Genomic DNA, 55099 nt, shown 5'->3' on the forward strand with positions numbered 1-55099 from the left:
CCCGCAACCGCGCGCAGCGCGTCCACCGCGCGGCCGGGCTCCGCCGGCCTCACGACGGCGATCAGGTAGCGAGGAGTGAGCCCTTCGAGCACGTCCGCGGGCACCGGATGACCGTCGGCGAGGTCGCCTGCCAGATCACGCGACACATCCGCGGTGGTTTTCTGCTGGTATCCGTCGAGGAAGTCCTGCAGCAGACTCCCCCCGGCGTCCACGATGGCCGCCAGCCTCGGATCACCCGCCGCCGCCTTGGTCAGCAGCTCAACCAGTTCGTCCGGCTCGCTGCCGGTCCACTCCTGCCCCGCGGCCCGCACCTTCGCCCTGAAGTCGGCGACCCTGTCCCCCTTCGGTGCCGGGCGGGGCGCCTCGACCGGAGATAACGACCTGCCTGTCATTTCCGTCATTTCTCACCTCATATTCCCGAATGGCACGGTTTCCCCATAAGCGCATATGGAGGGCCCGGTTCGCGGGTCACCAAGCCGAAGGCGAGCGACGCCGTCATCGGCTTTTCCCGGTGCGCCGGGCCGGTGACGATCACGGGGGCGGGACAATTGCCCCCATGTGCCGTGCACAGCGACATCTCGCTTCGGGACACAAAGCCGGAGGCTCCGTTTTCCAGGGCCTACCAAAGGCGATTGACAACAACGCGGGAGGAAATTCTCCCGCCGGAGCAGTGTGGGTTCTCGGCACGGCACTCTCCGTCCATGTCGACGAGGGCACATCGGAGCTGGAGCGGGTCGCCCCGACCCGGCAGACCATAACACGGTAACTTGAACGCCATAAGGCATTGCCCGCCGGCCGCGTTCCTTTATGTCTCGTATCCACTTCTTTCCCTTGAAACTTCCACAGGCAAAGAATCCGCGACGTCAACAGGAATCGATCCTGAACGCGGAGCCAATGGCTGCACACCCTTCTGTCATATGACAGGGACGGTCAACAATCGGGCAGGATAATTGGGATTTCGGTCATTCCAGCCGCCCGACATTCTCACTGTACCGGCCTGAGAAATGGCGAATATTCATGACGATGCGCAACCCCTGGCATAAAACCGGACGATTACGTACCGCCCAGAACTCGTGGGACACGCCGCCCTCCGTGGTGAAACGGGCCTCGATCCTCTCGAAGCGGCTCCCCTGAGGCCCGGTCACCTCCTCCTTCGCCAGAACGGTCCCGTCACCACGACCACTCCCGCGCCCTTCCCAAGAACGCGCCCCCACACACCACTTCGCCGCGCCACCCTCGTACGCCCATCGCTAAACGCTGTGTGGAGACATGGAGTTCCGGACCGGCCGGCACCGTCAAACGCGTGGCCCTTTCGGCATAGTCCGGCGCTTCTTCCCGCTAAAGGTCGGAGCATTGATTACGTGAGGCGTTCGTGGTCGGCGAGTACCTCGTTGATCACATGGAGGTGGATGGCGACGAGTTCGTCTTCGGGGTCGGGGCAGTTGGCCACCGTAAGAGCGGATTTCCACAATGCCCAGCCCCTGGCTCTGGCCCAAGTACCGTCGTCCTGCCGGACTGTTCGGCGGAACTCCTCACGGCTCTCCGCACGGAACAGGGTCCACGCAATGGTGAGGTCACAGGCCGGATCTCCGACCCCTGAGGTGCCGAAGTCGATGACGGCCGACAGTTCTCCGCCGTCGACGAGCAGGTTGTTGCCACTGAGGTCGCCGTGGAACCACACCGGTTCCCCTCGGTATTCGCAGGCGAGTGCCGCCCGCCAGACCTCGGTGGCCCGCTCGCTGTCGATCCGGCCGCCCAGGGCCTCGATGCACCGATGTGTCTCGTCGTCGTAGTGGGCGGGCGACGCGCCGCGATAGGCACTCTGCATCCCCGCGGCGGGCCCGCCGGTGGCGTCGCAGCGCTGGAGGGCGAGCATGAACCCGGCCACGTCGGCAGCGAACCGCCGCATGTCGTCGATGCCTTCGGGGGAAGCCGTCTCACCGGGCAGCCAGTCGCGTACCGACCAGGAGTAGGGATACCCCTCCCCCGGAGCGCCTTTGGCCAGGACGGTGGGCACAGCCTTCGGCAGCCGCGGGGCCAGACGCGGCAGCCAGTCGCACTCCTTGTCGACGGCGGGGGCATAGCCGGCGGCGGTGGGCAGACGGACGGTCTTGTCCTCCCCGAGGCGGTAGGTGCGGTTGTCCCAGCCGTCCACCGCGACCGGGACGACCGGCAGACACGCCCACCGCGGAAACTGCGCGGCGATCAGCCGCTTCACCAGCGCCACGTCGATTCCCGCGCGCCCGTCGGGACCACCGGTCGAGATCATCCGCCGATCATCACAGGCGCTGCCGCCTGAGACAACGAAAGGGCGTTCGCAGCACGCCGGGCACCTTCACACCCCAGTCCCGCACCCTCATCCGGCGTTCACGATGCGCAGTGCCATGTCGCCGTACTGGTAGGCGAGTTGGTCTGGTACCCGACTGACGTGCGATCCCCCTGCGACGACACGGACCGCGCCGGGGCAGCCGTCACCCGAAGGTGGCGACCAACCGTCCGATGACCTCGCCGCGCTCCAGCTGGTCGATCCCGTCGGCGATGTCGTCGAATCCGATCTCGGTGATGCGTGAGGACAGCTTGCCTTCGGCGACGAGATCCAGCACCGCCGCGCAGTCCTCCTTCGACCCGGCCTGGGAACCGACGAGTTCGACCTCGTTGAGCGTGAGTGCCTGGAGGTCGATCTCGCCGCGTGCGCGGCCGAGACCGACCTGGACGATCCGTCCGCCACGCCGTACGGCATGGATCGCGCCGTCGGTGGTCGTCCCGAACCCGGCGAAGTCGATGACCACGTCGAGGCCCTCGCCCGCGAAGTCGGTGATGTCGCCCGCGACCCTCTCGGCGCCGAGCGAGCGCGCGAAGTCGTGCACGCGCTCGTTCTTCTCGGCCACGAACAGCTTCGCGCCGAGCGCGAGCGCGGTCTGCGCGCCGAGCGAGCCCAGCCCGCCGAGTCCGATGATCCCGACCCGGGAGCCGGCGGAGACCTTCCCCTGCGCCGAGACCGCGTGGTACGAGGTGAGACCGGCGTCGGTGGCGGCTGCCGCCTGGTCGAACGGCACCCCGTCGGGCAGCGCAACGACGAGTCGCTCAAGCACGACGACCTCGTCCGCGAACCCGCCGTTCTTCGATGTTCCCGGTCCTTCGATGGCCGCGGGAACGACGACCTTCTGGCCCACGGTGAACCGGGTGACCCCGGATCCCACGGCGGAGACGGTGCCCGCGATCTCGTGACCGAGCGTGATCGGCCGGAACGGGAGCAGCGGCGTCAGCGTGCCGTCGAGAAACCCGACGTCGCTGTGGCAGAGCCCGGCGGCACGGACGTGCACGACGAGTTCGTCCGCGGCGGGTACGGGTGTCGGCACCTCGCTCAGGGTGAGGGGTTTGCCGACTTCGGTGAACTGCCATGCGCGCATCGTCTGCTCCTTGAACGCTTGTGTCCCGGCGAGTGGCCGGCGTGGTGGCCTCGTGGTGCGAGGGCCACCCGGAACCATTTTGGCACCTCGTCCCAAAAATACTTCACCGCGCTCCTTTCACTACGCTCGGACGATGACCACCTCCCGTACCCGCCCGCGCGGACGACCGCCGGCCTCGACCCGCGAAGCCCTTGAGGAGATCGCCTTCGAGCTGCTGCTCCGCGACGGCTACGAGGCGACGACACTCCAGGCCATCACGGCCGCCGGAGGCGTCGGGCGCTCGACGCTGTTCCGCTACTTCGGCTCGAAGGCGGGGATCGTGTGGGGCGAGTTCGACCGCGCCGTCGAGCGGCTGCACTCGGCCCTCCACGACGCCGATGACGCGCCCGTCATGAAGGCCGTACGAACGGCGGTCGTCCGCTCGACACACCTGTCCCAGGCCGCGGCGCCGGACACGTGGCTCGACCGTTTCCGGGTGCTCGACCGGGACACCGCCCTCGTCGCGGAGACCGCCGCCCACTGGCGCGTATGGGCGGAGACGGTGAGCCGGTACGCGGCGCAGCGCACCGGCCTCGCCGCGACCGCCCCTCTCCCGTCCGCGATCGGCGGCGCCGTACAGGCGGCGTACGTCGCGGTGCTCAGGCGCTGGGCCGACGCGGACGAGGTGGTCGACATCGACGAACTGGACGACGAACTGCGCCCGGTCACCGACGCGTTCCAGGCGGTGCTCGATGGCGTGACGCGGGGCTGACCGGGCGGGATGGCCAACCACGAGGCCGAGTTCATCACCGGAGCCCGCCACGCCGGCTCCCTACCGGAGCCGGACCCTCGTCACGCCGTCAGCGCTGCTGTGTCAGCAGACCCGGACGGTAGGGCAGGAGGCCGTAGTCGCCACCGGAGTTGGGGCTGCGCCCCTGGTAGAGCAGCTGCAGGTTGCAGGGATCCACGGTCATGGTCTGATCAGCGCTGCTGCGGATCAGTTCGCCATGGCTGATGTCGTTGGTCCAGCCGGCGCCGCTGTTGGCCTTGCCGGCGAAGGGGTTGCTCTCGGTCGCGGCCTGGGGTGTCCATGAACCGTTCAGGCTGGTGGCCGTGAACGAGCGGAAGTAGCGGCCCTGCGAACCGATCGCCTCGACGATCATGAGGTAGCGGTTCTGGCCCTGCAGCTTGTAAACCTGTGGGGCCTCGAACAGGTTGTTCGTCGTATCGCTCATGATCACTGTCGAGTTCGTGCCGAAGCTGCCCGGGAAGTTCCCGATCGGCATACTGGCCCGGTAGATCTTGCCGTTGTCACCGGCGAAGAACAGGTACATGTTCGTCCCGTCACCGATGAGGGTCTGGTCGATGGGCCCTGTTCCGGAGCCGGAGATGGTTCCGGAGAAGAGCACCTGCTGAGATGACCAGCCGTTCGGGTTGGTGGGGTCGCTCGACGTCCGGTAGGAGAAGGCTGTTCCGCCCCACTGGTAGGCGAGCACCCAGATGTTCTTCGGTGCGAAGTAGAAGAGCGTGGGCGCCACGGTGGAAGCCGACATCGCGTTCTGGCCGGCCGAGCCCATCTCCGACCAGTTGGTGAACAGGCCGAAGTTCATCGAACCCCAACTCGTCCCCGTGTCGTGCGTCGTCGCGTAGACGAGTTGCCTGCCGTTGTAGGGGACGACGGTGAAGTCCTTGAGCGAGACCCATCCCGGCCTGGGCTGCGCCAGCGCGCCCGTTGATGTCCAGCGGTACGCCGACGGAAGATCGCACGGGCCGGGGTTGTCGCCGCCGACCTTGACGAGCTGCCACTGCTGGTTGGTGCCACCCCAGTCGTCGTACTGGACGATGTTCGCGTTGTCGGCGGTAGACGCGCCTTGCGCTTCGAGGGCCTTGTCGCTGTGGCGCGAGATCAACCTCACGTGGCCGTCCGAGCTGTCGGCCAGCCGCCACTGCTGGTTGGTGGCGTTCAGGTCGGTCCACTGGACGATCGGGGCGCCGTTCGCGGTGGACCAGTTGTGGACGTCCAGCACCTTGCCCGAGTGGCGGGACTTGATGCGGTAGTAGCCGTCACCGGAATCGACGAACTGCCACTGCTGCTGGTACTGATCGTTCCTGGTCCACTGGGTGACGCGGGCGCCGTCGTCGGTCGCCATGTTGTAGACGTCCAAGGCCTTGCCACTGTTGCGGTTGACCAGCACATACGAGGCGTTGGGGTCTACCGTCGCCGCCTCGGCGGGCTGGGCGCCGAGGAAGGCGGCCACAAGGAGCAAGGGCGCGAGGGCGGCTAGGAAGCGTCTTGGACGGACCGGGGACGAGTGGCGAAACCACATCAGAGGGGCTCCTTCGGGGGCGGGGGCGAGGCAACCGCGATGAACCACGGAGCGGCCGCGCCGGGGTCCCGGAATCTGTTTCGAAAGTTTCGGAAACATTCCCGGATTCTCTGACGCCACAAGCTAGGAATAGGGACCACTCCGGTCAAGGGCCGTCGCCGCTCTGTCTATAAACAGCGCTTCCTCTCTGGCCTTGAGAAGCGTCGAGCCGACCCGGAGCACCCCACACTCCGGCCCTGAACCTGACCCCGGAGCATCCGCAGACGCGGCATCGGGGGCTCGCCGGCCGGCCCGCCGGGACTCAGAAATTTTCGGGTGTGAAACCGAAACTTTCTTTACGAGGTGTATTGACGACTCCTCGTCAAAGCCTCAATCATCTCTAGCTGTGAGACAGGGGTCACAGTTCGTAATTTCGAACCCCGTTGGTCCTGGGCAAGTGCCGCACAGCAGATCCGCCCACAGCCGCGCGAAAGATCCGCGTACCCGAGCGCCCGCGCCACCCCGTTCCGGTCCCCCCGGCCGAGCCGCGAAGGAGTACCCCGTGCCTGTGTCGGTCTGTCCAGTGGGTGCGGACGACCCGTTCCCCTGCGCTTCACCACTTCCGTGATTCCTACCCTGGAGGCACAGCCATGGCCTTGAATGCCCATCCCAGAACCGCTGCCCGCCGGAAGATCCGCGGTCTGCTGCTGGCGCTGGTCGCCGTCGTCCTCGGTGCCGTGGCCACGCTGGGCGCGCCGCCGAGAGCACACGCCGCCGAGAGCACGCTCGGTGCCGCGGCGTCGCAGAGCGGCCGCTACTTCGGCACCGCCATCGCCTCGGGCAGGCTGGGTGACTCGGCGTACACGACGATCGCGGGCCGTGAGTTCAACTCGGTGACGGCCGAGAACGAGATGAAGATAGACGCCACCGAACCGCAGCGGGGCCAGTTCAACTTCACCGCCGGTGACCGCGTCTACAACTGGGCGGTGCAGAACGGCAAGCAGGTGCGCGGTCACACCCTGGCCTGGCACTCACAGCAGCCAGGCTGGATGCAGAGCCTCAGCGGCGGCACGCTGCGTCAGGCGATGATCGACCACATCAACGGCGTGATGGGCCACTACAAGGGCAAGATCGCCCAGTGGGACGTCGTGAACGAGGCCTTTGCCGACGGCAGTTCGGGAGCCCGGCGCGACTCCAACCTGCAGCGCACGGGCAACGACTGGATCGAGGTCGCCTTCCGCACGGCGCGCGCCGCCGACCCGGCCGCCAAGCTCTGCTACAACGACTACAACGTCGAGGACTGGACCTGGGCCAAGACCCAGGCCATGTACGCCATGGTCCGAGACTTCAAGCAGCGCGGCGTGCCGATCGACTGCGTCGGCTTCCAGTCACACTTCAACAGCGGCAGCCCTTACAACAGCAACTTCCGCACCACCTTGCAGAGTTTCGCCGCCCTCGGCGTCGACGTGGCCATCACCGAGCTCGACATCCAGGGTGCCTCGGCAACGACGTACGCCAACGTGACCAACGACTGTCTGGCCGTCCCGCGCTGCCTCGGCATCACCGTCTGGGGTGTGCGCGACTCCGACTCCTGGCGACCGGAGCACACGCCGCTGCTGTTCAACAGCGACGGCAGCAAGAAGCCCGCCTACACCGCCGTCCTCAACGCGCTCAACGGCGGCTCCTCCACGCCCCCTTCCGATGCCGGACCGATCAAGGGCGTCGGTTCGGGCCGCTGCATCGACGTACCCAACGCCGGCACCACCGACGGCACCCGGGTCAACCTGTGGGACTGCCACAACGGAACACAACAGCAGTGGACCTTCACCACCGCCGGCGAGTTCAGGGTCTACGGCAACAAGTGCCTGGACGCCGCCGGCACCGGCAACGGCGCCCAGGTGCAGATCTACAGCTGCTGGGGCGGCGACAACCAGAAGTGGCGCCTCAATTCCGACGGATCCATCGTCGGAGTCCAGTCCGGTCTCTGCCTCGACGCCGTCGGAGGCGGCACCGCCAACGGCACGCAGATCCAGCTCTACTCCTGCTCGAACGGCAGCAACCAGCGCTGGACCCGCACCTGATGGGACCTGCCGCGAACGGAAGCGCGTACCGCTGAAGACTCACGTCACGGCTCCCCCCGGCCCTCCACGCCGACATCGATGGTGGTCCGGGGGGGGGTACCGCCGTGCCGTGGTGGCGGCGAGCCTGTCGGCGTCCACTCCGGCCGATCACAGCAGGTGGGCGCGGGCCGCGCCCAAGACGCGATTCGGCAGGGCCTGACAGGCCGACCCGGACGTCAGCCGGCCAGCTGCCGCTCGACTGCCTGGGCGTCGATCAGGTAGTTCATCTCGTAGTAGCGCCCGTCACGGACCTTGTGGAAGGCGTATTCGCCGTACTCGACCGTGGTACCGGTGGGGGTCACGCCGAACCACTCCTTCACAGGCGTCCCCTTGTTGAACAGACGGGCCGCCACGCGATCACCTTCGACGGCGAGGTCCTGGACCCGCCAGGTGAAGTCCGGCACCGCGGCGCCGTGCCCCTCCAGTTCGGCGATGACGTCGTCCCGGGTGACCCGCCGCCCGTTCATGACGAGCTCGTCGTGGATGAATTCGGTCATACGGTGAAACTCGTGGGCGTTGAGTGCGTCGATGTAGCGCTGGAAGAACTCGCGCAGGTCGGTGTCGGACATGATGGCCTCTCTGTCGCTCTTGATTCCGGGTTGTGTCATTCGGGTCGGGTCGCGTACGCCGATGTCACATCTGGTTCTCGCCTCCGTCGACGTACAGGTTGGCGCCGAGGATGAAGCTGCTCCGCCCGGAGGCGAGGAAGGCCACCGCGTCGGCGACCTCCTCGGGTCGCCCGATCCGGCCCAGCGGGACACCCGCGACGAACTGGGCCTTGGTGACGGGCGCGTCTCCCTCGGCCACGGCGTCGACCGCGGGAGTGTCGATGGTGCCCGGGGAGATCGCGTTGACCCGGATGCCGCGGTCCTTGAGCTCGTTGGCCCAGGTCCGGGCGAAGGACCGGATCGCCGCCTTGGACGCCGCGTACGTACCGAACGCCTTGACACCGTCGTCGGCGCGCACCGAGGAGTTGAGGATCACCGACGCACCGTCGTTGAGCAGCGGCAGCGCCTTGTGCACCGTGAACAGCGTGCCCCGTACGTTGACGCCGAAGGTCTCGTCGAAGTGGTCCTCGGTGACTTGCTCCAGCGTCGCGAACGACGCGGTTCCGGCGTTGGCGAACACGACGTCCAGGCCGCGGCCCCGAGCGCGGACCGTGTCGTAGAGCCGGTCCAGGTCGGCCAGGTTGGAGATGTCGCCCACCACGGCGGTGGCCGACGCCGGGCCGATGGTCTCGACGGCCGCGTCCAGCGAGGTCTTGCGCCGGCCGGTGATGAACACGTGCGCGCCCTCGGCCGCCAGTCGAACGGCGGCGGCCAGGCCGATCCCGCTGCTGCCGCCGGTGACGACGGCGGTCTTGCCTTCGAGCTGCCCCATGATCACGCCCCCACAGATTCGGTACCGATCGGTACTGAAAGAGACCGTAGCATCTTTCGCACCGACCGGTACAGAAGGAGTACGATCCAAGCCATGGAGACGGGACAGAAGGCGGCGATCGGCCGGCCAAGAGGATTCGACACCGAGGAAGCCCTCGAACGCGCCATGCGGGTCTTCTGGGAACAGGGCTACGAAGGCGCCAGCCTCACCGACCTGACCCGCGCCATGGGCATCAACCGCACCAGCATGTACGCGGCTTTCGGCAACAAGGAGGACCTGTTCCGGAAGAGCCTGGAGCGCTACACGGAGGGCCCCGCCTCGTACGGAGCCCGTGCCCTGCGGGAACCGACCGCCCGCCAGGTGGCCACCGCACTGCTGAACGGCGCGGTCCGGGCCACCACCGGCATCGGCAGCCCCGCGGGGTGCCTCGGCGTCCAGGGATCCCTCGCCGCCGGCGAGCCGGGAAGCAACGCCCGCGACGTACTCACCACCTGGCGCGAGGAGTTCGTCTCACTCCTCGGCGACCGCTTCCAGCAGGCCGTGGACGAAGGCGACCTGCCGGCCGACGCCGATGCCGGTCTGCTCGCGCGTCACCTCATGACCGTGGCGAACGGCATCGCCGTCCAGGCCGCCGGCGGCATCACTCGCGACGTCCTCCAGCAGGTGGCGGACATGACCTTGCGAAGCTGGCCACCGGCCACGGGCCCGGCTCAGCCGGACGCCTGAGCCCGCACTGCAGACGGGGTCTGAGAGGGACACCCCCCCACACTCGCCGTGACGCCAGATGTGCACCGAGTCGACATCCACGAGCAGGCAGCGCATCCGCGCCGACGCGGTGAGAGGCTTGGAGCATGCGGGCGCTCTACGGCTTGGCATCTGGCATGAGCCTGATCAGATCCAGCAGGACCCTGTTCACTCTCGCGAGGGCCCTGCCCTTCGCAGTGCTCCTCGCAGTGCTCGGCATCGAACTCTCCCCTGCCCACTTCCTCTACACCGGACCGCTCCTCTCGCCGGCCCCGGCACTGGCCGCCGTCACGATGGGCCCCGCCGGCACCGGTTCCGTGATCGTCCTGGCGGGGATGCTGAGTACGATCACCGCGACCCAGAACCACGCGTGGGGCACACCGGCCGTCTACAGCAACCTGCTGGCACTGTTCGTGGTGTCCGTGGCCAGTCTCGCCACCAGTACCGCGCGAGTACACAGGGACAGGGAGCTCGCGAAGGTCCGCCGGATCGCCCAGGTCTCCCAGGACGTGCTGCTGCGCCCCGTGCCTGCCCGCCTGAAGGACGTACGAGCCGCAGGCATGTACCTGGCCGCCGAGGAAGGCGCCCGGATCGGCGGCGACCTCTACGAGGTGGTGACCACGCCCTTCGGAATCCGGATCATCGTGGGAGACGTACGCGGCAAAGGACTGCCCGCGGTGCGCTCGGCCGCCGCGGTACTGGGCGCCTTCCGCGAGGCGGCCGATTACGAACCCGAACTTCCCGACACGGCAATACGGTGCGAGGCAGCGCTGCGACGTGAGCTGACGCGCTCGGACAGCCCGGAGGGGAGAACCGACCCCCGAGATCCGGCGGAGGAGTTCGTCACGGTGATCATCGCCCAGATAACGGAGGCACCTGTCGTCGAACTGGTCAGCCGCGGCCATCCCCCGCCGCTACTGCTCCGCAGGGGCAAGACCACCTCCCTGGACACCGCCAGCCCATCGCCGCCGCTCGGTCTGGAGGAACTCCTCAGCACATCCCCCGTACCAGCCGAGACATACCCCTTCGAACACGGCGACCGACTGCTGCTCTACACCGACGGAGTGCTGGAGGCCCGCGACCCCGCCAGAAACTTCTTCGACCTCCCCACACACCTGGCGCGACTGCACAACTGCACCCCCCAAGAACTGCTGGACCGGCTGCATACATCCCTCCTCAACCACACAAGAGGACGTCTGGCCGACGACGCGGCGATGATCGTCATCGAACGCGACACACAGCACAGCTCCGCACAGGCCACGTCCTGACCCCGGATGCCGTACGGGCTGCGGTTGCCGGCGCACTACGCAGACCATCCAGTCCGAGTGCTGCCGGGCATGAGCCGGAAAACGGTTCCGCGTCCCCTCAACCGACCAGCGGCGGAGCCGCTCGTAAACTGTTCTCCACGGCCCATGGCGAATCCCTTCGATGACAGGACCGCTGTGCTGATGCGGGCACCGAGAGAGTGCGCCTCGTGGTTCTGGAACCTGGACGGGGAAGTGGAGCCTGGCCTGGAATCCGCGCTCAGGACTGCGGGCCGCATGAGCGCGATCCTCCAGAAGCACGCGTTGCTCCTGCCGGAGGCGCTTGAGTGGAACTGGTTCCAGGCCGGAAAGGGCGGACTGGGTATCCACAGCCGACTGAGCCTTGTCGGCTGTTCGCTCGCAGACCAGGCATTGCCCGACGGCCTCCGCTCCTGCCGGCCGCACGGTCATCCGCGGGCAGAGATGGGCGGAATCCTTGTGCTGGGACCCGGCACATGGTTCGACGCGAGCGGAACACGCCACAGCGAGTACCGTCTGGTCGAACTCATGGTGTCACCCGACGAGATCGGCCCCTCGGCCGAGCTGTCCGTCTACCACGATGTATGGGGCCAATGCGACTTCCAAGGCAAGCCTCACCCGTCCATCCACGCCGCCAACGCACCACGCCTCTCGTCAGCCTTGCAAGAGCTCGTTCAACTGCTCGGGGTCGAGGCCGAGCCCGGCGATCCGACGTACTACGGTCGATCCGAGGGCTACGGACTCGCGGCACCCGACATCATCGACGGACGGGGACCGGACCTCACCGACGCCGTATTCGGCTGAGAACTCGCAACACGACCATGATCACGCCTTCTTGACGCGTCTCCAGCGGACAAGGCTGCACTCAGACCAGGCATGTGCCGGAACCTGCTTGTCGCGCACGGGTTCACCTGACACCGTTCTATGAGCATTCTCCAGCATCGGTCCGCCCGCGCTCCGCCGCTTACCGATCTTGCTCATCAATCGGTCGATTCATCAACGCTCGCTCTACTGCCCCACCGGGCAAGCTCGTGGCGTGCCGTCAGGGTGGCTGGGTGGTGAGGGACCTGGACGCGCGCCCGGTGGCGAGGGGCGCCTACGGTGAGCTGCGGTGCGGCGGATAGCGTGCCGCCATGGTGATGACGGGGAAGCGGCGGGTCCTGTATCGGCAGGGCAGCGGATTCTGGCGGATGACGGCGAAGTGGGTTCTGGTCTTCGGGGCGCTGTACCTGTTGGACGGCGGGCTGCTCCGGTCATGGGGCGACGCTCTGGTCTGGCCGATGATCGGGATCCTGCTGTGGGTGCCGTTCGGGATCGGCGTCGTGTGGTATCCGAAGAAGGACCAGCGAGTCGAGCTGACGGCGCGTGAACTGCGGGTGCGGCGCAAGCGGCTGCCGATGGAGAAGGTCAACCTGCTGCACGTGGCGCGGCTTTGGCTGGACGGGCGGTCAACCGCAGACGGGCAGCCGGTGCTGGAATGGCCGCGGTTCGACCGGGTGGTGTGGGTGCCGCTGCGGGACGGCCGGGCGTTCGGCGTGGAGTTCCGTGACCCGGCCGCGTTCGCCAAGGTCTTCGGCGCCTTCGCCGTCGCGTCGTGCGGCGGACCCGATATCGTCCGCGCGAGAGCCGCAGCGGAGACCTACCCGGATCCGCGCCCGATGCGGCCCCGCCCCGCCGACGACACAGGTTCCCGGGTGGACCTTCTGGACATCTTCAACTGACCGCCGGAAACGCCGGCAAGAGGAGCCCTACGGGTCGACCGGCCACAACGCGGCGACGATGCGGCCGAGTTGCCACCAGGCCTGTGCTGCCCGGGGTCTCTCGTACGGTGCGGACATGTCTGAGCAGACAACCACGGGAGATGTTGCCCGGGTCATCACGGCGGGCGGACGCAGCAGAGATCGCGATCGACAGGGCCTTGCCGCCTGTTCTGAAGACCTTGTACCAGCTGCATGACGGGGCCTCGGATCACACCCGGACGACTTCGAGAACGACCACGAATCCACTCCGCCAGACCCTGGACCTGACACCAATTCGAAGATCCCGTACATGACCGACGAGCATCCCTGCCTGCTGGACGGCGGCCTGGGCTGGTTCAACCCGGACGAGGCAGCCGGAGAAGGCCGGCAACCTGGGCGACCGATCAGCCGGAGGCACAAAAGCACGCACGTCGGAGCAGTCAGATCCTCTTTCAACCCGAACGTGTTCATCGCATTCGACATGGATGACCTGCCGCACGTCTCGTCCAGTCCGGGGCGGCATTGAGCTCGATGTCGTACAGCTTCCACGTAACACGACTCACGTGGCGAACTCACCGACCCAGGCGCGCCGCAGCAGGTGCTCGGGGAGGTATTCCGACTCGACAGCGATCCGCATGTCCGCATCAGTCGCCATGCAGGCGATCGCGAGCGGCGCCAGGGCCACCAGACCATCACCACTGACGGAACGGGCCTCGTTCGCGGTCCAGTACTCCTTGTGCCAAGTCAGAGCCGTCACCAGGGCTTCATTGAAGGCCTGTTGCTCCCGGCGCAGATAGAGCTGGAAGAGCTCCAGCGACGGGTAAATGATCTTCACCATCAACTCCGCGCCGGCGATACGGGCGCGCTGGGGATCGGTGCCGTTGACCGCGGCGGCCAGGGTGTTCCAGGTCTCCGCCCGGCCGAACCAGAAGTTCTGGAGGGCCTCGATCCAGGTGTAGACGTATTCGTCGAACTCCGCGCCTGAGGCACGCAGGAACTCCACCGGGACCTGGGCCAACTGGTTCACCCGCTCGTTCTCGCGGCAGATGAGCGCCAGGTAGAAGGCCGTGAGCCAGTTCCCGGCATGCAAGTAGTCCTGCGGACCGGTCGCCGGGAGCTTGCGCACCTCGTCCAGGGTCCCGACCCGGCAGATCACCGGGCTTTCCTGCGCGGTGCCGGCGGCGAAGAGCGCGGATCCCACCTGCATGGCCAGGACCCACGACTCCCAGGTTCTGAGATCGCCCGCCACCGGGTCCTGGAGGCAGTGCCACTTCGCCGCCGACAGCGCGGATGGCAGCGCGTCCCAGCGATCGTCCCCGGACGCCTCGATCCCCTCGATGGCCTCCTGGGCAGCCGCGACGACCGGCTCCATGACCTCCGTCGCGTTCTCCGTGGGAAAGTCATGGCGCGGAATGCGCGTTGCCATTGGTTCTCCTTCAGCTAGCACTTGAAGTCCTCAACCGGTGTATCTCCAGCGGGAAGCACGCGGTTTGGTGCTCAAGAAGTTCCAGAGCCACCGGACCTCTCCCGCGAGCACGTGTCCTGAGGTTGGGCGAAGTCGTCTGGCCGCTGCCACGGCCTGGTCGCGCCAGCCTTCCGGCCGTCCGGACCGCCACTCGCCGCAGGGTGCCGCTCAAGGTTCAGAGAGCGCAGAAGCTGGGTGACGTCGTCGTCGTACAGCTTGTCCAGACGGGTGGTGCGGGCGTGGAGGTGCCCGTGGACCTCCAGGCTGATCAGACCGTGCAGGTGGCCCCAGATGCGCAGGGTCAGGGCGACGACGGCGGGCGGGAGGTGGGGGAAGGGAAGGCCGCACGAACCTGGTCGAGGAGTCCGGGGTCGAAATCGGCCCACTGAAAATCGCTGCCGAGGTACAGGTGCTCGGCATGCGGCCAGGCGGCGGCCAGGGCAAGCAGGCCGGTACAGAAGCGCAGTTCGGCCTGCGGCGCGGCACCTCGCGGGGGGGCTGATATCCGGGCACCGCGTCGCCGTAGACGAGACGGAACTCCTCGGGGTTGGCCAGCGCCCAGGTCGGCAGAGCATGGGCCCAAACCCGGATCCGGTCGCCGGTGTCCAAGTCGGCCGCCTGGACGGGGACATCGACGGCGTCGGCGAGCGAGGTTTCGCCGAAATCGCCGCGGAAGTGTCCGCGGAAGACGCCCCCGGTTTCGCCGAGTTGTTCGCCTCCGATCCCGCCGCACCGCACCGGCAGCTCGCTCACGGAGCCCAAGAAGCCCTGGGCCGCGAGCCCAAGGATTTCGCCCAGTAGGCCAGGGAGCCCGCGACAACCGGCATCTGGAACACCTGACCCATATCCGGCCGGACAGCCAGTCAGGCCGCCCGGCTGTAGCTGTCGGCGGCAACCACAACTGACGTGGCAGACCATCTTCGACATCTGCCGGCACGCCCGGTAGTGCGGGTCCTACGATGGGTGATCCGCGACTCTGGAGTTCGTTTGGACCCCGCGCACCACCCGAACCATCCACCGAAGCGGACTGTTGAGCCGCCGCGACCGGCACCGGGGAAGTCGGTGGAGGTATGCGGCTGGTTGCAAGTGAGCCTGGTGAATCGGCGGGCGGCGAACCGGGTTCTGGAGTCGGCCCCTTGGGCGCCCTTCGAAGGCTCGCGGTCCGTGATTGTTCAGCTGCACTCGTAGCCGAGCTGCTCATGGCAACTGCTGTGAACGACCGGGGGCCGACGGGTCAGCCTGCACTTGGCCGACCAGGACCGTCAGGTCCTGATCGTAGTGCTGTCACGCTGGGCGGGCCTCGCGGTGACGGATCAGCGGGTCCTGCCCGCAGTCGCCGCGCTCGGCGTGACGAGCTGCGGTGCCGACACCGCGCAAGACGTCCGCCGACTATGGGCCGTACGCGACCTGTAGGCACGCAACACCCCGTCTACTGCTCGACCGCCCCCGCGAACCCGACGAGACGCGCCGTCACGTATCGGGTTCTGGCACGACTTCCGTGGATCGGTCACGGGGCAAGGAAGACACGCGGCTACGGGTGGCGGGGTCACTTGGTTTCGAGGTGTCCCAACGGGTGCTCCGTGAGGGTCGCTTGGGCGTTGTTCCAGTCGGTGTGGTCGATTCCGGTGATGTGACGCAGGTAGGCGAGGGTGACCTGCTGGACGAGGGCGACACGGTCGGGGTTCTCGTCCGTGGTCTCGGCTGCCTGGTAGCCGGAGATGCCCCCGAGGAAGTGCTCGCCGCCGTGGACGGTCAAGAGGCTCTTGTTGCCTCGGCTGAGGGTGTAAGGGTCGGTCGTCCAAGCCGGGCCTCGGGTGGTGAGCGGGAGGTCGTCCTTGTCTCCGGCGACGACGAGGCCGGGGGCGGTGATCTGGGAAAAGTCCTGGTCGCGCAGCCAGGGAAGGTTGTCGTGGGCGAAGGGGGTCAGTTCGTCCCCGCCCTTACCTGCGGTGGCCAGTTGGATGCTGGCCATGACCCGGGCATCGGACAGGTCCTCTGCGACGCCGGTGTCCGGGTCCGTGACTCGCAGGCCCACCAGGATGCCGGCGGTCTGGCCGCCGAAGGAATGCCCGGCCGCAATGATCCGGCTGTGGTCGATGCGGCCTTCCAGCCCCGGCACGCTCGCCTCCAGGGTTGTGAGCTCATCGAGGATGCGCCGCATGTCCTGGACGCGGTAGCGCCACATCCGGGGTCGGCGGGGGTCGTCGTTGGGGAGGGCGAGGCGCTTGGAGTCCAAGTGGGTGGCCTGGACGACAACGAAGCCGCCGGCGGCCCAGTGATCGACCAGCGGGGCGTAGCCGTCCAGGTTGGAGCCGAAGCCGTGAGCGAAGAGCACAACGGGCAGGCTTGTGCCGGTGGTGGGGGCGGTGACGCGGACGTGGAGGTTCTCGCCGCGAGATGGTGCGCTGAGCACGAGCGGCTTGACCGACACCGTGGCGGTGGGGGCAGGGCCGGTGAGGCCGGTGGTGTGATGCGTGGTCATGCGTTTGTCGTCCTTTCAGGAGGTAGCGGGCCGGACGTTCGGCGTTGAGGTTGCCGAGCTTGTCCCGGCCCCGCTCGTCGAGCAGGGAATGGTCGACGAAGGCGCGGGCGCCGCCCGGCCCGCCGAACGTGCGGCGGATGTCGACGCCGCCGAGACCCCGGTGGTCTTGGCCTTCGCCTGTTGTGAGGGAGCTGTAGGGGGTCAGCAGGGCCCATCACGTCTACGGCCGCTGAGCGTCCGGGGGCTGCGGAAGCCGTCGACGGTGACGGCCAGGTTGCCGGTGATGTAGTCCAGAAAGCTGCGCCGCGGGTGCGGGGCAGCGGTGCTGAGCAGATCGGCACGGTCAGGAAGGGGACGAGCATCTCGCCGGAGCCGCCGTAGGCGGCGTGGGCCGCGTGGCGAAAGCCGCGAAGGCGTCCGAGTGGCGGCGCACCCCCAGTACGTCGTTGGCCTCCGGTGCGTGATTGGACGGGCCCCGTGTCCACGCCGCTGGCGTTATGCGAGCCCCGCGTTCCGCGCCGACGTCGAGCAGGCGCAGGTTGGCCTCCCCCGGCTGCTCATCTTGTTGATGGTCGCGTCACCGCCCCACCACAGAAGAGCGCGGCGCAGTTCCGGGGTCCAGGCGTGCTCCTCATGGACACTCCGTTCGTTGACTACCTCATCCCGATAAGGGATTTGACGGGATCATTCGCTCGCTAGCGGGCACATGAGCTACCGTAAAACTTGACGTTGACGTCAAAGGCAAATGTGTGTGACGCAGAGCACGCAAGAAGGGACGGGAATGCGGATCGGGGAACTCGCCCGCCGTACGGGAGTCACCACCCGGGCCCTGCGGTATTACGAGGAACAGAACCTGCTCACCGCCGAGCGCAGCGCCAGCGGCCAGCGCCACTACGCGGAAACCGCCGTCGACCGGATTCACCTCATCCGCCAGCTGTACGCCGCCGGACTCAGCAGCAAGACCATCGCCGAGCTGACGCCCTGCGTCATCGACGGCAAAGCCACGCCTGAACTCCTCCAGCGCCTGGCCACGGAGCGCGACCACCTTGACCGGCACATCGCGGATCTCGCCCAGACCCGGGACAGGCTCGACTCCGTCATCGACGGCGCCTCGTCCAACATGCAGACAGGCGCCCCCTGCCCACGTGACGCGAGTGCATAGACCTGCGAACCAAAGGTGCGGGTCCACCTACAGAGGTCGATAAGCGCCGTAGTTCCCAGCCAGGGAGTTCGTGGCGGCTTCAACGACATCGGGTCTGGGGCTGGAAATGCACGACGTGAGGAAGTGGCGCACTCGCCGGCCCGTCCAGCCGGCCGCGGCAACAGTGGGCCAGAAGTAGATCCCATCCTGTGGAGACCTAAGGGCTGTCCCGTAACTGCCAGGAGGGGTAAGCGTCGGGCTCAGGCTCCCTCGTGGTCTGCTGCTGCGGCCCAGCGACGGATGTGCGGGTCGGGATGAACCCGGGCGGATGCGAGTGTGCTTTCAAGTAGTTCGTGCAGGGATGGCGGATAGGCCGCGCGGGAGGTAGGCAGGTCCAGCAGGACGCGGTGGCGCATCCGCAGGTCGGTGGATTCGGCGAACACCCGCAGGGACACCTCCAGCCAGGCGGCCTTGATGTCCCGTGTCTCGTCCAGGGCGGGATCACGTACCCCGCCGGGTGCGTACGCCGGAGACCGGTCTGCACGCAAGGGCACGTGGGCGCTGTACCAGGCCCGCACGGCACCAGCTCGCTCGGCATCCGTGCCGACCCGCAGGTAGTCGACCAATGCCGCCATCACACGGCGGCGTCCGAATACGTAAACCGCCGGCTCGACGAACCAGCGGCAGAAGCTGGGATCCGGGTCGTACACGGCTGCCGCCATCAGCGGGGCGAACCACTCCTCGGGCAGACTTACACGTTCCAGCAGGGGCTTACGCACCGCATGGGCGAGCTGGCGGGCATGCCGGTCCTTCGGCTCCATGCTGACGTCTCCGACGCCCAGCAGCTGGGCCACCTCTGTCACGCATGTCAGGAATGAACGCGGTTCTATGCCGCTCTGCTCGTCTTCGGCCACGGCAGCATTCTGGACTGCCCGGGTCGGCAGGCCCAGGCCCGATGGCCGCTGATACTTGGACGGAAGAGCGCTTGCTCGGCCTCCCCTGGGTGGAACGATCACGGCGTGGCTGGTGTGATCACGGCGTCGGAGCCGTCCTGGATAGCCCCATTCTCCGGGCTGAGCCCTCGCGCCTTCGGGAAGCTGGTGACCGTGCTACGACGTGAAGGTGCGGACGCGGTCCGCAAAGGCCGGCCATGGAGCCTCCCACTGGAGAACCGGGCCCTGCTGGTGGCCGCGTACTGGCGCACGAACCTGACCATGCGCCAGCTCGCCCCGCTGTTCGACGTGTCCAAGTCTGCGGCGGACCCGGATCATCGACCACCTCGGACCGATGCTTGCGCTCCAGCCCCGCAAGCGTTTCGCGAAGGACACCGTGCTCATCGTGGACGGCACGCTGGTTCCCACCCGGGAACACACCATCGCCGAGCGGTCGAAGAACTATCGGTACTCCACCAACCACCAGGGCATCATCGACGCCGACACCCGGCGCGTCGTCGTGGTCGGCCGACCGCTCGCCGGGGACCGAAACGACTGCAAGGCGTGGGAGGAATCCGGCGCCAAGGCCACCGTCGGCAAGACCCTCGTGATCACTGACGGCGGCTACCCAGGCACCGGACTCGTCATCCCACACCGCCGCGAGCGCGGCCAGACCGAACTGCCGGACTGGAAAGAAGAGGACAACCGATCCCACAAGCAGGTTCGGGCCCGGGTCGAGCACGTCTTCGCCCGCATGAAGACCTGGAAAATCCTCCGCGACTGCCGCCTCAAAGGCGACGGCGTCCACCATGCCATGCTCGGCATCGCCCGGATGCACAACCTCGCTCTCGCCGGATAGACCAACGGTCTCCACCGTGATCAACCATGCCCGAAACGACCAGAAGATCATTTACAGGACAGCTCTTAGCTTCGATGAAGTCGAGAACGTCGGTCACGGTTTCCTGATCCGGGGCGAGCCGGAGCATGGCCACTGCCTGCAACGCTCCGCCCACAAGAGTCTCGTTTCCAGTAGTCAGGCACCAGCGAATCGCCTCAGCGTGGGAGTGCTCCATGTAGCTCAGCCGGACGATGGCGTCGCCCCCGGCTGTGTGAACCGCATGGAGGGTTTCGCGCTGAAGGACGAGGTCTCTCAGGTAGGGAAGGTCAGACGGGGAGCCGCATGTACCGAGCGCCATCGTCATCTGGTACTGGGTTTCCCAGGTCCGCGAATCCCGCACCTCGTTCTTCAGGGCTTCGAGAAGTGCGGGGCCGGCATTTGGATCGCCCAGTTTCCGAAGTTGTTTCGCGGCTGAGCGGCGCTTGGCGGAGCTGCGGTCTTGAAGCTGGCGAATCGCGTCAACGGCGTCGAGAGCCACGGCCTCTCCTACTGGTTACGGGCGTCACTGGACTCTATTGGGCTCCTCTGACAGTCCCGCCAGGTCTCACCGGGCGAGGCAAGAAGCAGCTGATCAGGAGTCCCTCGGGGACGGTCGGGGTCCTGGTCGGTGACGGCGCCTCAGTCCTCCGCCAGGACGTGCACGAGTTGGATCCATCCGGCCACGGGGCCCTGACCGAGAGGCCGTTGGCCCCCGTACGGCGGGGCGCGACCTGGTCCACATCGTCGGCGACAGAAGCACGCCTGGCCGGACACGTTCGCCAGGCGGAAGCCGCCGCGCGGTGGACCCCGGACGGACGGCGTTGAAACGCGCCGTTGGTGCACTCGATGCGAGACTGCCGTTCGAACAGCGACCCAAAACCCTCGCCGAGCCCTTCCTTCCGGTGTCACCGGATGCCTATGGAAGCGCTCAGCCTAAAAGGTGGTTTGCCCTCTCAACGGCGTGGCGGGGCAGCGCACCGCGCTGAGGTACGGCTTTGCCGATCGCACGAGCAGCGGCCCTCTCACCTCAAGGAGCGGTTCCGCAGAAGATCGGCAGCCGGCAGGAGTTCCCCGCCCGCTACAGCACGGCGCGAATCGCCAAGGGACTCGCGGACGCGACCGCCCCGGCCACTATCCATACGCTGCAACGGTGCTTGCCCTTGGCCGACGCGGTCTACGGGTTCTTCGCCAACGGCCGGGCACCTGCTACGTGGTGGGCTGCACCAGCCCGCAGAGCGCTGTCTCGCCCGAGGACCTCAAGGGGAACGTGAAAGCTCGCACGGGTCTCGCGGCCTGGAGACTGTTCCGGAGGTCTCCACGGTTGCCGTCCCCGGCCTCGGGGACATGACCGTGGACGCGTCCTCCGAGAAGGAGGTACCCGGGCCGGACCACACCGCGTCCCCGCCTTCCGGGAGGCCGGCTGATGTCCGCCACCTCACAGGACGACGAGGACCGCCCAACTGCCGACGGCGGCGAGGAAGACCACACGGTCGCGGTACGCGTGTCGGGCGCGCCCGTCGGTCCGTCGGCGAAGGCCACGCTTGCCGCCGGCCACCGGAGAATTCGCCCGGCAGATGGCGGGTCCGGTCGGAGAGGCCGACCCCGTCGACCACGGGTCGCGGGGCAGCTTCGTCAGCTGGACCTCGTCCATGTGCGCGAGGCCCGTACCGCCGACGTACACAGATCCGGAGGTGGGCTTGACCAGGCCGGCGGCGCAGTGCGGGAAGGTGCTCTTGCCAGAACCGGACGGGGCCCATGACGGCCGTGAAAGTCCCCGCGCCGAAGCTCAAGGTCAATTCCTTGAGCGCGGCACCTGATTGCCACCTTCACCGTAGATCTTGGCCACGGCATCGAGCCGTGCCGCCGTTTCCCGGGCGGCCTGTTCATTGGCGTACACAGGGACTCCCCGACGAATATTGGTGTCTATGACGCGTCGTCAAGCGCAAGCGTAAGTAATGGACACGTTCGAATACCCATCGGCCGGAAATAATCTCCCGACGATCCACATCGCGCCTGATGGAAGCGGTTTTCGGCCATCCCCTGCCTGGAGCGCCGAAGTGGCTCGCCGTCAAGGTGCACACAACCCCCCTGGGGTCGGTGGCGCTTCATCCACCTGATTGTCTGGAGTCTGCTGCATTTCGCCGTGGTGCACTCGACAATATGCTCGTACCGCCACACGGCAGAAAACTCCCCCCGCATACAATTCGGAGGACGAAGTCACCATGCGATCGGAACGCGGTCTGGAAACGCAAGTATTGCCCGACGGCAAGGTCGACTTCTTTCTTCCCCGCACGGGTCTGCGGCATCGCTGTGGTCCCACGGGCACATTGATGTGGATCATTCTCCAGCGCCAGGACTGGAAGGCCGACCGCGCCGCCGAGGTCCTGGCCGAACAGTGCGGCATCGCCTCGGAGTCGCTGCGGCCCGAGGTGGACGCCTGGGTGAGCCACTTCCAGGACGAGGGGCTGGTGCGCCGCTGTACGGCGTGACGGATGTCATGTGCCGGCCGCACTGCCGCCGCCCGGCGGTGCGGCCGGCCGCTCCTCCATGAGCGTGAAGTCGTTGCCGGGCATCTCCCGCACGTACAACTCGGCGGGGCGCACGAGCAGCACGGGCGCGGTGAGCGTGCCGGGCGATCGGTCGAGAATCGGTTCGCCGTAGCGGCTCATGGCGGCCAGACGTGGGGCGCTGAACCCGCCGAAGCTGTCCTCGCGGTCCGGCATTCCCTCGAACATCTCACGCCACAGGTTGTCGTCGCCCCGCCGTCGTCCGGCAGATAGGTGTCCAGCAGGACGAAGGGCGCGTCGCCGGCCGCCGCTGGCGGCCCCTCGACGAGAACGTCCACGACAGCATCGAAGGACAGCGGCTGCGGCTCGTCACGGCCGAATCCGGGAACGGACGGCACCGCGACCTCCTGGCGGCCGTGGAAGTGTGCCGCGAAGCGGGCGTACTGGTGGGCACCCCCGGGCGCCATGGGTGAGGGCACGTAGACCAGGTGCCGGGTGGCGGGTCCGCGCGACAGCAGTACGGGCGGTGCGACAGGGGGCCCGCGGCGACGGCATGGGTGTGTTCGTCCGGCCCGCCCCACTTGAACTCCTCGTGGAGAACGGTCGCCAGCCGGACTGGCGTGCCCTGGTCGCAGACCGCCCCCGTCGTCAGGGTGAGGCCGGTCGCGGCGCGCCACGCAGCTCGGCGGCGGTCACCGAGTCCATGCCCGCTCCGAGGAAGTCGGTGGCGGGGCCGATGCTGCCGTCAGGCGCGTAGCCGAGCGGGGCGGCGGCCTCGGCGCTCACCAACCCGGTCAGCACGTCGATCGCCCCGACTGGGCTCAGCCCGGCCAGCCGGTCGCGCGCGGGGGCGGGCACCGTGGAGAGGCGTTGCGGCGCGTCGAGCGCGGGCGCGTTCATGGCAACGTCGGAGGCGATCCAGTAGCGCTCGCGCTGGCGACACACCCGAACCGGATTACAGCGCGGCCCAGTTGGGCGCGGTGTGCGACTACGACGTCGCCGTTTCGGGCGGAGTCGACTCCTTGGAGCCCGCGCCCCGCCGCTCGCGCTTGATGGCGGCCTCGACCGCGGCGCCGATGCGGCTCAGCGCTGCCAACTCCTGGGGTTTGAGCTCGTCCACCAGGTATTCGCGGACCGCGGCCACATGCCCCGGCGCTGCTGCCACGACCTTCTCGTAACCGACCTCGGTCAGGATCGCGTTGGTTCGTCTGCCCGAGCCGGGGATCCGGGCCCGGGTGAGCAGTTCGCGCTTCTCCAGCCGTCCGACGACATGCGACAGCCTTGAAAGCGACGCCGCCGTCCGCACGGCCAGATCGCTCATCTGCAGCGTATGAGCGGGTTGTTCGGACAGGACCGAGAGCACCATGTACTCGAAGAAGGTCAGCTGCGACTCACGCTGCATCCGCGCGTCCAAGGCCGCCGGAAGGCTGATCATGATCGCGGAGTTGGCCAGCCACGCTGCCCGCTCGTCGCCGTTCAGCCATCTCGTCCCGGCATCCGGACCAGTGGTTCCCCCCGAGTCGGAGCGTTGTTCGGCAGGAGCCGTCGTCTCGGGCGTCGACCCGTTCCGTGGACGCTGGCGGCGTTGTCTGTTCGCGTCAGCCGCGGTACTTGCCATGAGCCCATGCTACCCCTTGTTGACGCGTCAAGTTGGAACGTGTAGTTATTGACGCATCAAGTTCGACGCGCTGCCACCCGGCCGCATGACTGATCGCGGTGCGCTGCGCCGTCGACCGCGTCACGCGACCTTCCGTGGCGCCGAGACCGGTCCCCGCTCCTAAGCGCGGTGCCGGCGAGTAGATCCAGGAAAGGACAACCGGATGCGATCCACCTCGCTCGGCGGGCTCGATGTCTCGCGTATCGGTCTGGGCGCCATGGGGATGTCGGCGTTCTACACCGGCGCCGGCCGGGACGACGCCGAGTCGATCCGCACCATCCAGCGCGCTGTGGACCTGGGTGTCACGCATCTCGACACCGCCGAGGTGTACGGGCCCTACATCAACGAGGAACTGGTGGGCCGCGCCATCAGAGACCGCCGGGACGAGGTCGTTCTCGCCACCAAGTTCGGCCTCGTCTCCCACACCGGCCGGCCGGGCCCGGACAGCAGTCCCGCCAACATCGGCGCAGCTGTCGACGGCTCGCTTCGGCGGCTCGGAACCGACCGCATCGACCTCTACTACCAGCACCGGCTCGACCCCGGCACTCCTGTCGAGGAGACGATGGGAACGCTGGCCGAGTTGGTGGACGCCGGCAAGATCCTCCACATCGGACTCTCGGAGGTGTCCGCGGCGACGATCCGCCGGGCGCACGCTGTCCATCCAGTGGCGGCTGTCCAGAGCGAGTACTCGCTCTGGACACGAGACCCCGAGGCCGAAGTGCTGCCCACGCTCCATGAGCTCGGTATCGGCTTGGTCCCCTATTCCCCGCTGGGCCACGGCTTTCTCACCGGTGACATCCGAACCCTGGACGGCCTGGACCCCGCCGACTGGCGTCGCACCAATCCTCGGTTCACCGGCGACAACCTCACGCGCAACCTGCGCATCGTCGACCAAGTACGCGAGGTCGCCGACGACATCGGGGCCACTCCCGCGCAGGTCGCTCTGGCCTGGCTGCTGGCACAAGGAGAAGGCATCGCGCCCATTCCGGGGACGAAACGTATCGACCGGCTCGTGGAGAACAGCGCCGCCGACGGTGTCCGGCTCACCGCGGACCAGATGACCCGCCTGAAGAAGCTGACGCCGGCGTCCGGCGAACGCCATGCCGAGCCCGACATGGCCGCCATCGACCGGTGAGAAGAGCGCGAAGTGACCGGTTCACCCACGTGATCAGCCGGTTCAGCACCCCAGGCCCTGATTCCTGTCGCAGCGAAAGAATGGAACACAGCTTCATGTCAAACAGCGTGATTCGAGTCGGCGTTATCGGTGCCGACACCAAGGCGAGCTGGGCCGGGGCATCGCACATCCCCGCTCTGGCGGCACAGCCGCAGCTCATATTGGCGGCAGTGGCAACGCGGCACGAGGAAAGCGCGCGCAGCGCCGCTGCGGCATTCGGTGCCGAGCGTTGGTTCGCCGATCCCTACGAACTCATCGGTGACCCGTCGATCGACCTCGTCACCGTCGCCGTGAAAGTCCCGGCCCACCGTGACCTTGTGCTCGCGGCCCTCGCGGCCAAGAAGGCCGTGTACTCGGAATCCCCGCTCGGGGCGACCCTTGCGGAGACGGAGGAGATGGCTGACGCGGCCGGCTCACTTCACACCGCGATCGGCCTACAGGGCCGGTTCAATCCCTCGGTACGCCGAGCGGCCGAAATCATCACTCAGGGCCGACTCGGCCGACTGCTCTCGGCGCGCGTCACCGCGACAACTTTCGGCAACGGCCCGGAGTCTGTGAGCGCATACGAGTACTTCGACAAGGCAGCGTCCGGGGCCGGCTTCCTCACCATCGCCGCGGGCCACGTTCTGGATGTCGTCGAAGCCGTTCTCGGCGACATCACCGAAATCGACGCCCGCACCGAAATCCTGTGGCCGCAGGTCATGTTGGTGGACACCGGCACGATCACCGACCGGGAAGTCCCGGACCACCTCGACGCCATCGCCAAGACCTCGTCCGGTACGCCGGTCGGAGTGCAGATCCTGGCGGGCGTGCCCGCGTCGGACGCCAATTTCAGCCTGGAAGTCCGCGGATCGGACGGCTGGCTGAAACTGACCGGCAACCACCCCGCAGGCGTCCAGGTCGGCGACCTCACCCTCGCGTCGGACATCGACTTCACCCCGCCGGACAGCCCCGTCGCCATCGGCACAGGACCCACGGCCGCCGACATCTGGACCGGTGCGTCCATCAACGTCGGCGAGGTCTACGCCAGCCTGGCCGACGACATTACCAACGGCACCCACTACACCCCCGGATTCAGCCACGCCCTTCACAACAGCCGCCTCATCGCCCGGGTCGAACAGGCTGCGTTGACAGGCGTCCGCCGGTAAACCGGGCCGCGACCGGAATATGCGCGACCGATGCTCATGTGCGCGCGCAACAGATGGCGACGCCGCTACCTGTGGGGTTGGGGTACGAGAGTGCGGGAATCGTGGTCGCCGCGGCGGCTACTAACGGCCATAGTTGGTCGTACGGATTCCACATGACCCTGCCCCCCCAGTTCCTCCCCGGTGGGACGCCGGCCCGGGCGTCTGCCAGTGAGGTGTCTCCCGGACCTCAGAGGGAAACCCGGCGACTGCCATCCGGCCAGGGGCTCAGTCGTGCACGAACACCGCGTACCCCACCATGCCGACAACCACCAACAAGACCAGCACAGCGATCACAATCAGAGGGCCGACACCCCACCCCTTCGGCGGATCATTTCTCGGCCCAGCCTCAGACATGCCCCCCTCCGCCGGCGGCGTCTCACCCGGTGGCACGCCACCCTCCCGGCCAGGGGTGGGGTCCGAATCAGGGGCAGGGTTCGAGTGAGTCATGCACCCTGGGTGCCCGTTTCACTCGCGGGATAATCCGTCAGATATCGGGCAGCGCAACGCCCCCGGACCATCACGTCCGGGGGCTCGGCCATGCGCACGGGCCACAGGCGCCACGCCTCGGGAACTACCGAGGGCTCGGGCCCTGGTGACGAGGAGCCTCGGAGAGACCTGCCTCTTCCAGTGCGAGGCGCAGCACCTCGGTCATGGGGACGGTGACGCAGTCGGGGGTGAGGTCGGGCAGGGGCGCGCGGCCGTACCAGACGTCGCCCATGTCGACGCCGTTGACCCTCTGTGCCCTGACCGGGTTGTGACTGGTCCCGATCGTCACGACTTCGATCGTCTGCTCGATCACCGGCACCAGGTGCTCGCGCACCAGGGCGACGAGGGGGAACCGGACATCGCTGGAGTCGATGCCGTTCGCTTCGCACCAGTCGAGCCATGCCCTGGGGGTGTCGCCGTCGTTGAAGCCCCACTTGGACAGCAGGTCGGCACTGAACAGCGTCACAGTCGGCTCGCTCACGGGCGCCACGCCTCCACGTAGTCAGGGTGGTCGGGGTGGTCGGAGTGCACGGCGTCGATACGCATGCAGACTCCCAGGGCCACCAGGTCATCCACCGTCAGCCTCCCGACAACAGGATCTGATTGCTCGACAGGTCAGCAAAGGGGTCGGCAAGTGTTTGATCAGACCTGGTCACAGGTTGCCAACACCTGCGACTACGGCCCACCGGCAGGCCAGCTCAGCGCACCCGGCCGCGTGGTTTCAGGGCTACCGGCGGGAGTTCCGGGGCGGGGAGGCGGGTGCCGGCGTAGCCCGTGACCTCGCCGAAGCGGGTGGAGTTCATCCAGTCCTTGCGGGCCGACTCGATTTCCTCGTGGGAGCGGCCGATGAAGTTCCACCACATCACGATCTCCTCCTCGAACGGCTCGCCGCCCAGCAGCATCAGGCCCGCCTCGGAGTCCGTGCGGATCGGGAGTTCCGTGCGGCCGCAGCCGAGGTAGAGCATCGAGCCCGCCGGGACCGGGACGCCGTCGACCCGGGCCTCGCCCGACATCGCCAGCACCGCGTACTCGAAGTCCGGGTCGAGGGGCAGTCGTGCGTCGGTGCCCGGGGTGAGGGTCAGGTCGGCGCCGACCAGGGGGGTGTAGGTGGCGCCCGGGGAGGTGGTGCCGTCCAGGGTGCCCAGGATGACCGTGGCCGTCAGGCCCGGGGCCGTGACCACGGGGAGGTCCGCGTGGTGCTGGAAGTGCGGGGCCACGTCGCGGTGGGCGTCGGGGAGCGCGACCCACAGCTGGGCGCCGTGGAGCAGCCGGGCGTGGGGGCGGGGGCTCTCCTCGGAGTGGCTGATCGCGCGGCCCGAGGTCATCAGGCCCAGCTCTCGGGGCCGTACGGTCTGGAGGCTGCCCAGGCTGTCGCGGTGCAGGACCTCGCCGTCGTGGAGCCAGCTGACCGTCTGGAGACCCATGTGCGGGTGGGGCGGCACCTGCATACCGGGCTCGTCGGCGATGTCGTCGGGGCCGTAGTGGTCGACGAAGGCCCACGCGCCGACCATGCGGCGCCCGAGGTTGGGCAGCAGCCTGCGCACCTCGGTGGACTCGCCGAGCTTGACGTGACGGGGGCTGAGGAGTTCACGCACCGGCTCGGCGACGACGAAGCCACGGCCGCCGCAGACGGAGAGCGTCGCCTGACGATCAAGATTGCTCATGGCGCCCAACCTAATCCCGTCCGGTGCCCCGCGGCAGCATCCACGCGATAACGGTCGATGCGGTGGTGGAATGTTCAACAACCTCGGTGTGTTGTGGAACGTGTAAGCAGTCACCGGACATCACCGGGTACCAAGGGAGGGCAAGTGACCACCGCCTACTACGACTTCGGAACCGCCGCCGAGCGCTGGGCACGTGCTCAGCAGTTCTTCGAGGCGCAGGAGTACGTGACGGCCGCCGGCATCCTCGAAGGGCTCGTGGCCGAGGTCCCGGAGCAGGTCGGGCCCCGGCTGCTGCTCGCCCGTGCGTACTACCACTCCGCTCGGCTCGGGAAGGCCGAGACCGAACTGCTCGCCGTACTGGAGCGCGACCCCGTCGAGCAGTACGCGCGCCTCATGCTGGGCCGCACGCTGGAGCGCCTGGGGCGGGACGGCGACGCCACGCCGCATCTGCGGATGGCCGCCGCGCTCGCGGGCGAGTTCCCCACGAAGGGCGAGACCGTCTAGAGCAGGGCGTCCAGCCGGCGGCGCGCCGGCGCGAGTGACCTGCCCCTGGCCGGAACATCGGACCAGGGGCGGGTACGCGCCTGCTCCAGTACGTCTGTGACCGTCCAGCGCCGCGCGGTGACCGCCGGGTCCTTCACCTGGTCCCAGCTGATCGGCGTCGCGACCGGAGCGCCTTCCTTCGGACGTACGGAGTAGGGCGCGACGGCCGTCTGCGCGTACGCGTTGCGCTGCACGTCCAGATAGAGCCGGCCCGCGCGGGCGTCCGTGCGCTGCTCCGTCGTGAGGCGGTCCGGATCGCGGGCAGCCAGTACGCGGGCCACGTCCATGGCGAAGGCCCGTACCTCGTCGAACGCGGTACGTCTGTCCAGCCGGACGATCACATGCAGGCCCTTGGAGCCGGTCGTCATCGCCGAGGCGGGCAGGGCCAGTTCGTCCAGCAGTTCGCGCAGCAGCAGCGCGGCGGCGCGTACGGGCTCGAAGTCGTCCCGCGCCGGATCGAGGTCGAACACCAGCCGGTCCGGGTGGTCGGGGCGGTCCGCCCGTGACAGCCAGCGGTGGAAGGTGACGCTCGCCTGGTCGGCGAGAAACACGAGCGTCGCCGTGTCGTCGCACACCGGGTGGGTGACGGTCCCGCCCTTCTTCGCCATCTCGGCCCGCCGCGCCCAGTCGGGATAGTTCCCCGGGATGTTCTTCTGCATGAAGCGGGGGCCGTCGAGACCGTCCGGGTGCCGCTCCAACATCAGTGGTCTGCCCCTGAGTTCGGGCAGCATGTGGCGGGCGACGGAGCGGTAGTACTCGACGAGATCCGCCTTCGTGACGTCCGCGCGCCCGCCGTCCGCGCGCCCGCCGTCAGTCCGGCCGCCGTCAGTCGGCCCGCCGTCCGTCGATCGGGCGGAGCCGGGGAAGAGAACCTTCCGCGGCCGGTGGATCCGTACGGTCCGGCGGCCCGCCCGTACGCTCCCCTCCTCCGTGCCCGCGGAGTCCGCGCCCGTCGCGCTCACGCGTCCCGCTGATGGGTGCGGGGGCGGCGCTTCCCGCCCGGCCCCGACGCCTGCCTGCCGCGTGGCGCGGGCACCCTGCGTCGTTCGTTGCGGCGCAGCCGACGGCGCTCCTCCTCGTCCGTGCCGCCCCAAACTCCCGACGTACGGCCGGTGTTGAGCGCCCATTCGAGGCACTGGCGCTCCACCGGGCAGCTGTGGCACACCGCCTTGGCGCGTGCCACCTGCTCGGCGGCGGGGTCGGAGTCCCCCACCGGGAAGAAGAGTTCGGGATCGGCGCCCACGCAGGCCGCGTCCCGCAGCCATTCCCACGCGTCGGCGCCGGAGCCCGCGTGGCCCCGGTCCGTCGCACCCGTCTGATCTGTCTCGTGATCTGTCTCGTTGATTTGCAGCCGCGCAGTCATTCAGTCCTCTCCCCGCACCACGTTCCAGTCCTGATCCACCGTCTCCTGGCGTTCCCCGCCACCGTCTCTCGCCTCGCGCTCACGTTGACGTTCGCGTTCACGCGTCGTGACCCGCGCCGGCACGCACGTACGCAACTGGCCGTCGCGCGAGGCCGATCGGCGGTGCGCGCCTATCGAGTCCTGGTCGGTTCCCATCTCTGACTCCTTCTCTCCGCGCCACGCGGCGCGGGCTCCTACCGGAGCGCGTACCCGCCGTCTCCGCATGGAAAAGCGCGGCCTGGGCGGGGCGGGCCGAGGCGGGCCGGTGATACGGCTCCGGCGGCCCGGCCCGCCGTACGTGATGTGCTGAACGCCCTCAGGCCGAGGCCAGCGACGGCACGAACGCCGGCGCCGGGGGCAGCGCCGACGCCGGCTCCTTCGCCGCCGCGTCGGTCCCGCCCACCGGGACGACCGGCAGGCGCAGGACGTTCTGCGGCGCCTCGACGCTCCTGGTGAACCAGACGACTTTGCCCTCCTCCGTGCCGCACGTGCCCCAGCTGTCGCTGAGCGAGGCGAGACGGGCGAGCCCGCCGCCACCGGCCGAGGTGAGCCGGGGCAGCTCGGGACCGTTGTCCGAGACGGCGACCGTGAGATACCGGCCGGTCCAGCGGAGTTCGACCATGCACTTGTTGTCCGCGCCGACATGACGGTGGACGTTGGTCAGCAGTTCGTCGAGGCCCGAGCAGACCGGGTCGACGTGCGGGTCGAGATTCCAGTGTCGAAGGTGTGCGGCGACGATGCGCCGAATCTGCGATACGCGCTCCGGAGAGGCGTGCAATTCCACCACGTAGTAACGGCCGCGTGGAATCGTCATGGTCGAGGCTCCTCACACACAGAGGCCCACCGGCTTCACCTCGTTGTCGCAACGACCCCCGAATACGAAGCGTGAGCATTTGCCACTTCTGGGTCACTGAAAAGACTGACCCGACGGACCCGAACGCGCAACTTCTCGGCTTTCCACCGATACGCACGGCTACCGCCGGTGCGGCGGACGCGCGGGCCGAAGGCCGGAAATCGGGCCTCAGGGGCGGCGCGTGTCCAGCCGCAGCTGGGCCTCCTGCTCCTGGTCACCCGCGGCCGTGCCCAGCGCCTCCACGGCGAACGCCCAGGTCAGCGCCTCCTGCAACCTGGCGACGGCCCAGTAGCCGCCCTGGACGTCCGCGACGACCGGGCTGGTCAGCCGGGTCGGGCCGGCCTTCTCCCGTACCTCCGCCACGTCGAAGGTCGCGCTCCAGACCGTCGGGCGTGCGCCCGTCACTTCCTGTGGTCTGTCGTCGGACGGGCGGTCGGAGGCGAAGGCGGTGCGCAGCGCGCCGAACACGGCGTGCGCGTCCTCGGCCTCGCAGCCGCTGAGTTCCACCGTCACGTCCGTGTCGGTGCTGTGTGCCGCCGTGGGCCTTTGCGTGGTTCTCACCATGGCTCCTCCACTGGGGAAGTGCGCGCCGGGCCTGGTCAGCCCGACGGTTCGTCGGGGACGGGCTGCTCGGGGTGCACCCCGCCCGGATGGGGGCTGCCGCGCCTGCCGGCGCCCGCCTCGTCGGGGGCATCCGAGTGGTCGGGGTCGTCGTCGGACGAGTCCAGCCCCTCGATGTCCACGTCCAGCGGGTCGTCTCCGGGCCGGGCGTGCTGATCGGGCAGATCCCTCGGGACGGCAGCTCCGTCGCCGTTGCGGTCGCCCCTGCCGTTGTCCTTGGCCTCGGAGTCGTCCGGATGTCGCTGGTTCACGTGATGAATCCCTTCGTAGCCGGATGGTCGCCGGGTCCTTGCCGCGTACCCGGTCCCCGGCCGGTCAGCGGTCCGTCAGGGTGAAGAGCCCGCCGTCGGGGTCCCGTAGCGTCACCTGGTCCCCGCCCTCGTGCGCCGTCTCCTCCGCCGCGACCACGACGCCGCCCAGTTCCTCCGCGGCCTCGACCGCGGCTCTCACGGCCCTCACGCCGTCCATGGGGAACGACACGTGCCAGCGTGGGCGCAGATGCGGGTCCACCGCCGCCTCGATGCCGCCGCTGCTGATGCGCGCCACGACATGCCCGGAGCCGTGTCCCGTACGGAGTACGACGTGGTCCTCCTCGTAGCTGACGTCGATGCCGCCGAGTCCGTCGTCGGCCCAGTGCAGCACCTCGCCGTAGAAGATCGCCGAAGCGATGGCGTCGTACGTGCGCAACTCCAGCCGGAAGGGCGGTGAGCCGGGTTTGACCGTGGCGTCGGGCAGCGGTTCGCCCTCCCAGAAGCCGAAGACGGCCCCGTCCCGGTCGGCGGCGAGGGCCGCCCGGCCCATCTCGAAGGCCAGGGGGCCGACGGCGACCGTGGCGCTGCGTTCCCTGATACGAGAGGCTGTCGCGTTCACGTCACTCACCACGAAGTACGGCGTCCACGCCACGGCCACCTGGAGGGTGGGGGCCAGCGCGCCGATGCTCGCGACCGGTACGCCGCGGGTCTCGGCCACCACGAACTGGTCGCCGAGCCTGGCCGGGCGGAAGGTCCAGCCGAGTACGGAGCCGTAGAAGTGCTGGGTGTCGTCCAGGTCGCGGGCCAGCAGGCTCGCCCAGCACGGGGCCCCGAACACAGGATGCCTCGCCGCCATGGCCGCTCGCCTCACTCCGGTCGTGCCAGTGGATGCCCCCGCGCTCCTCTCCCCTCCTGACGACTGTGCCAGCAGTGCACGCGGCCCGCATGTCGCCCGGGGCTGTGCGCCGCGAACCGGCTGCCGGGAGCGACTGCCGGGACCTGCTGCCGAGGACCGGGGACGGCGCCCGCTGGGGGGTGGCAGACTGGCCGCCGATCAATCGAATGGAGCCCTTCGTGCCCATGATCCGTCGCCTCCGCCGGGCGGTGCGGCGCGTCTACCGCAGCACCGTCGACCTCAGCCACCCAGCCCGGTCGCCGCTCGGCAGCGCGGTGGTGAACTGTGTGATCTACGAGGACGGGATACGTCAGCCGGGCGACTGCCCCGTCGACGAAGCCGTACGACGGGTCCGTAAGTCCGGCAAGGGCTTCGTGTGGATCGGTCTGCACGAGCCCGGCGAATCCGAGTTCAAGGGTCTCGCCGAGCTGTTCGGACTCCATCCGCTGGCCGTCGAGGACGCCGTGCGCGCGCATCAGCGGCCGAAGGTCCAGAGTTACGACGGTGCGCTGTTCGCGGTCTTCAAGACCTGCCGCTACGTCGAGCACGAGGCGCTCACCGCCACCAGCGAAGTGGTGGACACGGGCGAGCTGATGGTGTTCACGGGGGCCGACTTCGTGATCACGATCCGGCACGGCAGGCACGGTTCGCTCGGCCCGCTCAGGGAGCGATTGGAGGCCGCGCCCGAGCGGCTGGCGATGGGGACGTCGTCCGTGCTGCACGCGATCGCGGATCAGGTGGTCGACGACTCTCTCGCCGTCGCCGACGCCGTCCAGGACGACATCGACCATGTCGAGACCGCCGTCTTCAACGAATCGGCGGGCCGGGCGGGCAAGGGTGACGCCGGGCGCATCTACCAGCTCAAGCGGGAGCTGCTGGAGCTGAAGCGGGCCGTGGCGCCGCTGGACCGGCCGCTCGACATGCTGGCCAACCGGACACTGCCGGGCGTCACTCCGCAGGTACGCCCGTACTTCCGTGACGTCGCCGATCATCTGGCCCGGCTCACCGACCAGATAGCCGCCTTCGACAACCTGCTGGACTCGATCCTCCAGGCCCATCTCGCGCAGGTGACCGTCGCGCAGAACGAGGACATGCGCAAGATCACCGCGTGGGCCGCGATCGTCGCCGTGCCGACGATGGTCTGCGGGATCTACGGGATGAACTTCGAGCACATGCCCGGCCTCGGCTGGACGTACGGCTATCCGTCCGTCATCGCCGTCATGGCGACGGCGTGCTACGTCCTCCACCGCAGCTTCCGCCGCAACGGCTGGCTGTAGCGCGTACGCCGGCTCCCGCTCAAGGCAGCTGGCCGTCGGACCAGGAAACCGGAAGCAGGACACCCGATGCGTATTGTCGGCTACGTTCTATCGAACGTACGTGCGATCCACTCTGGGTACGGTGTACGCTAGCGGCTCGCCGAGAAGCACGAGGAGCAGTCCGTGAACATCCCAGCCGCCGACAGTCACCACGTGATCAAGGTCCGCGGAGCCCGCGAGAACAACCTGAGGGAGGTCTCGCTGGACATCCCCAAGCGCCGGCTCACGGTCTTCACCGGCGTCTCGGGATCCGGCAAGTCCTCGCTCGTCTTCGGCACCATCGCCGCCGAGTCCCAGCGCCTGATCAACGAGACCTACAGCGCCTTCATCCAGGGCTTCATGCCGAGCATGGGCCGGCCCGACGTCGACTCGCTGCACAATCTGAGCGCCGCGATCGTCGTCGACCAGGAGCGGATGGGCGCCAACTCCCGTTCCACGGTGGGCACGGCGACCGACGCGTACACCATGCTGCGGATCATCTTCAGCCGGCTCGGCACCCCGCACATCGGGACCTCGACCGCCTTCAGCTTCAACGCCGCCGACGGCATGTGCGCCGAGTGCGAGGGCATCGGCCAGGTGTCGAAGATAGACATCGACCAGCTCGTCAACCGCGAACTCTCCCTCAACGAGGGCGCGATCACCGTCCCCGGTTTCCAAGTGGACGCCTGGTACTGGCAGATCATGGTCGCCTCCGGCTTCTACGACCCGGACAAGAAGCTCAAGGACTTCACGCCCGAGGAGTGGGAGGTCTTCCTCCACAAGACCTCGACCAAGGTCAAGGTCGGCTCCAGCAACATGACGTACGAGGGGCTCATCACCAAGGTCAACCGCACGATCCTGGTCAAGGACCGGGACTCGATGCAGTCCCACGTCCGGGCGTTCGTGGACCGGGCCGTGGTCTTCGCCGAGTGCCCGTCCTGCGGCGGCAGCCGGCTGAGCGCCGCCGCGCTGTCCTCGAAGGTCAACGGCGTGAACATCGCCGAGTGTTCGGCGATGCAGATCAGCGATCTGGCCGAGTACGTACGGAAGATCGACGACGCGGGCGTGGCTCCGCTGCTCGGCAATCTGCGGGACCTGCTGGAGTCGCTGGTCGAGATCGGGCTCGGCTATCTGAGCCTGGACCGCGCCTCGTCCTCCCTCTCCGGCGGTGAGGCGCAGCGCGTGAAGATGGTGCGGCATCTGGGCTCCAGCCTCACCGACGCCACGTACATCTTCGACGAGCCCACCATCGGGCTGCACCCGCACGACATCCGGCGGATGAACGACCTGCTGCTACGGCTGCGGGACAAGGGCAACACGGTGCTGGTCGTGGAGCACAAGCCCGAGGTCATCGCGATGGCCGACCATGTGGTGGATCTGGGTCCCGGCGCCGGTACGGCGGGCGGGCAGATCTGCTACACGGGTGACGTGGCGGGGCTGCGCGCGTCGGACACACTGACCGGGCGGCACCTCGAACACCGTGCGGGGCTGCGGGAGTCGGTGCGCGAGCCGAGCGGGCAGCTGTCCATCGAGGGCGCCGATCTGCACAACCTGAAGAACGTGAGCGTCGACATACCGACCGGCGTGCTGAGCGTGATCACCGGGGTGGCGGGGTCGGGCAAGTCGTCGCTGATCCACGGCTATCTCTCCGGCAGGGACGGCGTGGTGGTGGCCGACCAGTCGCCGATCCGGGGTTCGCGGCGGAGCAACCCGGCCACGTACACAGGGCTGTTGAGCCCCATCCGTACGGCGTTCGCAAAGGCCAACGGGGTCAAGGCGGCACTGTTCAGCGCGAATTCGGAGGGCGCCTGCCCCAACTGCAACGGTCTCGGGCTCGTTTACACCGACCTCGCGATGATGGCGGGTGTCGCCTCGGTGTGCGAGGAGTGCGAGGGCAAGCGGTTCACGCCGGAGGTGCTCACCTACCGGCTGAACGGCAAGAACATCAGCGAGGTGCTCTCGATGTCGGTCGCGGAGGCGTACGACTACTTCCCCGGCGGGCAGGCGCACGCGATCCTCGGCCGCCTCACGGACGTGGGGCTGAGCTATCTGCGGCTCGGCCAGCCCCTGAACACCCTGTCGGGCGGCGAGCGGCAGCGGCTGAAGCTGGCGATCCAGATGGCCGAGAAGTCCTCCGTCTACATCCTGGACGAGCCGACGACCGGGCTGCACATGGCGGACGTGGACAAGCTGCTTGCGCTGCTCGACCGGCTGGTGGACGCGGGGAACACCGTGATCGTCATCGAGCACCACCAGGCGGTGATGGCCCACGCGGACTGGCTGGTCGACCTGGGTCCGGGCGGCGGGCACGACGGCGGGCAGGTCGTCTTCACGGGTACGCCGGCCGATCTGGTGGCGCACTCGGACACGGTCACGGCGCGCCATCTGCGGGAGTACGTCGGCACCGGGGCGTAGTGCGCGGGCCGGGTGCGGGGAGCGCGGCGCAGCCGTCCCACGGATATCCGGTGGGCTCCCCGCACCCGGCCCGGCACAATCGCGGTCATGTCACTCACCGTCGACCAGCTCCTCGCCGCGCTCGAACCGCTGTCGTACCCGAATCGTCTGGGGCACCTTGCCCGCACCGTCCGTTCGCTGCCTTCCGGTGACGAACTCACCTCCCTGCTGGTGGAGTTGGCGGGTCGCGGCACGTACGAGCGACAGCTCGCGGCGTTCGCCGCGCTGGTCGGGCGGCAGCTGGACTTCCTGGCGGAGCGGCTGACCGACCGGGACCCGGTGGTACGGGCGTACGCGCTGCGCGCCGCGCGTACGCTGCCCCTCCCCGACGCGGCGATCGAGGCGGCGTACGAGGATGCCTCGGCCGACGCGCGGCAGCGGCTGAGCGCGGTCGTGCTGGCGAGCGGGCGTACGGCGCTGGCGGAGCGTCTGGTCCCGAGGCTGCGCGAGCGGTGGGGTGACCACGCGGCGGCGAAGCTGCTGCCGGTCTGTTCGGCGCGGTTCGTGGCGGCCTCGCTGCCCGAACTCTCCTACGCCGTCGAGTCGTGGACCAAGCTCGGCCTCGGCTTCCCCGATCAGGTCCTCGACCACGTGGAGCGGGAACTCGCGGACCGCCCGCGCGCCGAGCGCGACGCGACCTGGCACCGCTACGAGGAGGGCATAGCCGCGGCCGTCTCCGCCCGCGCCGAGCGGGTGCTGTCGATGCTGGAGCTGCGGGGTCCCGACGCGTTTCCGGCGGCGCTGGTCCAGCGGCTGAACGAGCTGGTGGCCGTCGACGCGGAGCGCGTGGTACGGCTGCTGACGGTGCGTCAGCGCGGCGGGCGGCTGTACGCCCCGTACCCGTCGACGTCCGTCCTGCGCCGGATCGTTCAGGCCGACCCGCCCTCGCTGCCCGCGCTCGGCCGGCACTGGGCCGACCGCCATCCCCACCTCTTCGCCGGGCTGCTCAAGGCCCTGCCGCCGCACCGCCGGAGCGACTTCTTCGACCTGGCGAAGGAGGGTGTCGAGCTGGGCGCCGACGACGTGCTGCCGGTGCTCGCCTTGCTGCCGCGCGAACGCCGCTGGGCCGAATCCCGTCGGTGGGCGGTTCGGCGCCGCGAGACGGGGAGGCCCTGGTACGAGATCCTGGAGCTCGTGGCGTACGGTCCGGTCGCCGAGGCGCGCGCCGAACTGCTCACGGGGACCCGCCGCCCGGACGCCGACGACCGTGCCCTCGCCTGGCCGCTGCTGATCGCCAATGCCGCGCGTTCGCGTGACCGGGACGCGGTGCACGAGATGCTGAACGAGCTGCTGCGGCTGCGCAACGAGCAGGATCCGGTGCGCTGCGCCGCGCTCGGCGCACTCGCCGACGTACGCTCCGATCTCTTCACGGCCGGGGACACGCGGGCACTGGACCGGGTACTGCGCGACGCCCTGGAAGCGCGGGACATCTCCTACGGCACCAGACAGGCACTGCGGAGACTGGCGGTCGATCTGCTGCGCGAGAACGCGGGGGACGGCGAACGGGAGCTGCTGGTCTGGTCGTTGGGCGCGCTGGAGAAGATCGCCGCCCATGTCGGGGTGGGCGATCTCGGCCCGCTCGACCGGACGCTGCGGCGCGGCCAGGAGCATCTGGTGCTCGACGCGCTGCGCCCGTGGCTGGACGCCGCGATGAACAAGGCCGACTACCGGCTGTTGTTCACGCTGACGTCCTCGCTCGGCGTGCGGGCCCACCGGATGCCGGTGCTCCAGGGGTTGCTCGAAGAGGCCTTGAAGTACGGCGACGACGGTGCGTTCGCGTCGGCGGCGCGCTACTGGCTCGCACCGCCGTCGACCCGCGACGCCCGCGTGGCCAGGATCCTGGAGCTTGAGCCTTCGGCCGCCGTACTCGACTGTGTGGAACGGGTTCTGACGGCTCGTCGGACCGATCTGCTGGACGCGCTGCTTGGCGGGCAGCCGCCGTACGGCCGTTTCCTCAGGCGCGGTACGCGTCGGCCGCTGCCCCAACTCCGGTGCGCCGAGCGCTGGTTGCCGCGCCAGCAGGCGGCGGCGGGCGCCCTGGCCGCCGCCGCGGCCGGTGACGAGTCGCAGCCGCTCCACTCGCGGGCCGCCGCGATCCGGGCCGCCGCCGCGATCCCGGAGCACGGGCGGGCGCTCGCCCTGCGGTACACCGACTCCCCGGAGGTGGTGCTGGCCGAGGCCGCGCTCGGCGCGCTCGTGTGGGCGGACGATCCGCAGGACGCGCTTCCGGTGCTGCTGGCGCATGCCGGGGGCGACCGGGCCCGGGTGGCCGTGTACGCCGCGTCCCGCGCGGCGCGGTTCGCCGCACCGTCCCAACTCGCCGAGCGGCTGGAGGCGTTGCTCACCGCGGAGGAGGGCGTGAAGGTGACGAGCCGCAAGGAGGCGGTACGGCTGGCGGCCACCCTCCTGCCGCTCCCCCGCGCGGCGGCGCTGCTCTCGACGGCCTTCCACGCGCCACCCCGGCACCCCGACGTACAGGCGGCCGTCGTCGCTTTCACGACCGACCTGCTCGGCGAGGAGGAGACGTGGGCGGTCCTCACGGCGGCGACGGAAGGCGCACCGCAGGTGCTTCAGGCGGTCGTACGGCCCGCGGCCTGGTCGTTGCCGGAGATTCACCGGCCCCGGTACGCCCGCCTGGTGGGCGACGTGAGCCGGTCGGCGGACCCGGAGGTGGCGAGGGCGGGGCTGGGGGTGCTCCCGCACTGGGCGCGGTACGCGCCCGAGGCGGTGGACGGGCTGTCCGAGCGGATCACCGACCTCGGTGAGGGGGAGGAGACGCACGCCGTCTGGCGGTCCGCCGCCGCGACGATCAGCCGGCTGGCCGTCTCGGGCCTGCCGCGTCCGGTGGGCGGGGCGGCGCCGGGAAGCCTGCTGCACGACACGCTGGCGGCGCTGCTCCCGGCGATCGCGGCCGGCGAACCGGACACCCCACCGGACCGGGACCTGCCGTCCCGGCAGCGGGCCCTCGCCCTGCTGCCCGCGCAGCGGGACCGGCCGGACGGCGAGACCCGTCCCGTACTGGAAGCCGTGTCGGCGCTGCTCGCTGACGTACCGTCACTCGCCGGTGCCCGCGCGCGGTTGCTCCGCGACCTGGTCGACCTGGACGCCGACCTGCCCGAACTGACTTCGCGGCTGCGGGACTTGGCGGCCAACGCGGCCGGCCGCCCGGCCTTGGCGGCGACGACGGCGGACCAGCTGCGCAGCCGCCTCGGCCACGGCGCGCTCCCCTCCGCCCCGACGACGATCCTGACCGCCGCCACCGCCCTGGCCCACCTGGGCGACCCCGCCACCGGCCTGCTGTCCGCAGCCCTGATCACCGGCACGGGCCCCCGCCTCGGCTGGCCCCCACCGTGGCGCACGGCCCTGCGGGACCTGCGGTCCCACCCGTCGGCGGACGTCCGGGACGCGGCGCTGGGGGTGATCATCCGGGCGGCGGAGTGAGGCGGGGGCGCGGACCTGGCCGCACCGGTTCCTTCATCGAGCACGAGTCCGGGCGCGCCCTGGCGCACAGTGGGTGCGAACTGGCAGCGAGCGGCAGCCGCCGCCCGGGGACGACGGCCCGTCCTCGGTGTCAGGGTCCGCCTCGTGCTCACTGGCTCGGGCCGTTGAGCACGAGGCGAACCTCGGGGCCGATGGCGCACCAGGAGCCGCTCCCGGCCCGCTCAGGCGCCGGCTCGAGGCCGCTCGCCCGGAACCACGTCATCCCTCGGGCGTGCCGGCAACGAAGGCACCGCCGGCGTTGTCGCCTTGCCATCGCAGACGTGCCGGGCGCGATGAGCCCCCGCCCTCCGGGCGCCCCAGGGCCGCCGTACGAACCCTGCCGGGTTCACGGGCCCCGGACGCACCGGAGCCCCGCTACCCCCGGTACGTCTCCAGCAGCCGTAGCCATACCTCGCTGATCGTCGGGTACGACGGGACCGCGTGCCAGAGGCGGTTGATCGGGACCTCGCCCGCGACCGCCACCGTTGCCGAGTGGAGCAGTTCGCCGACGCCCGGGCCCACGAACGTCACTCCACGCAGGATCTCACTGTCCAGGTCCACGATCATCCGGGCGTGGCCCTGGTAGCCCTCCGCGTACAGGCTCGCGCCCGCGACGTTCTCGATGGCGTAGTCGACCGCGCGGACCCGGTGGCCCGCCGCCTCGGCCTCCTTCAGGGTGAGGCCGACCGACGCGGCCTCCGGGTCGGTGAAGACGACCTGGGGGACCGCCGCGTGGTCCGCCGTCGCCGTGTGGGCGCCCCAGCGGTCGGTCTCCAGCAGGGGGACGCGTTGGGCTCGGGCACCGATCGCCGCGCCCGCGATGCGGGCCTGGTACTTGCCCTGGTGGGTCAGGAGCGCGCGATGGTTGACGTCGCCGACCGCGTACAGCCAGTCACTGCCCGTCACCAGGCAGCTGTCGTCGACCGTCAGCCAGGAGCCGGCCTTCAGTCCGACGGTGTCCAGGCCGATGTCCTGCGTGTGCGGCGCCCGGCCGGTCGCGAAGAGGATCTCGTCCGCCTCGATCCGCTCGCCGTTGTCGAGGACCGCCGCGACCGGTCCGGTGCCGCCGTCGCGCTCGACGGAGGCGACGGAGACGCCCATCCGTACGGAGGCGCCCGCTTCCTTCAGGGAATCGGTGATCCGTTCACCCACGAAGGGCTCCATACGGGGCAGCAGTCCGTCGCCCCGTACAAGGAGGGTGACGGCCGAGCCGAACCCGCAGTAGGCCGTGGCCATCTCGACGCCGACCACACCGCCGCCCACGACCACCAGCCGGTCCGGCACCTTCGGGGAGCTGGTGGCCTGGCGGCTCGTCCAGGGCTTGGCGTCCGCAAGGCCCGGCAGGTCCGGGACGATGGCGGTGGTGCCGGTGCAGACGGCGACCGCGTGGCGGGCGGTGAGGACCTGCACGGCTCCCCCGGAGTCGGTGACGGTCACCCGCTTCTTGCCGTCCAGCCGGCCCTGGCCCCGGTACAGGACGGCGCCGATCCCGTCGAGCCAGGCGACCTGGCCGTCGTCGTTCCAGTGCGAGGTGTACTCGTCGCGGTGCGCGAAGACGGCCGGCATGTCGAGCGGGCCCTGGACGTACCGGCTCAGGCCCGGCACGCGGCGTGCCTCCGCACGGGCGATGACCGGGCGTAGAAGCGCCTTGCTGGGCATGCACGCCCAGTAGGAGCACTCGCCGCCGACCAGTTCGCTCTCGACGACCGCGGCGCTCAGTCCGGCGGCCCTGACCCGTTCGGCGACGTTCTCCCCGACCGGTCCCGCTCCCAGCACCACAACGTCGTACTCAATGGCTTCCGTCATGAGGACAGTCTCGTGCGGCGCCCGCCGCATGGCCACACGATCTTCGGGAAAGGGCGAGGAATACGGCGGTGGCACGCACCGTTGTTGGAGGCGGCTTCATCCGGAGAGAACAGGAAGAGGTATCAGGTCATGGCCACTGTGGAACTCACCAAGGAGAACTTCGACCGGACGGTGTCGGAGAACGACTTCATCCTGATCGACTTCTGGGCTTCCTGGTGCGGTCCGTGCCGTCAGTTCGCCCCGGTCTACGAGAAGGCGTCCGAGCGCCACGACGACCTCGTCTTCGCCAAGGTCGACACGGAGGCGCAGCAGGAGCTGGCAGCGGCGTTCGAGATCCGTTCCATCCCGACACTGATGATCGTGCGGGACAACGTCGCGGTCTTCGCGCAGCCCGGCGCGCTGCCCGAGACGGCCCTGGAGGACGTGATCGGGCAGGCACGCGGGCTCGACATGGACGAGGTCCGCAAGTCGGTCGCGGCGGCGGAGGCCGAGGCGAAGGCCGAGGGCGGGGGCGCCTGAGGCGCGCGCCTCAGCGTTCCAGTACGAGGGCGAGACCCTGGCCCACGCCGATGCACAGCGCGGCGAGACCCGTTCCCGAGCCCGCAGCCGCGAGTTGATGGGCGACGGACCCCGCGAGGCGCGCGCCGGAGGCACCCAACGGGTGGCCGATGGCGATCGCGCCGCCGCGCGGGTTCACCAGGGCCGGGTCCAGCTCGGGCCATTCCGCGAGGCAGCCCAACGCCTGGGCGGCGAACGCCTCGTTGAGCTCGAAGGTGGTGAGGTCGGCGAAGTCCCGGCCCGCCTTGGCCAGCGCCCTGCGCACCGCCTCCACCGGGCCGAGGCCGAAGAGCTGCGGCTCGATACCGGTGACCGCGGAGGTCCTGATCCGGGCGAGGGGCTCGCGCCCGGTCGCCCGCAGGCCCGCCTCATCGACAAGGAGCAGTGCGGCGGCGCCGTCGTTCAGCGGTGAGGCGTTGCCCGCCGTGACCGTCCCCGCCCCGTTGCCCTCGCCCTCCTTACGGAAGCTCGGCCGGAGCTTGCCGAGTGCTTCAAGGGACGTGTTGTCGCGGACGCATTCGTCGCGCGAGAGTTCCACACCCTCGTACGGGACGACCTCCGCGTCGTACAGACCCTCGCCCCACGCCCGCGCCGCCTTGCGGTGGCTCTCCAGCGCGAACGCGTCCTGCGCCTCGCGGGTGATCGTGTGCTTGTCGGCGATCAGCTCGGCGCCCTCGCCGAGCGGGACGGTCCACTCGGCGGGCATGCGGGGGTTGGTCATGCGCCAGCCGAGGGTGGTGGAGTGCAGCTGCTGGTGGCCGGCGGGAAAGGCGCGCTCCGGCTTCTGGAGGACCCACGGGGCGCGGGACATGGACTCGACGCCGCCCGCGACGACGATCGACGCGTCGCCGAGTGCGACGGCGCGCGCCGCCTGGATGACCGCTTCGAGGCCCGAGCCGCAGAGCCGGTTGACGGTGACGCCGGGTACGGAGACGGGCAGCCCGGCGAGGAGCGCGGCCATGCGGGCGACGTCCCGGTTGTCCTCGCCGGCGCCGTTCGCCGCGCCGAGCACCACGTCGTCGATCCTGGCCGGGTCGAGTTCCGGCGTACGGTCCACGAGCGCCCGCACCACATGGGCGGCGAGGTCGTCCGGTCGTACGGAGGAGAGCGCGCCGCCGAACTTGCCGATCGGTGTGCGGACGGCGTCGACGACATAGACGTCGCGGATGGTCATCGGATCGCTCATGGGCTCTCTCCATCTCCCCTTCGGCCAGCTGTTCGCTCGCGCACTCTTTCATGGGAGGCGCGCGCCGGACCGGGGGCCTGCCCTCACACCGCCGTCGGGGCGTCCGGGGTGTCGGGGGTGTCCGGCGTCTCGGGGGCGTCGACGACGCGCGCCGAGAGGCCGTAGTCCACCTCGTAGCCGTCGATCAGCAGACCTTCGACGGTACGGGTCTCCGGGTCGATGTCCGCGACCATGCCGCTGCCCGCGTAGCGCGGGTATCCGGACTCGCCGATCTCTCCGGTCACTTCGACCACGGCGGAGCGCAGCGCGGTGGCCGCGTCCGGCGGGCCGGGGTGATTGGCGATGTGTTCCGGTACCAGCAGGATCTCGAAGCGCCGCGGATAGGGGTGCCAGTGAGTGCTCATGCTGGTGACGCTAGACAAGGGGCGGACCGCGCGCATGTCGTCCTCATGAGGAGGAGGGTCAGGTCGACTCGCGGCCCACGGCCCGCGCGCCCATCACGTCGTGGCGCTCCGGCTCCCCGCCCGGATCGCGTACGACCCGGTCGACCAGGGCCGCCAGCCGCCGGCCGGTGACGAGGTCGATCCGCACGGTGGAGAGCCGGGGCCGCAGGAGCCTGCCGAGCAGCAGGTCGTCGGCGCCGATGACCGCCGTGCCGCCGGGGATGTCGGTGCCCGCGTCCTGGAGCGCCCTCATGAGGAGCATGGCGTATTCGTCGTTGTAGGCGTAGACGGCGTCCAGGCCGAGGCCGTCCCAGCGGGCGGCGAGTCCGGCGGCGGACTCCTCGGTGTACGACAGCGGCAGCGGTTCGACGCGGGCTCCGCCGGTGTGCGTCGCGGCTGCGGCCCGCGCGCCGGCGAGGCGGGGCTCCGAGAACAGCCCAAGGCCCGGTTCCTCGGGCATCACGACGCCGATCCGGCGGCGGCCCCGCTCCAGCAGGTGGTCCACGGCCCGGCGGCCGATCTCGCGCTGATCGAGGACGAGGGCGTGCGCACCCTCGACCTCCCGCGGACCGAGTGTGATGACGGCTTTCGCGCCGGAGCGCTTGAGTATCTCCACCCCTTGGGGGGTGAGGGCGATCTCGCCGGGGGCGACGACGGCGACCGGGCGCAGTTCGGCCCAGGCGCGCGCCGCCTCGTCGCCGTCGAGGCCGAGGCTGCCGTACTGGACGACGGTGTAGTCCAACCGCCGCAGGTCCCACTGGAGTTCGTTGAGGAAGCTGCCGTAGAGGGGGCCGACGGGGACGTGGGCGGTGGGGAGCAGGACAATCCTGGTGTGCCCCGCGCGCAGGCTGCGCGCGGCGGCGTGGGGGACGTACGCCAACTCCTCGGCGGCCTCACGGACCTTGCGGCGGGTGGGCTCGCTGATCCGTACGGCGGAGGTGTTGTTGAGGACGTAACTGACGGTGGCGCGCGAGACTCCGGCCAGCCGGGCGACATCGGCGCTGGTGGGGACGGGGCGTTCGGCGGGGCGTCCGGGACGGGGCGGGGAGGGTGGTTCGGGTAACTGGCTCATCGCCCCCCGCATCTTTCCAGACGGGCCGCCGCCGGGTTCCCGGGCCCGCCGTCCTGTCCGGACCTGTCGTCCCGCCCGGCCGGGCGCGCGGGAGACTCGGGGAACTCACCTTCGTACGAAAGGGATTGTCTTGCGACTGCACACCCACACCTGGGGCGAGGGCGACCGCGTCGCGCTCCTGATCCACGGCATCATGGCCGACCACCGGACCTGGCGGCGGGTGGGGCCAGGACTGGCCGCGCGCGGACTGCGCGTGATCGCGGTCGATCTACGCGGTCACGGTGCCAGCGGCCAGGGACCGTACGCGCCACAGGACTTCGCCGACGATCTCGTGGAGACACTGCCCGCCGGGGCCGAGGTGGCGATCGGTCACTCCCTGGGCGGGATGGCGCTCGCGCTCGCGGTGGAGCGCCTGGCGCCGCGCCGCGCGGTGTACTGCGATCCGGCGTGGCACCTCCCCGGTCCGCCGGACGGCGAAACCGAGAGCGCGGGGCCCGCCGCGCTCGCGGCGGCCAAAACCCTCTCGCGTGAACAGATATCGGCGCTCAATCCCCGCTGGGACGACGTGGATGTGGACCTTGAGCTGGCGAGTCTCGCCGTGTGGGACGAGACGACGGCGTACGGCATCGCTCCGGCGTTCGGCACGGACCTGCGGCCGGCCCGGCCGGTGGTGCCCTCGCTGGTGACCACCGCCGATCCGAGCCCCATGATCTCGCCCGCCGACGCGGCGGAGCTGCGGTCGCGCGGCTTCGAGGTCCGCGCGGTCGCGGGCGGGGGGCACACCGCGCACCGCGACGACTTCGACGCGTTCATGGCCGCGTTGGAGGGGTGGATCTGAGCGCGGGTGTCGTCCGCCCGCGGGGCGGCTGATGGCACGTCGGTGCGTGCGCTCGCCAGGCGGCGCATCGGCCTCGTACCGGGCGTACTCGGCCGACTCCGGCAACGCGGCGGGCGCACGCACCAGCGGTCGTGGACCGGGCCGGACTTTGACGACACGGCCCCGGGCCCTACCTTCGGTCGGATGAAGCCCTTCACCGACTCCGGCGCCCCCGACCACTCCCCCGGCTCCCGGCCCGAACTCCCCGGCAGGAGCGGTCCGTCGGCGACAGCCGAGGCCGACCCGCGGGACGTGGGGCCCGTGCGTACCTCGTACGCGCCCGACCGGGACGGCGACCCCGATCCCGGCGAGATCGTGTGGACCTGGGTGCCGTACGAGGAGAACGACGGACGCGGCAAGGACCGGCCGGTGCTCGTGGTGGCGCGTGAGCCGGCCGGGACCCTGCTGGCCGTGCAGCTCTCCAGCAAGCGGCACGACCGCGACCACGAGTGGGTGCCGATCGGGGTCGGTCCGTGGGACCGGCAGGGGCGGGAGTCGTGGGTGGATCTGGACCGGGTGCTGCGGATCCATGACGCGGGGATGCGGCGCGAGGCGTGCGCGCTCGACCGGGGGCGGTTCGACCGGGTCGTACGGCGGCTGCGGGAGCGTTACGGCTGGCGCTGAGCCGGCACGCGCGCGCCGCCGTGCGAGGCGTCGGCCCCCTCTGCCGCCACGTCCGCGAACGTACGGCGGAAAGCGGCCAGCGTGGCCGAATCGGCCGTCCGGTCGAGCACCGCGAAGACGACCTGGTCGAAGTGGCCCGCGAACCGCCCGCCGGGCCCCTCCGCCGGCCGGACGAGCAGCGCCCGGAACGCGCCGGCCACCGCCGCGGGGTCATTGCGGAAGACCCCGCAGCCCCAGGCCCCGAGCACCAGACGCCGGTAGCCGCCCGCCACCGCCACCTCCAGGACCCGTTCCGCGCGGGCGGCGATGGCGGCCGGAATGCGCGGCGTCTCCTCGGGCCGGTCGCGCGCGACGATCCCGGCGTTCGGTGCGGGTGAGGTGAGGAAACCGACGGTGAACGGGGCGCCGAGCAGCCGGCCCCGGTCGTCACGGAAGACCGGTACGCCGGGCGAGTGGATCACGCGGTCGCTGTAGAACGGGCTGCGGTCGGCCCGGTGCGCCGCGTAGTAGTCCGGCGCGCGCAGCAGGGTGACGTAGAGGGCGGAGGCGCGGCACAGGGCCTCCTCCTGGGCCTGTGCGCCGTTCAGGTAGCCGCCGCCCGGGTTACGCGCCGAGGCGAAGTTCAGGACCGCCACGGGGCCGGGTGCGGCCGAGGTCGTCCTCCGGGCGGCCTCGATGCTGCTCTCGCCGGTGACCTCGAACGATGTCGTACGGGAGGTGTCCGGGGTGACGGGTACGGGCTCCGGTCCGTACAGCCTGGTGCCCTCGGTCGCGGCGGCCAGCAGCGCCGTGAGGGACACCTCCCGGCCGTCCTCCGCGACGTATCCGCCCGCCTCGACGATCTCCTCGGTGTGCTTCGCGATCCCCCGCAGCCGTGCGCTCATGACACGCATCCTCCGCGAGGAAACACGCTCGGGGCAACCATGTTTCCTGCCCGAGGGGGCACTCTTGTGCGAAGCGGCGGAAGTGGCCTTAGGTTGGACGAAGCGCCCCGCCCCGGACCCCGGGACGGGGTCGAGGTCACGGTCTTCGACAGGAGGATCCCGACCATGCCGTCGGACGTATTCGCAGCTGAGAGCCCGTCTCTCAACGAGGGCGACGCCGAGGCGCTGCTGCGCGGCATATGTTTCAAGACAGGGCCGCCCCGCATCGTCGGTGTTGAACTCGAATGGCTCGTGCACGACCTGTACGACCCCGAACTGCCGGTACGGACAGCGCGTCTCGACAAGGCCTACAGCGACCTTCGGGACCTGCCCCTCCGATCGGCGCTGACGTTCGAACCGGGTGGCCAGCTGGAGCTCAGCTCGGCGCCCGCCGCCTCCCTGATGGAGTGCGTCGACTCCACCGCGGCGGACCTCGCCGCCGTACGCCGCGAACTGCGAACCGCCGGTCTCACCCTCACCGGCCTCGGCCAGGATCCGTGGCACTCACCGGGCAGGCTCCTCCAGGAGCCGCGGTACGACGCGATGGAGACCTACCTCGACCGGATCGGCCCCTCGGGCCGCGCCATGATGCGCGCGTCCGCCTCCGTCCAGGTGTGCCTCGACGCGGGGCACGAGGAGCCGGGCCCGCTCGGGTACGGCAGACGGTGGCAGCTCGCCCATCTGCTGGGCGCGGTGCTGGTAGCCGCGTTCGCCAATTCGCCCGTCCAGGCGCGCCGTCCCACCGGCTGGCGTTCCACCCGGCAGGCGCTGTGGACGGACCTCGATCCGGCGCGCACCAAGGCGCCCGACATGCGGCGGGAGCCGCGTGCCGCGTGGGCCGCGTACGTGCTGGACGCGCCGGTGATGTGCGTCCGGACGGCGGACGGTCCCTGGCACGTGCCCGACGCGCTGACCTTCCGTGAGTGGATCCGGTCGGGGCTGCCGCGCCCGCCCGTGCGCGCCGATCTCGACTACCACATCACCACCCTGTTCCCGCCGGTGCGCCCGCGCGGTCATCTGGAGCTGCGGATGATCGACGCCCAGTCGGGGCCGGACGGCTGGATGGTGCCGCTGGCCGTCACCACCGCGCTGTTCGACGACCCCGAGGCCGCCGAGACGGTGTACCGGACGGTCAAGTCGCTCGCCGAGACGGCGGGCGCCCGGCCCGCGCCGGGCAATCCGCTGTGGATCACGGCGGCCCGTGACGGGCTCGGCGACCCCGAGCTGCATGCGGCGGCGGTGGAGTGCTTCGCCGTCGCGCAGGAGGCCCTGCCCCGTACGGGCGCCAGCGAGGCCGTACGGGAGGCCGTCGCGGCCTTCAACGAGCGGTACGTCGTGCCGGGCCGCTGCCCCGCCGACGACATGGACATCCCCGCGAGCGGGAAGGAACTCCGCGCATGAGCGAGAACGCCGGGACGGCGGAAGGGACCGCGGCAGGGGCCGCGGGGAGCACGGACGAGACGGCGGAGGAGATATCCGTCGAGGCTCTGCGGCGCCGTGCCGTGGCCGCGCTGACCACCGCGCGCGCCCGCACCGCGCTGCTCACCTCCTGCGTGGACGAGCCCGAACTGACCGCGCAACACTCGCCGTTGATGTCACCGCTGGTCTGGGACCTGGCTCATATCGGCAATCAGGAGGAGCAGTGGCTGCTCCGCAACGTCGGCGGCCGGGAGGCCGTCAGGCCGGAGATCGACTCCGTGTACGACGCCTTCGAGCATCCCCGGGCGCTGCGTCCCACGCTCCCGCTGCTCGCCCCCACCGAGGCGCGGGCGTACGCCTCCGACGTCCGGGGCCGGGTCCTGGACATCCTCGACAGCAGTCCGCTGCGAGGCGGCCCGCTGCTGGACGCCGGATTCGCGTTCGGGATGATCGCGCAGCACGAACAGCAGCACGACGAGACAATGCTGATCACCCATCAGCTGCGCCGTGGCCCCGCCGCGCTCACCGCGCCGGAGCCGCCGGGTCCCGATCCCGCCGACGCGGCCGGGCTGCCGAGTGAAGTCCTCGTCCCGGCGGGGCAGTTCACGATGGGCACCTCGGCCGAGCCGTGGGCGCTGGACAACGAACGGCCCGCGCACCACCGGCTCGTGCCCGCCTTCCACCTCGACACGGCGCCGGTCACCAACGGCGACTATCTGAGCTTCATGGAGGACGGCGGCTACACCGACGAACGCTGGTGGGCACCGGCCGGCTGGGACCAGATCCGTGAACACGGCATCGGGGCACCGCTGTTCTGGCGGCGGGAGGCCGGGCAGTGGACGCGCCGCCGCTTCGGCGTGGTCGAGCCCGTCCCCGCCGACGAACCGGTTCTGCACGTCAGCTGGTACGAGGCGGACGCGTACGCCCGCTGGGCCGGGCGCAGGCTGCCGACCGAGGAGGAGTGGGAGAAGGCGGCCCGGCACGATCCGGCGACCGGCCGCTCGCGGCGCTATCCGTGGGGCGACGAGGACCCGACCCCCGAGCACGCCAACCTCGGCCAGCTCCATCTGCGGCCGGCGCCTGCGGGCAGCTATCGGCTCGGCGCCTCGCCGTTGGGCGTACGGCAGTTGATCGGTGACGTGTGGGAGTGGACGTCGAGCGACTTCCTGCCCTATCCCGGCTTTGCCGCCTTCCCCTACCGGGAGTACTCGGAGGTGTTCTTCGGCGGCGCGCACAAGGTGCTGCGCGGCGGCTCGTTCGCCGTGGACCGGGTGGCGTGCCGTGGCACCTTCCGTAACTGGGACCTGCCGGTGCGCCGCCAGATCTTCGCGGGATTCCGTACCGCCCGCTCCGCCGGGGACATCTGATGTGCCGTCATATCGCCTATGTGGGACCTCCGGTGGCGCTGCGCGAGGTGCTGATCAGCCCCGAGTACGCGCTGTACCGGCAGTCCTGGGAGCCGCGCAGGCAGCAGCACGGGACGGTCAACGCCGACGGTTTCGGGGTCGGTTGGTACGCGGACGGCGATCCGCTGCCCGCGCGCTACCGCCGTCCGGGGCCCATCTGGGGCGATCAGAGCGTCGTCGACCTGGCCAGGGTGGTCAGGAGCGGCGCGGTGCTCGCGGCGGTGCGCGACGCCACCGAGTCGGGGTCGGACGGTGAGGCCGCGGCGGCGCCGTTCGCCTCCGGGCCCTGGCTGTTCAGCCACAACGGCGCCGTGCGCGGCTGGCCGTCGAGCCTGGCGCCGCTGACCACCGCGCTCTCCCCCGCCGAGCTGCTGGCGCTGGACGCCAGGACCGACTCGGCGTTCGTGTGGGCGCTGGTGCTCCACCGGCTGCGGGACGGCGACGGCCTGGGCCAGGCGCTGACCGACACGGTCCTGGAAGTGGCCGAGGCCGCGCCCGAGGCCCGGCTGAACCTGCTGCTCACGGACGGCGAGAGCGTCACGGCGACCGCCTGGGGCGACACGCTCTGGTATCTCGCCGAGCCCGGCCGGGCGGCCGTCGTCGCCTCGGAGCCGTACGACGACGATCCGCGCTGGCACGAGGTCCCCGACCACACCCTGCTGACGGCGACCCGCGCCGACGTCCTGCTCACCCCCCTCAAGGAGCCATCCGCGTGAGCCCGTACGAACTGACCCGCACCCTGCCCGAGGACGCCACCGACGCCGCGCTGCGCGCCGATGTGCTGCACGGGCTGACCCAGAGCCCCAAGTCGCTGCCGCCGAAGTGGTTCTACGACGCCAGGGGCAGTGAACTCTTCGAGGAGATCACCGCGCTCGACGAGTACTACCCGACGCGCGCCGAGCGGGAGATCCTGCTCGACCGCGCGCCCGAGATCGCGGCGGCGACGGGGGCCCGCACGCTGGTCGAACTGGGCTCGGGATCCTCGGAGAAGACCCGGCACCTGCTCGACGCACTGCCGCTGCTGCACAGTTACGTACCGGTCGACGTGAGCGGGAGCGCGCTCACCGGGGCCGCCGACACGCTCCTCGCCGAGCGGCCGGACCTCCATGTGCACGCGCTCATCGCCGACTTCACGAAGGAGCTGACGCTGCCGGACACGCCGGGGCCGAGGCTGGTCGCGTTCCTCGGCGGCACGATCGGCAATCTGCTGCCCGACGAGCGCGCCGACTTCCTCGCGTCGGTGCGCGCGATGCTCGTGCCCGGCGACGCGCTGCTCCTGGGGACGGACCTGGTGAAGGACGAGTCCGTACTGGTACGGGCGTACGACGACGCGTCCGGCGTGACGGCGGCCTTCAACAAGAACGTGCTGGCCGTCGTGGACCGTGAGCTGGGCGCCGACTTCGACCCGGCGGACTTCGACCATGTGGCGCTCTGGGACAGCGGCCGGCGGTGGATCGAGATGCGGCTCAGGGCGCGCAGGGACCTCACCGTGAAGATCCCGGAGCTGGATCTGGTGGTCACCTTCGAGGCGGGTGAGGAGATGCGTACGGAGGTGTCCGCGAAGTTCACTCAGACCACTGTCCGCTCCGAACTGGCCGGGGCCGGGATGGAGTTGGCGCACTGGTGGACGGACGAGGCCGGGCGGTTCGCGCTGTCGCTGGCGACGGCGGTGTGAGTCGCGCCGGCGACGGCGCCCTGGGCCGCGCGGGCCAGTGAGCGACGGTCCGGGTGGCTCCCGGCGGGGATCAGGGGCAGCACCTCGATCTCGGCCGTGAGCCCGCCGGCCATGACGGTCCGCCACAGCGAGACGGCGAGCGGGTCGTCCCCGACGAAGGCGGCGGGACCCAGCGGGCGGTAGCCGATCCGTACGGGACGCACGTCCGCGCCCGCGTCCAGCGCGGCCTGGAACACGGCGTTGGTGAACCGCCCCTGGTCCCGGCCGCACCAGGTACTGCCTTCGGGGAAGACGATCACGCGGGATCCGGCGCGCAGGGCGCCCTGGATGTCGCGTACGGTGCCCGGCAGCGCGCGGAGCCGTTCGCGTTCCACGAAGAGGGTGCCGCCGAGCTCCGCGACCATGCCCAGGACGGGCCAGCGCCGGATGTCGCTCTTGGCCAGCAGTCGGCCCGGGTACAGCGTCGCGATGAGCGGGATGTCCAGCCAGGAGATGTGGTTGGCGACGACGAGCACCCCGCCGGGCGCCCCGGACGACAGCTCGGGCCCGGCCCCCTCGACCCGGATGCGCAGCCCGAACAGGCGGATCACCGTACGCGTCCAGCCCTGGGTCAGCCGGTCGCGCAGACCGGCGTCGAGGAGGGCGACCAGTGGGATGAGCAGGATCCCGAGGACGACGGCGGCGACACCGGCCAGCAGCCGCGCTGACGCCGCGAACGGGCCCCGGCGCAGACCGTCGGAGCGGGGGGCGCAGAGCTGCGGGGTGCAGGGCGCCGTGGGCAGCCAGGCGCTCATCGCGCAGGGGCGAGCGAGAGGAAGTGCCGCAGGTAGCGCGGGTTGGTGCGGCGCAGCGACAGCAGGACGTACAGGTCGGCGACCCCGAACTCGGGGTCGTGCGCGGGCGCGCCGCAGACCCAGGCGCCGAGCCGCAGATAGCCGCGGAGCAGGGCGGGGAGTTCGGTGCGCGCGGCGGGCGCGGTGTCGCTGTCCGGGGTCCAGAGGCGGTGCGGGGTGACCCAGTACTCCTCCGGCGCGAGGTTGCGGTCCTTGACGGTGTTCCAGGTGGCCGACGCGAGGGCGCCGCCGTCGTTCAGCGGGAGGGAGCAGCAGCCCGCCATCCAGTTGTGCCCGGTGCGGGTCATGTAGCGGGCGAGCCCGGCCCAGATCAGGGCGATGACGGCGCCGTTGCGGTGCAGGGGGTGGACGCAGGAGCGGCCGACCTCCACGAGGTCGTCGCGTATGTGGTCGAGCCGCTGGAGGTCGAACTCACTCTCGGAGTAGAGCCGTCCGGCGGCGCGGGCGCGGTCGGGCGGCAGCAGCCGGTACGTCCCCACGACCTCGCCGGTCTCGGCCTCGCGTACCAGCAGGTGGTCGCAGTAGGCGTCGAAGGCGTCGCCGTCGAGGCCGGGCTCGGGCCCGTCGACGAGGGCGCCCATCTCGCCGGCGAAGACCATGTGGCGCAGGCGCTGGGCGGCGCGTACGTCCTCCTCGTCGCGGGCGAGGGAGACGAGGTAGCGCTGCTCGGGGTCGGGAGCGGCGGCGGGGGCGGGAAGCTGCGCGGGGAGTGAGAGGGGGAGGGTGGCGGGGATGACGGCGGGCGAGGCGGACATAGCGGTCTCCAGTGCCGGACGAAAGAACCGAGCGGTGGTGGGACGCCGCTGGCGCGGCGACCCGGCACCTTGTTTCTTCCGTGACCGGCTGGATTCGACATGACAGCCCGGGAGAGCGGGGATGTGAGACGGCTGAATGGCCGGAACCAACGGGTAACGCGTTGGCAAAGGGGCCGCCCGCGAGAGGACGCGGTGCCCGGTCCCGGCCGGAACCTGCGGCCCCGGAAGCCCGGCCCGGGGCCTCGGCCTGAACCTACCTCAGCGCAGCCGTGATCTTCGCGACGGCGGCCTCGGCCGCGGTCTTCGGGTCCTCGCCCTGGAGGACCGCCGTCATATATGGCTTGATCGGGTTGTCCAGCTCGACGTTGGCCCACTTCGGCGAGTTGGGTGTCGCCCGCCCCTGCGCGGCGCCCGCCGCCATCGCCGCCGTGGCTTCCTGGCCCTCGATGACGTCCGCGAGCGTCGTCTTGTTCGGCACGTAACTCATCGTCTTGGCCAGCTCCGTCTGCCACTTCTCACCGGCCAGCGCCTTGACCACCTCGACCGCCGCCGACCGGTGGGAGGAGTTCTTGGGGACGATGAGGTCGGAGCCGCCGGTGAAGACGGCGCCGGGCGCCCCCGCGGTCTTGCCGGGGACGGGGAAGAAGCCGAGTTTGCCCTTGAGGTCGGGGTTCTTCTCCTCGATCTGGACGGCGGAGTTGGGGGTGTCGATGATCTGCGCGATGTCGCCCCGGGCGAACTCGCCCTCCTGCTCCGGCTTCACCTCGTCGGAGTCCTTGGGCCCGTCGCCGAGAGCCTGCAACTCCTTGTAGAACTTCATGCCCCTGATCGCCTCGGGGGTGTCGAGGCGGCCCTCCCACTCGCCGCCCGACTCGACCGCCAGCTCGCCGCCCTCGTCCCAGATGAAACCGGAGAGGGTGTACCAGTCCTGGCCGGCCAGATAGATGCCCTGCTGGGATCCCTGGTCGAGCTGGGCGGTGATGTCCAGCCACTCGGCGCGGGTCTTGGGCAGTTCGTCGATGCCGGCCTCCGCGAAGAGGTCCTTGTTGTAGATGACGACGCGGTTGGCGGCGTACCAGGGAATGCCGAACTGCGAGCCGTTGATGCTGCCGGGCTCGGCGAGACCGGGCAGCCAGTCCTCGCTTCCCAGGTCCCTTACGGATTCCAGGGTGAG

Annotated in this window: 55 protein-coding genes and 1 pseudogene (2 of these 56 only partly in view); 24 read left to right on the top strand and 32 right to left on the bottom strand. The window is 69.9% G+C overall.

Features of this window, described 5'->3' with window-relative positions:
• From BHU15_RS07885 to BHU15_RS07895, 3 genes are all read right to left on the bottom strand, one after another.
• Positions 1–401 carry the start of a PucR family transcriptional regulator gene (locus BHU15_RS07885; protein WP_031228696.1) on the bottom strand. Its footprint begins 523 nt before the window's first position, so 401 of the gene's 924 nt are visible here — the first part of the coding sequence; it begins with the start codon at positions 399–401; its stop codon lies beyond the left edge, outside the window.
• A gap of 956 nt (positions 402–1357) precedes the next feature.
• Positions 1358–2269, bottom strand: a complete 912-nt coding sequence (locus BHU15_RS07890) for an aminoglycoside phosphotransferase family protein (protein ID WP_069626515.1) — start codon at positions 2267–2269, stop codon at positions 1358–1360.
• 202 nt (positions 2270–2471) lie between these two features.
• Positions 2472–3410, bottom strand: coding sequence for a zinc-binding dehydrogenase (locus tag BHU15_RS07895; protein WP_069626516.1), 939 nt, complete (start codon positions 3408–3410; stop codon positions 2472–2474).
• A 133-nt stretch (positions 3411–3543) separates the two neighbouring features.
• Here BHU15_RS07895 and BHU15_RS07900 point away from each other — a divergent pair, with 133 nt between their 5' ends.
• Complete coding sequence (locus BHU15_RS07900; protein WP_069626517.1) at positions 3544–4161, top strand: acyl-CoA-like ligand-binding transcription factor; 618 nt, start codon at positions 3544–3546, stop codon at positions 4159–4161.
• Between the two features lie 88 nt (positions 4162–4249).
• On the opposite strand, the gene BHU15_RS07905 is transcribed toward BHU15_RS07900, so the two are convergent.
• The gene (locus tag BHU15_RS07905; RefSeq protein ID WP_069626518.1) at positions 4250–5716 is read right to left on the bottom strand and encodes a non-reducing end alpha-L-arabinofuranosidase family hydrolase; all 1467 of its coding nucleotides are present in this window, start codon (positions 5714–5716) and stop codon (positions 4250–4252) included.
• Between the two features lie 629 nt (positions 5717–6345).
• Here BHU15_RS07905 and BHU15_RS07910 point away from each other — a divergent pair.
• The gene (locus BHU15_RS07910) at positions 6346–7776 is read left to right on the top strand and encodes an endo-1,4-beta-xylanase (protein ID WP_069626519.1); all 1431 of its coding nucleotides are present in this window, start codon (positions 6346–6348) and stop codon (positions 7774–7776) included.
• 215 nt (positions 7777–7991) lie between these two features.
• Here the strand turns inward: BHU15_RS07910 and BHU15_RS07915 are convergent, their stop codons facing one another.
• On the bottom strand, positions 7992–8384 hold the full coding sequence (locus tag BHU15_RS07915; protein WP_069626520.1) for an ester cyclase: 393 nt from the start codon (positions 8382–8384) through the stop codon (positions 7992–7994).
• A gap of 64 nt (positions 8385–8448) precedes the next feature.
• On the bottom strand, positions 8449–9195 hold the full coding sequence (locus tag BHU15_RS07920; RefSeq protein WP_069626564.1) for an SDR family NAD(P)-dependent oxidoreductase: 747 nt from the start codon (positions 9193–9195) through the stop codon (positions 8449–8451).
• A gap of 93 nt (positions 9196–9288) precedes the next feature.
• Here BHU15_RS07920 and BHU15_RS07925 point away from each other — a divergent pair, with 93 nt between their 5' ends.
• The 5 genes from BHU15_RS07925 to BHU15_RS39690 all read left to right on the top strand — a co-directional run bounded on the left by BHU15_RS07925 (position 9289) and on the right by BHU15_RS39690 (position 13487).
• Positions 9289–9921 carry a TetR/AcrR family transcriptional regulator gene (locus BHU15_RS07925; RefSeq protein ID WP_069626521.1) on the top strand — a complete coding sequence of 211 codons (633 nt, stop codon included), beginning with the start codon at positions 9289–9291 and terminating at the stop codon, positions 9919–9921.
• Positions 9922–10076: 155 nt separating this feature from the next.
• Complete coding sequence (locus BHU15_RS07930; RefSeq protein ID WP_069626522.1) at positions 10077–11207, top strand: PP2C family protein-serine/threonine phosphatase; 1131 nt, start codon at positions 10077–10079, stop codon at positions 11205–11207.
• Between the two features lie 273 nt (positions 11208–11480).
• On the top strand, positions 11481–12026 hold the full coding sequence (locus tag BHU15_RS07935) for a hypothetical protein (protein ID WP_368483190.1): 546 nt from the start codon (positions 11481–11483) through the stop codon (positions 12024–12026).
• 329 nt (positions 12027–12355) lie between these two features.
• Positions 12356–12943, top strand: coding sequence for a hypothetical protein (locus tag BHU15_RS07940; RefSeq protein WP_069626523.1), 588 nt, complete (start codon positions 12356–12358; stop codon positions 12941–12943).
• Between the two features lie 328 nt (positions 12944–13271).
• On the top strand, positions 13272–13487 hold the full coding sequence (locus BHU15_RS39690; RefSeq protein WP_141726787.1) for a hypothetical protein: 216 nt from the start codon (positions 13272–13274) through the stop codon (positions 13485–13487).
• 33 nt (positions 13488–13520) lie between these two features.
• Here BHU15_RS39690 and BHU15_RS07945 read toward each other — a convergent pair whose 3' ends face one another.
• On the bottom strand, positions 13521–14387 hold the full coding sequence (locus tag BHU15_RS07945; RefSeq protein WP_069626524.1) for an immunity 49 family protein: 867 nt from the start codon (positions 14385–14387) through the stop codon (positions 13521–13523).
• Between the two features lie 612 nt (positions 14388–14999).
• On the opposite strand from BHU15_RS07945, the gene BHU15_RS41185 reads away from it, so the two are divergent.
• Positions 15000–15227 (top strand): hypothetical protein, encoded by a 228-nt coding sequence (locus tag BHU15_RS41185; protein ID WP_069626526.1) that lies wholly within the window; start codon positions 15000–15002, stop codon positions 15225–15227.
• Between the two features lie 745 nt (positions 15228–15972).
• On the opposite strand, the gene BHU15_RS07960 is transcribed toward BHU15_RS41185, so the two are convergent.
• Complete coding sequence (locus tag BHU15_RS07960; RefSeq protein WP_069626527.1) at positions 15973–16908, bottom strand: alpha/beta hydrolase family protein; 936 nt, start codon at positions 16906–16908, stop codon at positions 15973–15975.
• A gap of 781 nt (positions 16909–17689) precedes the next feature.
• On the opposite strand from BHU15_RS07960, the gene BHU15_RS07970 reads away from it, so the two are divergent.
• Positions 17690–18070 carry a MerR family transcriptional regulator gene (locus tag BHU15_RS07970; RefSeq protein WP_069626529.1) on the top strand — a complete coding sequence of 127 codons (381 nt, stop codon included), beginning with the start codon at positions 17690–17692 and terminating at the stop codon, positions 18068–18070.
• Positions 18071–18309: 239 nt separating this feature from the next.
• Here the strand turns inward: BHU15_RS07970 and BHU15_RS07975 are convergent, their stop codons facing one another.
• Positions 18310–18963, bottom strand: coding sequence for a hypothetical protein (locus BHU15_RS07975; protein ID WP_255293056.1), 654 nt, complete (start codon positions 18961–18963; stop codon positions 18310–18312).
• Between the two features lie 105 nt (positions 18964–19068).
• Here BHU15_RS07975 and BHU15_RS07980 point away from each other — a divergent pair.
• Positions 19069–19840, top strand: a pseudogene (locus BHU15_RS07980) (transposase).
• Here BHU15_RS07980 and BHU15_RS38130 read toward each other — a convergent pair.
• Both BHU15_RS38130 and BHU15_RS42105 read right to left on the bottom strand, forming a co-directional pair.
• Positions 19770–20357, bottom strand: coding sequence for a HEAT repeat domain-containing protein (locus tag BHU15_RS38130; RefSeq protein WP_079127987.1), 588 nt, complete (start codon positions 20355–20357; stop codon positions 19770–19772). The pseudogene BHU15_RS07980 and the gene BHU15_RS38130 sit on opposite strands and share 71 nt — an antisense overlap.
• Positions 20358–21293: 936 nt before the next feature.
• Positions 21294–21509 carry a hypothetical protein gene (locus BHU15_RS42105; RefSeq protein WP_135070355.1) on the bottom strand — a complete coding sequence of 72 codons (216 nt, stop codon included), beginning with the start codon at positions 21507–21509 and terminating at the stop codon, positions 21294–21296.
• Positions 21510–22188: 679 nt separating this feature from the next.
• On the opposite strand from BHU15_RS42105, the gene BHU15_RS40035 reads away from it, so the two are divergent.
• Positions 22189–22347: a hypothetical protein gene (locus tag BHU15_RS40035; protein ID WP_158689543.1), complete on the top strand. Its 159-nt coding sequence runs from the start codon at positions 22189–22191 to the stop codon at positions 22345–22347.
• A gap of 6 nt (positions 22348–22353) precedes the next feature.
• Here the strand turns inward: BHU15_RS40035 and BHU15_RS07995 are convergent, their stop codons facing one another.
• The 3 genes from BHU15_RS07995 to BHU15_RS08005 form a co-directional block, all read right to left on the bottom strand.
• Positions 22354–22593 (bottom strand): alpha/beta hydrolase family protein, encoded by a 240-nt coding sequence (locus BHU15_RS07995; RefSeq protein WP_069626531.1) that lies wholly within the window; start codon positions 22591–22593, stop codon positions 22354–22356.
• A 420-nt stretch (positions 22594–23013) separates the two neighbouring features.
• Positions 23014–23310, bottom strand: coding sequence for an acyl carrier protein (locus BHU15_RS39115; RefSeq protein ID WP_171908334.1), 297 nt, complete (start codon positions 23308–23310; stop codon positions 23014–23016).
• Positions 23311–23353: 43 nt separating this feature from the next.
• Entirely contained in the window at positions 23354–23800 is a 447-nt protein-coding gene (locus tag BHU15_RS08005) for a MarR family winged helix-turn-helix transcriptional regulator (protein ID WP_255293057.1), read from the bottom strand.
• Positions 23801–24185: 385 nt separating this feature from the next.
• Between BHU15_RS08005 and BHU15_RS08010 the strand changes: the two genes are divergently transcribed.
• Entirely contained in the window at positions 24186–25157 is a 972-nt protein-coding gene (locus BHU15_RS08010) for an aldo/keto reductase (protein ID WP_069626534.1), read from the top strand.
• Positions 25158–25252: 95 nt separating this feature from the next.
• On the top strand, positions 25253–26344 hold the full coding sequence (locus BHU15_RS08015) for a Gfo/Idh/MocA family protein (RefSeq protein WP_069626567.1): 1092 nt from the start codon (positions 25253–25255) through the stop codon (positions 26342–26344).
• Between the two features lie 264 nt (positions 26345–26608).
• On the opposite strand, the gene BHU15_RS41190 is transcribed toward BHU15_RS08015, so the two are convergent.
• The 3 genes from BHU15_RS41190 to BHU15_RS08030 form a co-directional block, all read right to left on the bottom strand.
• Entirely contained in the window at positions 26609–26830 is a 222-nt protein-coding gene (locus BHU15_RS41190) for a DUF6480 family protein (protein ID WP_069626535.1), read from the bottom strand.
• Between the two features lie 124 nt (positions 26831–26954).
• Positions 26955–27350 carry a hypothetical protein gene (locus tag BHU15_RS08025; protein WP_141726788.1) on the bottom strand — a complete coding sequence of 132 codons (396 nt, stop codon included), beginning with the start codon at positions 27348–27350 and terminating at the stop codon, positions 26955–26957.
• 217 nt (positions 27351–27567) lie between these two features.
• Positions 27568–28533: a pirin family protein gene (locus BHU15_RS08030; RefSeq protein WP_069626537.1), complete on the bottom strand. Its 966-nt coding sequence runs from the start codon at positions 28531–28533 to the stop codon at positions 27568–27570.
• 144 nt (positions 28534–28677) lie between these two features.
• Here BHU15_RS08030 and BHU15_RS08035 point away from each other — a divergent pair, with 144 nt between their 5' ends.
• The gene (locus BHU15_RS08035) at positions 28678–29037 is read left to right on the top strand and encodes a tetratricopeptide repeat protein (RefSeq protein ID WP_069626538.1); all 360 of its coding nucleotides are present in this window, start codon (positions 28678–28680) and stop codon (positions 29035–29037) included.
• Here BHU15_RS08035 and ligD read toward each other — a convergent pair.
• The 7 genes from ligD to BHU15_RS08070 all read right to left on the bottom strand — a co-directional run bounded on the left by ligD (position 29034) and on the right by BHU15_RS08070 (position 33059).
• The gene (gene ligD, locus BHU15_RS08040; protein WP_069626539.1) at positions 29034–30038 is read right to left on the bottom strand and encodes a non-homologous end-joining DNA ligase; all 1005 of its coding nucleotides are present in this window, start codon (positions 30036–30038) and stop codon (positions 29034–29036) included. The genes BHU15_RS08035 and ligD overlap by 4 nt on opposite strands.
• On the bottom strand, positions 30035–30337 hold the full coding sequence (locus BHU15_RS08045) for a WhiB family transcriptional regulator (protein ID WP_069626568.1): 303 nt from the start codon (positions 30335–30337) through the stop codon (positions 30035–30037). Before BHU15_RS08045 ends, ligD begins: the two co-directional genes overlap by 4 nt.
• 102 nt (positions 30338–30439) lie before the next feature.
• Positions 30440–30634 carry a hypothetical protein gene (locus tag BHU15_RS08050; protein WP_023537009.1) on the bottom strand — a complete coding sequence of 65 codons (195 nt, stop codon included), beginning with the start codon at positions 30632–30634 and terminating at the stop codon, positions 30440–30442.
• Between the two features lie 160 nt (positions 30635–30794).
• A complete protein-coding gene (locus BHU15_RS08055; protein WP_069626540.1) occupies positions 30795–31292 on the bottom strand; it encodes an ATP-binding protein in 498 nt (165 codons plus the stop codon).
• 207 nt (positions 31293–31499) lie between these two features.
• A complete protein-coding gene (locus tag BHU15_RS08060; RefSeq protein WP_069626541.1) occupies positions 31500–31895 on the bottom strand; it encodes a hypothetical protein in 396 nt (131 codons plus the stop codon).
• Positions 31896–31930: 35 nt separating this feature from the next.
• The gene (locus BHU15_RS08065) at positions 31931–32203 is read right to left on the bottom strand and encodes a hypothetical protein (protein WP_255293059.1); all 273 of its coding nucleotides are present in this window, start codon (positions 32201–32203) and stop codon (positions 31931–31933) included.
• 64 nt (positions 32204–32267) lie between these two features.
• The gene (locus tag BHU15_RS08070) at positions 32268–33059 is read right to left on the bottom strand and encodes a VOC family protein (protein ID WP_069626542.1); all 792 of its coding nucleotides are present in this window, start codon (positions 33057–33059) and stop codon (positions 32268–32270) included.
• Positions 33060–33283: 224 nt separating this feature from the next.
• Between BHU15_RS08070 and BHU15_RS08075 the strand changes: the two genes are divergently transcribed.
• From BHU15_RS08075 to BHU15_RS08085, 3 genes are all read left to right on the top strand, one after another.
• Positions 33284–34375: a magnesium and cobalt transport protein CorA gene (locus tag BHU15_RS08075; protein WP_069626570.1), complete on the top strand. Its 1092-nt coding sequence runs from the start codon at positions 33284–33286 to the stop codon at positions 34373–34375.
• A gap of 162 nt (positions 34376–34537) precedes the next feature.
• Complete coding sequence (locus BHU15_RS08080; protein WP_069626543.1) at positions 34538–36808, top strand: ATP-binding cassette domain-containing protein; 2271 nt, start codon at positions 34538–34540, stop codon at positions 36806–36808.
• Between the two features lie 87 nt (positions 36809–36895).
• Positions 36896–40288 (top strand): hypothetical protein, encoded by a 3393-nt coding sequence (locus BHU15_RS08085; RefSeq protein WP_069626544.1) that lies wholly within the window; start codon positions 36896–36898, stop codon positions 40286–40288.
• Positions 40289–40702: 414 nt separating this feature from the next.
• Here BHU15_RS08085 and BHU15_RS08090 read toward each other — a convergent pair whose 3' ends face one another.
• On the bottom strand, positions 40703–42133 hold the full coding sequence (locus tag BHU15_RS08090) for a dihydrolipoyl dehydrogenase family protein (protein ID WP_069626545.1): 1431 nt from the start codon (positions 42131–42133) through the stop codon (positions 40703–40705).
• A gap of 84 nt (positions 42134–42217) precedes the next feature.
• Between BHU15_RS08090 and trxA the strand changes: the two genes are divergently transcribed.
• The gene (gene trxA / locus BHU15_RS08095) at positions 42218–42652 is read left to right on the top strand and encodes a thioredoxin (protein ID WP_280634986.1); all 435 of its coding nucleotides are present in this window, start codon (positions 42218–42220) and stop codon (positions 42650–42652) included.
• Between the two features lie 10 nt (positions 42653–42662).
• Here trxA and BHU15_RS08100 read toward each other — a convergent pair whose 3' ends face one another.
• From BHU15_RS08100 to BHU15_RS08110, 3 genes are all read right to left on the bottom strand, one after another.
• Positions 42663–43865, bottom strand: a complete 1203-nt coding sequence (locus BHU15_RS08100) for a thiolase family protein (protein ID WP_069626571.1) — start codon at positions 43863–43865, stop codon at positions 42663–42665.
• Between the two features lie 95 nt (positions 43866–43960).
• Positions 43961–44281 carry a hypothetical protein gene (locus BHU15_RS08105; RefSeq protein WP_069626547.1) on the bottom strand — a complete coding sequence of 107 codons (321 nt, stop codon included), beginning with the start codon at positions 44279–44281 and terminating at the stop codon, positions 43961–43963.
• Positions 44282–44339: 58 nt separating this feature from the next.
• Positions 44340–45392: a LacI family DNA-binding transcriptional regulator gene (locus tag BHU15_RS08110; RefSeq protein ID WP_069626548.1), complete on the bottom strand. Its 1053-nt coding sequence runs from the start codon at positions 45390–45392 to the stop codon at positions 44340–44342.
• 130 nt (positions 45393–45522) lie between these two features.
• Between BHU15_RS08110 and BHU15_RS08115 the strand changes: the two genes are divergently transcribed.
• On the top strand, positions 45523–46230 hold the full coding sequence (locus tag BHU15_RS08115) for an alpha/beta fold hydrolase (protein WP_069626549.1): 708 nt from the start codon (positions 45523–45525) through the stop codon (positions 46228–46230).
• A gap of 183 nt (positions 46231–46413) precedes the next feature.
• Entirely contained in the window at positions 46414–46893 is a 480-nt protein-coding gene (locus tag BHU15_RS08120) for a type II toxin-antitoxin system PemK/MazF family toxin (protein WP_069626550.1), read from the top strand.
• On the opposite strand, the gene BHU15_RS08125 is transcribed toward BHU15_RS08120, so the two are convergent.
• Positions 46878–47777: a TIGR02452 family protein gene (locus BHU15_RS08125; protein WP_069626572.1), complete on the bottom strand. Its 900-nt coding sequence runs from the start codon at positions 47775–47777 to the stop codon at positions 46878–46880. The genes BHU15_RS08120 and BHU15_RS08125 overlap by 16 nt on opposite strands.
• 165 nt (positions 47778–47942) lie before the next feature.
• Here BHU15_RS08125 and egtA point away from each other — a divergent pair, with 165 nt between their 5' ends.
• The 4 genes from egtA to egtD are packed head-to-tail and all read left to right on the top strand — an operon-like array spanning position 47943 to position 52316.
• Entirely contained in the window at positions 47943–49217 is a 1275-nt protein-coding gene (gene egtA / locus BHU15_RS08130) for an ergothioneine biosynthesis glutamate--cysteine ligase EgtA (RefSeq protein ID WP_069626573.1), read from the top strand.
• Positions 49214–50602, top strand: a complete 1389-nt coding sequence (egtB, locus tag BHU15_RS08135; protein WP_079127990.1) for an ergothioneine biosynthesis protein EgtB — start codon at positions 49214–49216, stop codon at positions 50600–50602. The genes egtA and egtB overlap by 4 nt, the downstream gene beginning before the upstream one ends.
• Entirely contained in the window at positions 50602–51357 is a 756-nt protein-coding gene (gene egtC, locus BHU15_RS08140) for an ergothioneine biosynthesis protein EgtC (RefSeq protein ID WP_069626551.1), read from the top strand. Before egtB ends, egtC begins: the two co-directional genes overlap by 1 nt.
• On the top strand, positions 51354–52316 hold the full coding sequence (gene egtD / locus BHU15_RS08145; protein WP_069626552.1) for an L-histidine N(alpha)-methyltransferase: 963 nt from the start codon (positions 51354–51356) through the stop codon (positions 52314–52316). Before egtC ends, egtD begins: the two co-directional genes overlap by 4 nt.
• On the opposite strand, the gene BHU15_RS08150 is transcribed toward egtD, so the two are convergent.
• From BHU15_RS08150 to BHU15_RS08160, 3 genes are all read right to left on the bottom strand, one after another.
• The gene (locus tag BHU15_RS08150) at positions 52211–53110 is read right to left on the bottom strand and encodes a lysophospholipid acyltransferase family protein (RefSeq protein ID WP_069626553.1); all 900 of its coding nucleotides are present in this window, start codon (positions 53108–53110) and stop codon (positions 52211–52213) included. The two genes, egtD and BHU15_RS08150, sit on opposite strands and share 106 nt — an antisense overlap.
• Entirely contained in the window at positions 53107–53925 is an 819-nt protein-coding gene (locus BHU15_RS08155) for a GNAT family N-acetyltransferase (RefSeq protein ID WP_023537030.1), read from the bottom strand. Before BHU15_RS08155 ends, BHU15_RS08150 begins: the two co-directional genes overlap by 4 nt.
• Before the next feature lie 253 nt (positions 53926–54178).
• A protein-coding gene (locus BHU15_RS08160) for an extracellular solute-binding protein (RefSeq protein WP_069626554.1) crosses the window boundary here: on the bottom strand, positions 54179–55099 show its 3' portion. It continues 321 nt past the right edge of the window; only the last 921 of its 1242 coding nucleotides appear in the window; the start codon falls outside the window, past its right edge — the gene reads right to left on this strand; it ends in the stop codon at positions 54179–54181.

It is taken from the genome of Streptomyces niveus, from assembly GCF_001723055.1.
Classification (GTDB): domain Bacteria; phylum Actinomycetota; class Actinomycetes; order Streptomycetales; family Streptomycetaceae; genus Streptomyces; species Streptomyces niveus.

Coding starts and splice junctions, on each gene's coding strand:
- BHU15_RS07890 (WP_069626515.1), bottom strand. CDS start 2,269: ATGATCTCGACCGGTGGTCCCGACGGGCGCGCGGGAATCGACGTGGCG.
- BHU15_RS07895 (WP_069626516.1), bottom strand. CDS start 3,410: ATGCGCGCATGGCAGTTCACCGAAGTCGGCAAACCCCTCACCCTGAGC.
- BHU15_RS07900 (WP_069626517.1), top strand. CDS start 3,544: ATGACCACCTCCCGTACCCGCCCGCGCGGACGACCGCCGGCCTCGACC.
- BHU15_RS07905 (WP_069626518.1), bottom strand. CDS start 5,716: ATGTGGTTTCGCCACTCGTCCCCGGTCCGTCCAAGACGCTTCCTAGCC.
- BHU15_RS07910 (WP_069626519.1), top strand. CDS start 6,346: ATGGCCTTGAATGCCCATCCCAGAACCGCTGCCCGCCGGAAGATCCGC.
- BHU15_RS07915 (WP_069626520.1), bottom strand. CDS start 8,384: ATGTCCGACACCGACCTGCGCGAGTTCTTCCAGCGCTACATCGACGCA.
- BHU15_RS07920 (WP_069626564.1), bottom strand. CDS start 9,195: ATGGGGCAGCTCGAAGGCAAGACCGCCGTCGTCACCGGCGGCAGCAGC.
- BHU15_RS07925 (WP_069626521.1), top strand. CDS start 9,289: ATGGAGACGGGACAGAAGGCGGCGATCGGCCGGCCAAGAGGATTCGAC.
- BHU15_RS07930 (WP_069626522.1), top strand. CDS start 10,077: ATGAGCCTGATCAGATCCAGCAGGACCCTGTTCACTCTCGCGAGGGCC.
- BHU15_RS07935 (WP_368483190.1), top strand. CDS start 11,481: ATGAGCGCGATCCTCCAGAAGCACGCGTTGCTCCTGCCGGAGGCGCTT.
- BHU15_RS07940 (WP_069626523.1), top strand. CDS start 12,356: ATGGTGATGACGGGGAAGCGGCGGGTCCTGTATCGGCAGGGCAGCGGA.
- BHU15_RS39690 (WP_141726787.1), top strand. CDS start 13,272: ATGACCGACGAGCATCCCTGCCTGCTGGACGGCGGCCTGGGCTGGTTC.
- BHU15_RS07945 (WP_069626524.1), bottom strand. CDS start 14,387: ATGGCAACGCGCATTCCGCGCCATGACTTTCCCACGGAGAACGCGACG.
- BHU15_RS41185 (WP_069626526.1), top strand. CDS start 15,000: ATGGGCCCAAACCCGGATCCGGTCGCCGGTGTCCAAGTCGGCCGCCTG.
- BHU15_RS07960 (WP_069626527.1), bottom strand. CDS start 16,908: ATGACCACGCATCACACCACCGGCCTCACCGGCCCTGCCCCCACCGCC.
- BHU15_RS07970 (WP_069626529.1), top strand. CDS start 17,690: ATGCGGATCGGGGAACTCGCCCGCCGTACGGGAGTCACCACCCGGGCC.
- BHU15_RS42105 (WP_135070355.1), bottom strand. CDS start 21,509: ATGGACGAGGTCCAGCTGACGAAGCTGCCCCGCGACCCGTGGTCGACG.
- BHU15_RS40035 (WP_158689543.1), top strand. CDS start 22,189: ATGTGGATCATTCTCCAGCGCCAGGACTGGAAGGCCGACCGCGCCGCC.
- BHU15_RS07995 (WP_069626531.1), bottom strand. CDS start 22,593: ATGTTCGAGGGAATGCCGGACCGCGAGGACAGCTTCGGCGGGTTCAGC.
- BHU15_RS08005 (WP_255293057.1), bottom strand. CDS start 23,800: ATGATCAGCCTTCCGGCGGCCTTGGACGCGCGGATGCAGCGTGAGTCG.
- BHU15_RS08010 (WP_069626534.1), top strand. CDS start 24,186: ATGCGATCCACCTCGCTCGGCGGGCTCGATGTCTCGCGTATCGGTCTG.
- BHU15_RS08015 (WP_069626567.1), top strand. CDS start 25,253: ATGTCAAACAGCGTGATTCGAGTCGGCGTTATCGGTGCCGACACCAAG.
- BHU15_RS41190 (WP_069626535.1), bottom strand. CDS start 26,830: ATGACTCACTCGAACCCTGCCCCTGATTCGGACCCCACCCCTGGCCGG.
- BHU15_RS08030 (WP_069626537.1), bottom strand. CDS start 28,533: ATGAGCAATCTTGATCGTCAGGCGACGCTCTCCGTCTGCGGCGGCCGT.
- BHU15_RS08050 (WP_023537009.1), bottom strand. CDS start 30,634: ATGGGAACCGACCAGGACTCGATAGGCGCGCACCGCCGATCGGCCTCG.
- BHU15_RS08055 (WP_069626540.1), bottom strand. CDS start 31,292: ATGACGATTCCACGCGGCCGTTACTACGTGGTGGAATTGCACGCCTCT.
- BHU15_RS08060 (WP_069626541.1), bottom strand. CDS start 31,895: ATGGTGAGAACCACGCAAAGGCCCACGGCGGCACACAGCACCGACACG.
- BHU15_RS08070 (WP_069626542.1), bottom strand. CDS start 33,059: ATGGCGGCGAGGCATCCTGTGTTCGGGGCCCCGTGCTGGGCGAGCCTG.
- BHU15_RS08075 (WP_069626570.1), top strand. CDS start 33,284: ATGATCCGTCGCCTCCGCCGGGCGGTGCGGCGCGTCTACCGCAGCACC.
- BHU15_RS08085 (WP_069626544.1), top strand. CDS start 36,896: ATGTCACTCACCGTCGACCAGCTCCTCGCCGCGCTCGAACCGCTGTCG.
- BHU15_RS08090 (WP_069626545.1), bottom strand. CDS start 42,133: ATGACGGAAGCCATTGAGTACGACGTTGTGGTGCTGGGAGCGGGACCG.
- BHU15_RS08100 (WP_069626571.1), bottom strand. CDS start 43,865: ATGACCATCCGCGACGTCTATGTCGTCGACGCCGTCCGCACACCGATC.
- BHU15_RS08105 (WP_069626547.1), bottom strand. CDS start 44,281: ATGAGCACTCACTGGCACCCCTATCCGCGGCGCTTCGAGATCCTGCTG.
- BHU15_RS08110 (WP_069626548.1), bottom strand. CDS start 45,392: ATGAGCCAGTTACCCGAACCACCCTCCCCGCCCCGTCCCGGACGCCCC.
- BHU15_RS08120 (WP_069626550.1), top strand. CDS start 46,414: ATGAAGCCCTTCACCGACTCCGGCGCCCCCGACCACTCCCCCGGCTCC.
- BHU15_RS08125 (WP_069626572.1), bottom strand. CDS start 47,777: ATGAGCGCACGGCTGCGGGGGATCGCGAAGCACACCGAGGAGATCGTC.
- egtA (WP_069626573.1), top strand. CDS start 47,943: ATGCCGTCGGACGTATTCGCAGCTGAGAGCCCGTCTCTCAACGAGGGC.
- egtB (WP_079127990.1), top strand. CDS start 49,214: ATGAGCGAGAACGCCGGGACGGCGGAAGGGACCGCGGCAGGGGCCGCG.
- egtC (WP_069626551.1), top strand. CDS start 50,602: ATGTGCCGTCATATCGCCTATGTGGGACCTCCGGTGGCGCTGCGCGAG.
- BHU15_RS08150 (WP_069626553.1), bottom strand. CDS start 53,110: ATGAGCGCCTGGCTGCCCACGGCGCCCTGCACCCCGCAGCTCTGCGCC.
- BHU15_RS08155 (WP_023537030.1), bottom strand. CDS start 53,925: ATGTCCGCCTCGCCCGCCGTCATCCCCGCCACCCTCCCCCTCTCACTC.